Below are 56433 nucleotides of genomic sequence, written 5' to 3'. Positions count from 1 at the left end.
GATGGTCTCGATGTGTCGGGATGAGCCGCGCCCGGCGATGAACACCACGAGATCGATCGCCTCGGCGATCAGGCGGCGCGGGATGACGGTGACGCTCTCCTGCACCAATTGCTCGATGCGGTAGAGAGCGGCATGGGCGGAATTGGCATGCACGGTGGCGATGCCACCCGGATGGCCGGTGTTCCAGGCCTTGAGCATGTCGAGCGCCTCGGCGCCCCGCACCTCGCCGACGATGATCCGGTCGGGGCGCAGGCGCAGGGTCGAGCGAACGAGATCGGCCAGAGATACGACACCCCGCCGCGTGCGCAGCGCCACGCAATCGGCCGCCGCGCATTGCAGCTCGCGCGTATCCTCGATGAGGATGACCCGTTCGTCGCAATTGGCGATCTCGGCCAGCAGTGCATTGGCGAGTGTGGTCTTGCCCGAGGAGGTGCCGCCGGCGACCAGGATGTTTATCCGCTCCCGCACCGCCTGCCTGAGGGCTTCGGCCTGGATCGGGACCATGATCTGGGCACGGACGTAGTCGGCTAGGGTGAAGATCTTCGCGGCGGGCTTGCGGATGGCGAAGCACGGCGCCAATGCGACCGGGGGCAGCACGCCCTCGAAGCGCTCTCCCGATGGCAGCTCGGCGCTGACAATTGGATTGTCCGCATGCACCTCGGCGCGGACATGGGAAGCGACCAGGCGGATGATCCGCTCGGTTTCGGAGGGGTGAACACGCAGGCCGGCATCGCTGCGTCCCTCGCCGAGACGGTCGATCCAGAGCCTGCCGTCGGGGTTGACCATCACCTCGATCACGGCGGTATCGGAGAGGGCCTCGGCAATTGCCGGGCCCATCGCCGTCTTCAGCATGGCGCGGCGGCGTTCTTCGGCAGTTGTGCTCATGGGTTTTCCTCCCCGTCCCTGGGGCCGAGCGAGCGCTTGCCGCCGGCGATCTGACGGCCCACCTGCTCGACGAATTTCTGGTAACGCTCCTGCGCGACCGCCTGCGTCGCCTTGTCCGGGATCGGCGTGTGCGCGTTGAAGGTGAGATAGAGCCGCACGAAAAAGGCGAGGCTCTCGGTCAGGACATCGATGTCGCGCCGGATGAGGTTGTTCTCGCGCGTCAGCCGATCGAGGCGGATCCTCAACGCCTCATTGAGCGCATGGGCACCGCGGTGACGGATGTAATGGCGGATCGCGTCAGTGATGATGGCTGACTTGGAGGCACCGGGCTTGGCCGCCAGCGCTTCGAGCTCGGCGCTCGTTTCCTCGTCAATGTAGATGTTGTGGCGTGGCTTCATGCAGTGTTGCCCTGACAGTCTTGAAGAAGTCAGGACAAGGATCGCCGGATGGGCCGGAATCTCTTACGGCCTTTATGTACGACGGAATGCGATCACATGCGGATGCTTGCGCGGGATCAGAATCCTTCGAGGATATCTTTCTCCGGCCCCATTGCTTCGTTGACGCCATAGACGCGCGCCGGCTTCGACAGCCGATCCAGGGCGCGTTGGTCGGCGACGACATCCGACTCGTCTACATCGAGTCCCGGAATATCCGGCTGCCCCGGTTCGGCGGGCTTCGCAATCTCTTCTTCCGCCAAGCCCGGGTGGCGCTGCTGCTGAAGCCCACCTTCCTCACAAAGGGAACCGCGCCTCGTACCGTCCTCGCCGGAAGGCATCAGGCGGTCGTCGGTATCGCGCACCTGGCCGCTCCAGTCGTCGGGGCGCGGTGCCGGTTTGTCCTCGTAGCCGCCTTCGGAAAGCTGTGGGGCCGGCAGAACACGCTGCGTGAAGTTGCGATCTTCGTAATAGCGGAGCTTCTTCGCCCGGATCGGCGGCAGGCCCGAAACCAGCACCAGTTCATCCGCGGACGGCAATTGCATCACCTCGCCGGGCGTCAGCAGCGGCCGCGCGGTCTCCTGCCGGCTGACCATAACGTGGCTCAGCCACGGCGCTAGGCGGTGGCCGGCATAGTTGCGCTGCGCCCTGAGTTCCGTCGCCGTGCCAAGAGCGTCGGAGATGCGTTTCGCCGTCCGCTCGTCGTTGGAGGAAAAGGCGATGCGCACATGGCAATTGTCGAGGATGGCGTTGTTCTCGCCATACGCCTTGGATATCTGATTGAGCGACTGCGCAATGAGGTAGGCACGGATGCCATACCCGGCCATGAAGGCCAGCGCCGTTTCGAAGAAATCAAGCCGCCCCAGCGCCGGAAACTCGTCGAGCATCATTATGAGCTGATGCCTGCGGGTCTTCTTCGGGTCTCCTTCCAGCCGCTCGGTCAACCGCCGCCCGATCTGGTTCAACACCAGTCGCACCAACGGCTTGGTGCGCGAGATGTCGGATGGCGGGATGACGAGATAGAGCGAGACCGGATATTCGGCATCCATGAGATCGGCGATGCGCCAGTCGCAGGCCGAGGTCGTCGCCGCGACGGTCGGGTCGCGATAGAGTCCGAGGAAGGACATGGCGGTGGAGAGCACACCCGAGCGCTCGTTCTCCGACTTGTTCAGCACCTCACGCGCGGCCGAAGCCACGACCGGATGGACCCTCGGGTTCTCCGGCGTGCCGAGATGGTTGGTCGCCATCATCCGCCGCAGCGTCGCCGCGAAGGACCGGCGCGGATCGGACAGGAAGGTGGCGACTCGCGCCAGCGTCTTCTCCTCCTCGGCATAAAGCACGTGCAGGATGGCGCCGACCAGCAAGGCGTGACTGGTCTTTTCCCAATGGTTCCGGCGCTCGAGCGCACCCTCGGGATCGACCAGGATATCGGCGATGTTCTGGACGTCGCGCACCTCGTCCGGCCCCTTGCGTACCTCCAGCAGCGGATTGTAGCGGGCCGACCGCAGGTCGGTCGGGTTGAATAGCAGGCAATGCGAAAATTTCGCGCGCCAGCCAGCGGTCAACTGCCAGTTTTCGCCCTTGATGTCGTGGATGACGGCCGAGCCGGTCCAGGTGAGAAGGGTCGGGACGACGAGGCCGACGCCCTTGCCCGAGCGCGTCGGCGCGAAGGCCATGACATGCTCCGGTCCGTCATGGCGAAGATACTGGTCGGCGAACCTACCGAGGAACACGCCTGCCGGACGGAACAGGCCGGCCTTGCGAATCTCGCGCGGCAAGGCCCAGCGCGAGGAGCCATAGGTGGTGACGAGCCTGCTCTGCCGCGCGCGCCACAGTGAGCCGATAATCGCCGCCGCACAGCCCATGAAGCCGCTGCCCGCCGCCAGCATCCCGGCCTTGTCGAATACCTCCGGCGCATAGGCCTCGTAGAAATACCACCACTCGAACAGCTTCCACGGCTGATAGACCGGCCAGCCGAACAGGACGAACCAGGGGCTGCCAAGCTGCGCCTGATAGCCCAACATGTCGGCGCACCACTGCGTCGCCGCCCATACGCCGAGGATGACGATGGCGAAGACGACGGCGATCTGGCCGATCAGGAGCTTGGTGGGGGTCATGGGCGTCGTTCCGCTGCTTGAGACAAACGGAACGATAATCGAGCGATGCGACAGAAGCGCTTATGGTCTTTATATACGATGGAATGCGATCGACGTTCTACGATCAGGACAACCACTTGGCATAATGAGTCGCCTGCCAAACGAAGTATGCCGCCGAGGCCATGTGCACAACTCCCACAATAGGATCGACGGAGGAAGACCCCGCCACTACGACCCGAAAGAGCAGCAGCGTGCAGGCCATGTGGAAATGCCGAAAGACGGTTCTAAGACATAGGCCCCTACAAGAACGACATCGGACAATTAAGTGGCTATGTTGGTACCCTCCGCGCCAACGGCAATGCCGGCATCGGCCTTTCTTCGAACCGACAGCAGGACAGCACCCTTGCTGCTCGACGGCGCCATGCGCGGTCGTGCGTTTCCGACCAAGTCGAACAGGTCCTGGGACCGACGCTCAGGCCCGGCGAAACTATCGTCATGGACCTGTCTGGACGCCCCCGTTGATGCAAGAAGAATCTTTTCGAAGAGTTCGGAGCGTAGTCGGGTGCTGACATGTGTCCGGCCTCTGTTGCGGCTATCACACGCTGCGGGCCCGTATGGGGATTTCGCGGATTGGGCCAATACAATCTGGCGCGCTCGAGGTGCGCATCCATGATCTGGTTTTCCCGATCCCGTCTTATTGACCGTGGCGCCTTACTCTCCGTTCGACCTTCTCACACTTTCGCAGCCCGCTAGAGGAGCGGACTAACCTGCTACGACCGGCGTTCGATAGGTTCCGCTTTTAGAGCAGAATTCGTTCATGCTGCATCGTATCCGGCGGCGGCGATGTAATTGGCACATTCCTGCACTGTGAAGGTTGGGATCAGGCTGCCGATCCTGTCCCACAGGCCGTCGATGGTGCGCTCGGCTGCCTTCCTGAGCATTGCCTTAAGCTTCGAGAAGTCCGGGCTGTAGGGCGGAAGAAACAGCAACGGCGCTCCCGCTGTTTCGATCATCTGGCGAGTCCGCGGACCCTTATGGCTGGACAGATTGATGGGGTGGACGCCCCCTCAACCTGTCCAGCCATAAGCGCACCGCCGTGCGCCGGCCCATCGAACGGGCCGGCCTCCAAATGCACCTTTTCCAGGACTACAACTCCGACTTAAATCCAGTAGAAATAGCCTTCTCCACGCTAAAAGCATTCCCATAAAGAAGCATGCGCCGCGGCTCGTCAATGAGCTTTGGGACACTATTGCTCACGGCATCGACGCCATCTTTCTCGTCTATGTCTCCACTACCTCGCTGCTGCCGATTATGACTGGTGAGTGATCGAAAAATGCTTAGGTAAGAACGTTGCATCAAGATTCAACCGGTTCGCTCATTCAGCCGGGTCTAGTTGTTTTGGTCCCGCTAAACCTTTAGCCCCGCCCATCTGACCATGACACTCCCGGCCAGCATGCTCATGCCAATCGCGAGGAGTAGAGGACCAGCGAATTCCTCTGCAACAATGCTTGAGGTCGAGGAAACCGACAGCAGCATCAGGCTGAATTCTCCTCCGTGGGCCAGGATGATCCCAGTGCGCCATGAGCTCTGAAGCGACTCGCCGAACAGTCGGGCGACGACCAAAACGATCAGCGTCTTGCCCGCGAATATGATCGCGAGCCAGATCAGCACCACAGGCCATACAGATGGAATGATCCAAAGTGGCAATTGCGTTCCGATGCCGACAAAGAAAATCCCGACAAACAAATCGCGGAAGGGCCGAATCTCGTTCTCGACAGCATGGCGCGCGTCACCCTCGCCGATAATCATGCCGGCCGCGAATGCAGCGAGTGCCGGAGAAAGACCGGCGGAGGCCGCGACAATCGCAGACCCGAGCGCAATGGTGAGCGCGAGGAGCTGGGCAAGTTCCGGATCGCCACGCGACGCTACCCAACGGGCAAGCACCTGCAACGGGCCACGGGCAATGAACAGAGCTGCAACCAATGCCATTGCACTGGCGACGACCGTTATCACGCCATGTCCCTCGGCGGCTCCACTCATCGAATCGTGCAGAAGCAGGAATGCGACAGCTGCCAAGTCTTGAAACAGAAGCACTGCAATGGCCAGACGCCCTTGGGCCGATCCCAGAGCGTTCGCGCTTGCGAGCACCTTGAGGCACATGGCCGTGGATGACATGGCAACGGCCCCGCCGATGAGGATTGCGGGGAGGGGCGCGAGATCGAAGATCAGACTCGCTACCAACGACACCGTTATCGTCGTGACTGCAACCTGCACGGCTCCAAGACCGAAGACATGCTTCCTGAGCGTTACGATCTTCTCGAACGAGAATTCCAGGCCAAGAGCGAACAGCAGGAGTACCACTCCGATCTCGCCAATGCTGCTCAGGGCAGCGCTCTCCGCAATCAGGCCGAGGCCGGCAGGTCCGATGACTATGCCGGCAAGAATGTAACCGACGATACTGGGCACGCCGATCCGTGAACATATCGTCACGAGCACGAACGCGGCAAAGACCAACAAGGCCGCACTTTCGACAAATCCGGTCACGCCATGCATGTTCTTCTCCTGATGGCATGGCGCAGGTAAGGCCAATACCTGTAAACTCTAGACGTGCGAGCGCGCCCACTGCGCTATCTGCGCGGCAGGCATTGCTCCGCTCGTTCTCGCAATTTCCTTCCCGCTACTGAACAGGATCATGGTGGGAATGCCGCGGATCCCGTGGCGGCCGGCGATCTTCTGTTCGGCTTCCGTATCGAGCTTGCCGAGGCGGAAATTTGGTTCGAGCGACTGCGCCGCCGCCTCGAATTGGGGCGCCATCATCTTGCATGGCCCGCACCACTCGGCCCAGAAATCGACGAGCAAGGGCAGTTCGGCATTCGCATGACGGTCAAAATTAGCCGCTGTAAGCGTGACGGGCCTGCCTTGAAAGAGAGGCGCGCCGCAGCGTCCGCAATTGGGATTGTCGGTCAGGCGCTCTTGCGGCACCCTGTTGGTGGAATTGCACTGCGGGCAAGCGACCGTGGGCATCCTGTATCCTTTCGTTGACGAGCCGGTCTTGGCGGCCGGCTGATGCAAGCATTCAGCGCGTGGACATGGCGCGGCGCGCTTCTCGCTGCCGCGGCTCGGGCAGGTATTCCACGCCACCGCCCTGGCGACGAACCGGCTGCGGATAGAGCGTCATCAGCTCCAGTATTTCCTTGGACATGTCCGTTCCAACGGGCAGGCCCATGTCGCGGGCCTCATCGGCAGAGATGGGATAGTCGTGGGTCCAGGTGCCCGTCGCCAGCTTCGCCGCCACGGACGCTGCGCGGTTCTCGTCCATCTTGTCGGACAGCAGACGTTTCGCGAATGCCTCGATCTGCGCAATGGCCTTGCGACCGACATCGGCCATGATCAGGGTCTGGTCGTCGATCTCGGCGATGGGTTTCTCCTCGACGACCTTGATGAGCGAGGCAGCAGGCAACTGGCCAAGTTGCGGATCGACGGGTCCCAGCACGGAGTGTTCGCACATCACGATCTCGTCGGCAGCGAGTGCGATCAGCGTGCCACCGGACATCGCGTAATGTGGCACGAACACTGTGACCTTGCCCTTGTGTCCCTGAATGGCGCGGGCAATCTGTGTTGCCGCCAGCACAAGGCCGCCCGGTGTGTGCAGCACGATGTCGAGCGGCACTTCGTCGTCGGTCATCTGGATCGCGCGCAGCACTTCCTCCGAGTCATTGACGTCGATGTAGCGCATCAGGGGGAAACCCAGCAGGTTCATGGTCTCCTGCCGATGAATCAGCAGAATGACGCGACTGCCGCGCTTCTTCTCGATGTTGGCGATCTTGCGAGTGCGCATCGCCTCAAGATACCTGCGCTGCAGAACCGGCTGCAGCGCCGAAATGATGAAGAACAGCCAGAACAGCTGCATTATGTCCATGGACCTTGTCCTCCTTCCCGTCGGCCATCCGGCAGAAAGCCATAGATGCCCTCGTCGCGATAATAGTGGCGATAGGCATCGGCGCGCCTTCGCAGGAGTGGCGTTACAAGCCAACCGGCGAGAAACCCGCCGATATGCGCCCACCAGGCGATCCCGCCCGTGGCCTGATCGCTGCCGAGCGACAGAAAGCCGGGAATGACCTGCATGAAAAACCAGATCATCGCGAAAATGACCGCGCGCACTTCGAAGAAGAGGGGAATGAACAGAATCGGCACGATCACCACCAGCCGAGCCGCCGGAAACATGCGCGCGTAGCAACCGATCACGCCCGCGATCGCCCCCGATGCGCCAAGCGCGGGAACGACTGAGTCGGGGTTCGCCAGCGCGTGAGCCAGTCCGGCTGCCACACCACAGAACAGATAGAACAGCGTGAATCGACCCGGTCCGAGCCGATCTTCGACGGCGGGGCCGAAGATCCAGAGCGTCCACATGTTCAATATGAGGTGCAGCCAGCCCCCGTGCAGGAAGATGTTGGTCAGGAAAGGAGTCCAGTCCGACGGGGCGACGAGGCTCAGTTGCCCGAAGAAGCGCGAGGGCACCAGCGCGAACTCGAAAAGGAACCGATCCAGCGCGTGCGGCGGCAGGCTGGTCTGATAGAGGAACGCGAGGACGCTCATGCCGATGACCGCCCATACGATGACGGGCGGGTAGCGGCGCGCGACGCTGTCAAGATAGGGAAACAAGCGGCAGATCCTCGCTCGCGCTAGACATTCCGTTCATTGTTCTTTCCCGGCTATCGTCACGCCCGTCCAGGCCGGGGGATCGGAGGCCGGGAAGGATTCGAGCGAGGCTTCGAGCACCGGATCGAATTCGGCCTGTTCTTGCGACGACAGGTCCACCGTGCCTTTCTCCTCGACCGCGCGCCGGAGGCGGTGATCCGTGCGACCGTGATCCACGCGGGACGGTATACGATAGGCTTCCGGCGCATCGGCTCCCTTGTAGAGCCGATGCCATTCCTCTCCCCGCCAGTGGTGCGGCGCACGTCGGTGAGTCGTGTCCTCGCGCACGAGGTAGCGCCAGTCCTGCCGCTCCGCGAATGCCACAGCGCTTTCGCGGTCGGGAAACTTCAGCCGGATCGGACGATAGGGATCGTCGCTGGAGGTATATCCCATCAGCGGCTCGATGTGGGGCGGGCGCGACGGCTCGAATTCCAGTATCCAGTAGTTAGGCCGCGGCGCCGATGTCATCGCGGAACGTGCCGGCCGGTAAATGATCGCGGTCGGAACGTCCCACGACCTCATGTTGGTCCCGGGTATCTTCGGCGGAAAGGGCGGGCGGTTATGGCCGCGCATCATGATCTTCCTCCTTCTTAATCGTAGCGACCTCCGCTTCAAAATTGAGATCGTCAAGTTGTTCCATTCGGCTCGAATTTCGGCGAATGGCGCACGCTGTATCCATTGACGTTGGAGGCATGTTGTGAAGGACATCAGACCGCATCGCCATCGTTAGATCGGCGACGGATTGCATCACCTTCTTGCCGTCACTCTCTGACAGCGCGCCGTCCGCGAAACCGGACAACAATGCTTCGAGAACGACCTCAAAACGAGTCACAACCTCTTTGCTGGCCACTATGGCCAGCTTGTGATTGAGAATCTTCAGGTCATCGATCAGTGCGGCATCATGACCTACGTTTTCGACAATTTCCGCCACCTTTTCTATGCAGGACATGTATACGCCGAACTGCTGCTGAAGGATTATCACTCTTCCTTCTTTTTGAAGCTCGAGCTCTGTCTGACGATTGAGGAGAGCCGCCGTCAGCGCGATCGTGACGACGGCGCCCAGAAAGACCAGCGTCATCTCTTGGGCGAACGGCAGAGGCTCTTCCACGAAATACATGGCGCGGAACATGAAATAGACGCCGATTCCCAAGGCGGCGGCGACAACCAGATAGGCAACGTCGCGCAGTCTGTAGTTCATTGGCGATCGTCCTCGTCGAAACCGTTCTTCAGCCGAATATCGGGCGTCTGGAAGCTATGTTTTTGGCTCGCCTGCCGCAGGAAGACCGGTGTTGGACCGCTGCCGAACGGGTTGAAGCCAGCCTTGAGACAACGATCGAAGATCGTCTCGTCCCACCGGGTGAAATCGTCCTCGTCATCAACGGGCCGCCGGGTCTTCCTCGAGTGCGTCATGTGCCAGCGGGCTGGTCGGCGTCACGAGCCTTGGCGCGGTCCGTCTGATTTTCGCGGCGTAGCCGCAAGCCGAGCAGGATCATCATTGTTCCGAAGAAAGTGGCGTAGAAACCGAGAAGCCAGCCAAGGGCAAGGAAGGTTTCGAGCGGGCGCGTCAGCAGCATCCAGGTCACGACGACACCCAGGGCGACCGAGATTAGGCCGCTCAGGATGAGCCAGATTTCGCCCTTGATTTCCTTGCGCAGGCGGATGGCCGATACGACCTCCATGACGCCTGAGAATACGGACCAGAAGGCAATGCTGACCCACAGGAAGATCGCAAGAACGAGCGTCGCGACGAAGGGCGAGACCACGACCACGACACCAGTGGCGCAGCCCAGAATGCCGCTGAACAGCAGCCAGCCCCAGCGTTCGCCCTTGCGGATATTGCGTATCGCCGCGACCATCCCGAACAACCCGTCGGCGAAAGAGAAGGCGCCAAACACCAGGGTCAGGGCAAGCAGCGACTCCGCCGGCATGATAAAGGCGAGCACTGCGATAACCAGCGCGAGCACGCCGCGCAGCACGAAGGCCCACCAGTTCCGGGACAGGGTGCACATCACGGTCTGCATCGTGATCGAAGATGTTTCAGAGGTTGTCGTCATCGGTCTATCTCGTTGTCAGGTATCGAGTCAGGTGCCGGAGCTGGCACCCTCGCCGGCCAGCGCGGCGGCCAGGCGGCAGCGGTCGTCGATCGGCTGGGGCAGGCGCGTTGCATGGGCGATTTCCCGTTCGACGCGCGCGAGCTCCGTCGCCTCGGAGATCAGCCCGGCTTCGACTAGCTTCGCGCGCAGTGTCTCGCCCGCCTTCTCTGCGATTTCTTTGACCTCTGCCTCGGAAAGGCCCAAGAGGTCCGCCGTCTCCGCAACCGTGGCGTCGTCTAGGTGGAGCCGATAGAGAACGCGGCGTTCGGCCGGCGAAAGATCGGCGATTGCCCGGTGCAGCGCCATGCCGATCTCATGCCGATTCGCTTCGGTCTCAGGATCCGTGCCGTCGTCGTCGGCGATGAGCTCCTCGAGCAGCAGCACGTCGTCGGGCTGGTAGAACTCGAACATCTCCTCATCCGACTCAGTAGGCTCCCCGGCCAGCACCTCGGGCGCCACGTCGATCGGGGCGGCATCCTCGGGCACCGCGCGGCGCGCGGCCTGCGCCTCGGCCTCGATGGTCTCGAAGGCCAGTTGCGTCAGCCAGTCCCGGACGGAGAATTCGGTCGGCCGCCGCTCGAAGCGATCGAGCCCATTGAGGATCGTCGCATCGACGATATCGCGAACGGCAAGATAGCCCTGTGGTACCGATCCGCTGCATTCGAGATAGGTCAACTCACGCCTGACGGTGTCGTAGACCGTATCGAGATGATCCTCGATCAGGTCGAAGAAGAGTTGGCGCCGCTCCGCCTCCGCCGCATCCCGCGCGGGCGGCAGCGGGGCGCCGATCCGGCGCCGGCGGGCGGGACGCTTGTACTCCGGCTCGTGCTTGAGGCGCGCCACATGCCGATCGACCTGGTGGCGCAGGTCGGCAAAGGCCTTGCGCAGGACAGGCTCGATCTCGAACCCCTCTTCCTGCGCCGCGATCACGCCCGATGGCAGTTGCAGGCGCAGGCTGACTTTGATGCGCGTCTTGCCCCTCGTTTGGGAGGCGACGACTTCGAGCCGGACGAGATTCTCGCGGAAGCGTACAAGATGCGGTTCAAGTTGCCGCACCTCTTCCTCGATGACCTCAGGCGCGCGCTGTTGGCCGTGCCGGTCAAGATTGCGAAATGCTCTGATGACTTCCATGCCGTGTGACCTTGCTTGTCGCTTGTTAACGAGATGAGCCGGCGCGACCGTCATCGCGCCGGCCAGTCCTCCACGACGTCACCCGATAGACTTATCGTCCTTGGACTGCTCCCTATCCTTGGTGTCGACCGGGACATCGGGTGTCGGAGCGTCCGCCTTGTTTTCGGCAGCTTCGCTGGACTCGTCGATCCCGGCCTCGGCCTGATCGTCCGGGCTATTGTCACCGGTGTCCTTTGCGATCTTTTCGAACACGACCTTCTGTTCGTCCGCTGACCAAGCGACGCGGACCTTGTCACCATCCTCGATCCGCCCGGAGAGCATTTCACGGGCCAACTCGGTCTCCAACTCCGACCGGATCAGCCGGCGCAGCTCGCGGGCGCCGAATTCGGGACGGAAGCCGACCGCGCCGAAGTGATCCACGACGCTCACGTCGAATTCGAGTTCGACCCCCTGCCCCAGTGCAGTCCGCTTCACCCGGTTCAGCTGCAACTCGACGATCTGGCGGATCTCGGTCTGGTTCAGCGAATGGAAGACGATGATCTCGTCGATCCGGTTGATGAACTCTGGCCGGAAATGACCGCGCAACACCTCCATCAGTTCGGATTTCTGCTTTGCCTCGTCGAACTCCTTGGTGCCGCGTTTCTTGAGGTTGCGCTGGATGATGTCCGAACCGAGGTTCGAGGTGGCGATGATAATGGTGTTGGTGAAGTCAACGACGCGGCCCTTGCCATCTGTCAGGCGGCCATCGTCGAACACCTGAAGCAGGATGTTGTAAACATCCGGATGCGCCTTCTCGATCTCGTCGAGCAGTACGACCGAGTAGGGCCGACGGCGCACCTTCTCCGTCAGTTGCCCGCCTTCGTCGTATCCGACGTAGCCCGGAGGTGCGCCAACCAGCCGGGCAACCGAGTGGCGCTCGCCATACTCCGACATGTCAATACGGATCATCGCATCCTGGTCGCCGAAGATCACCTCGGCGAGCGTCTTGGCCAGTTCCGTCTTGCCAACCCCGGTCGGCCCGAGGAACAGGAAGGTCGCAGTCGGACCAGAACCTTCGCGCAGGCCCGCGCGCGCCAGGCGCACCGCATCGGCCACGGCGCGGATCGCTTCTTCCTGGCCGATGACGCGCTCGTGTAGCTTCTCCTCGAGCTTGAGGAGCTTGTCCTTCTCCTCGGTGGTCAGCTCGGTGACCGGAACGCCGGTGATCTTGGAGACGATCTGCGCGACGTGATCGGCGCGCACCTCGGCGGTGGCGGAGGCCTGGTCGCGCTTCCAAATCTCCAGAAGCTCGTCCAGCTCCTTCTGCTTCTGTTCGAGTTCCCTCTTCAATTCCGCTGCCCGGTCGAATTGCTTGCGGGCTGCGGCATAGTCCTGCTCGCGCTTGATCTGCGCGACCTCGGCCTCTAGCTCCTGGACGTCCACGGGGCGCGCTGTGGCGCTGATCTTCACACGTGCGGCGGCCTGATCGATCAGGTCGATCGCCTTGTCAGGCATGAAGCGGCCAGTGATGTAGCGGTCCGAAAGCTCGGCCGCCGCGACGATGGCCTCGTCGGTGATCGTCACCTTGTGGTGCGCCTCCAGCGTGTCGCGCAGGCCGCGCAGGATCATGATGACCTGAGCGACCGTGGGTTCCTCGACATAGACCGGCTGGAAGCGGCGTTCGAGCGCTGCGTCCTTCTCGATGTATTTCTGGTACTCGTTGAGCGTCGTCGCGCCGATCAGGTTCAGCTCGCCCCGCGCCAGCGCCGGCTTGAAGGTGTTGGCGATGTCGAGACCACCTTCGCCACCGCCCTGGCCGGCGCCGACGATGGTGTGCATCTCGTCGATGAACAGGATCAGGCTGTCCTTCTCCTCGGTGATCTCCTTGAGGATCTTCTGGACTCGCTCCTCGAACTCGCCGCGATACTTCGACCCGGCCACCATCGAGTTGATGTTGAGCTCGACCAGCCGCTTGTCGCGCAGCGCCTCGGGCACTTCGCCCGCGACGATCCGTTGTGCAAGTCCCTCGACGATGGCGGTCTTGCCCACGCCGGGCTCGCCGATCAGCACCGGGTTGTTCTTTTTCCGGCGGGCCAGCACTTCGATCGTCGTCTCGATCTCGCGGGCGCGGCCGATGACGGGATCGAGCTTGCCCTCGCGGGCGAGCTTCGTCAGGTCACGGCTGAACTGGTCGAGATCGGGGGTGTTCGACGGAGTCTCGACGCGGCCTTCCTCGGCTCCCTTGCCGACCACCTTCGTCACCTGCTGACGCAGCGCCTGCGGCGTCAACCCCAGCTTACGCAGCATCGCCGCGGCCAGGCCTTCACCTTCCTCGGCAAGTCCGATCAGAAGGTGCTCGGGACCGACATAGGAATGGCCGAGTTCGTTCGAGGCGATGAAGGCCCGGTTCAGCGCGTCCTTCAGGCGAGGGCTTACGCCGATTTCGCCTTCCGTCTTGGCGTCTCCACGCTTCGCTTCCTTCTCGATCTGGCGGCGCAGATCGTCCACATCGACCTTGAACTGTTCCAGGATCGTCTTGACGACGTCAGACGAGGTCAATGCCAGAAGCAGATGTTCGGTATCGACCTCGCTGCGCCCGAATTCCCCGGCCTTCTGTGCTGCATCCTGCAGCAGCTTGTTGCCCTGTTCGCTCAGCCGATCGGCGATGGTGCGTCCGCCGCCGCGCCGCGATCCGCGGCGCGGCGTTTCCTCCCCGAAGGTGGCATCCACGACGTCGTCCTCACCCGCGCCCGTGGCGCCCAGTGCACCACCCCGCAGCGGGCTGTCGCTGAACAGGCTGCCGAACCCGCTATCGCCGAAGAATTCGTCAAAAAGGGAATGTCGTCCGAACAGGGACTCCAGCGGCGATGCGCTGCGGCCCGACCGGCGCACCATTTCGCGGTAGTGCTGATCGCACAGCTCCATGTTCTGAACTTTGCCGTTCACCGAGGCGCGCACGCGCGCCGTCGCCGGGCGACCGCAAATATCGCAAGCTCCGTTTGCCATTTTTCCTCTCCGTTTCTTTATCCAGTCAGGGTTGTCCGCCGATCATCTGCGTCAGTGACGGTGTCACGCAGCGACTGCTTCCGTTCTTTTCACCTTGGACCCAATTGCCACCAGATCGGGCTCGTCCAGTGTCTCCCGTTGCAGGAGATCCTGCGCCGATTGCTCGAGCAGCGCCCGGTTGGCTTCGAGAAGCGAGACGGTGCGCTTGAACACGCCATCCACGATGTCGCGCACCTTCGCGTCCATCCGCTCGGCAGTGGCCTCGCTGTAGCGGCGGTTCAGCCACGACGACTGGTCGCCGGTGCCGAGAAAGCCGGGCCGATCGGTGTCGTAGCTGACATGCCCGAGGTCTTCGTCCATCCCGTACCGCGCGACCATGGCGCGGGCGATATCGGTGGCCTTGACCAGATCGTCCGCCGCCCCGGTCGAGAGGTGGTCGTAGACAATCCTCTCGGCCGCGCGCCCGCCCAGCAGCACGGCGATCTTGTTCTCGAGTTCCTCCCGCGTCATCAGGAAGCGGTCCTCGGTCGGGCGCTGGATCGTGTAGCCGAGCGCGCCAATTCCGCGCGGTATGATCGAGACCTTGTGCACCGGGTCCACCCCCGGCAGAGCCATCGCCACCAGCGCGTGCCCCATCTCGTGGTGCGCCACGATCTCGCGTTCGCGCGGGTTCAGAACGCGGTTCTTCTTTTCCAACCCTGCGATGATGCGCTCGACGGCATTGTTGAAGTCGTCCATCGTCACCGCATCGGCCTTGCGGCGCGTGGCAAGCAGCGCAGCCTCGTTGACGAGATTGGCGAGGTCCGCCCCGGAAAAGCCGGGAGTAAGCGCTGCGACCTTCTCGGCTTCGACGTCCGGGGCGAGCTTCACCTTTTTCATGTGAACGCCGAGAATCTGCACACGTCCCTTCTTATCCGGCCGATCCACCAGCACCTGCCGGTCGAAGCGTCCCGCACGCAGCAGCGCGGGGTCGAGGATCTCTGGTCGGTTGGTGGCGGCCAGGAGCACGATGCCCACCGAAGGGTCGAAGCCGTCGAGCTCGGTCAGAAGCTGGTTCAGCGTCTGCTCACGCTCATCGTGGCCGCCAGCGATCTGGCCGGAGGAGCGCGCCCGCCCGAGAGCGTCGAGTTCGTCGATGAAGATGATCGCCGGCGCGGATTTCCGAGCCTGCTCGAAGAGGTCGCGCACCCGCGCGGCACCGACGCCCACGAACATCTCGACGAACTCGGAGCCCGAGATCGAAAAGAAGGTCACGCCGGCCTCGCCTGCCACTGCGCGCGCTAGAAGCGTCTTGCCGGTGCCTGGCGGCCCGACAAGCAATATGCCTTTGGGGATATGTGCGCCCAGCTTTCCGTATTCGGCGGGGTTCCTGAGGAACTCTACGACCTCCTCGAGCTCGGCCTTGGCCTCGTCCACACCGGCCACGTCGGCGAAGCTGACGCCGGTTTCTTTTTCCATGTAAACCTTGGCCTTGCTGCGGCCGACCTGCATGAACCCGCCGAAACCCTGTTTGTCGGCGAACTTACGGAACAGCAGCATCCAGATTCCGAAGAAGACAAGCGCTGGCGCCACCCAGGAAATCAGCGTGCCGAGAAAGGTGTTCTGAGGAACGCCCGTGATCTCGACGCCGGAGCGGTCGATCCGCTGCAGGATCGCGGGATCCACGACCGTGGTGACGAACTGGCTCTTGCCGTCGACGGGGTCGGTGAAGGTGCCGGTGATGGTGTCTGACCCGACCGCGACGGACGCGACCCTGCCATCCTCGAGATACTGCTCGAACTGGCTGTAGCTGATCGGTGCGACGGATTGCCAGCCGGCGATCAGGTTCTGGATGAAAAGCACGGCTATGAAAGCCACCACCCAGTACCAGATGTTGTATTCGGTCTTCCTTTCCATGCCGCTTGTCCCTTTCACTGGCGCCCGAGCCGCGCCCTGATCCGCTCGAGCAGCGCCAGCAGGATGCGCCTTTCGTCTGCCGACAGATCCTGCAGGATTTCATGTTCGAGCGCCGATTGCCGCGGCGCGAGTTCCTCCAGCATCCCCCGGGCCTTCGACGTTGCGGTGACGATCTGCGACCGCCTGTCGTCGAGCGAGGGCGACCGCTCGACCCAGCCGCCCCGGACCATGCGATCGACGAGCTGGCCCGCAGTGGCCGGGCCGACCTCAAGTCGGTCGGCCAGATCGCCGATGGTCAGCCCGGGCGCATCCTCGACATGCGCCGCCGCCATCCAGGACAGGCGGGTCAGGCCGCTGTCGCGGATGTCTTGGTCGATCCGCTGCTGGATGAGCTGCGCGACCCGGTGGATCGTCGTCCCGATCAGGGCGAGATCAGAAGTGATCAAGGGTATCTTTCCTCCGTCTGCATGAGAAACAGGATAGACTGCGGTCTACCCAAAGTGCAATGCAAGCATCATACATGCTTGCATAATAAATGGATCCACCTATCTTGATGGGCGGTCTCCGAACCGACATCCGGCCGGCACCGTTGCCCGGTCCCTCCATGCCGACGGTTCGGGGGCATCGATCAGCAACAGGAGGCCAGTAATGCTCTACCCGACATATCTGCGCCGCAGCGATCCCTTTGCGCTGATGCGCTCCATGATGCGCGATCTCGACCGCGGTTTCTGGCCGCCGGCCCGCGCGGCGTTCCCGGCGGTGAATGTCTGGCAAGGCCCTGAGGCCGTTGCCATCGCCGCTGAACTTCCCGGCATCGAACCGGGCGACATTGAGATTTCGGTTAAGGACAACGTCCTGACGCTTTCGGGCGAACGCAAGGCGCCCGAGGTTCCCGACGGTGCGCGCTGGCACCGCAACGAACGCGGTTTCGGCAGGTTTTCCCGCACTATCCGCCTGCCGTTCGCGGCCTCGGATGACAAGGTCGAGGCGAGGATGACGAACGGCGTATTGCGGATCGTCATCTCCCGGCCCGAGGAAGAAAAGCCGAAGAAAATCGAGATCAAGGCAGCCTGAGAGGAGCTGGAACGATGAGCACCGACATCACGCAAGCCGCCGAAAAGACGCCGACCGACTCGCCCGAGACCACCGGCGGCGGACGCATCTACCGCCCGTTGACCGATATCGTCGAGACCGATCAGGGTGTCTCCATGATGCTTGAAATGCCTGGGGTCGCCGCCGATGCGGTCGAGATCACGCTCGAAAATCGTGTGTTGACGATCCGCGGCAAAGTTGACTCGGTGCGGCCGGAAAACCTCGAACTTGCCTATGCCGAATATGGCGAGGGCGATTTCGAGCGTGCCTTCACGCTTTCCGAGGACTTCGACCCCAACAGGATCGAAGCCGAGATGCGTGGAGGTGTCCTCACCCTGACGCTCCCCCGAGCCCCTGAAGCGCAGCCGAAAAAGATCGCCGTCAAGGGCGCCTGAAAACCGAAGGAGACCATATCATGCAGATCAAAGACCTCATCCCCTGGGCGCGCAAGGACGGCGCGCCAGATGCCAAGAGCAGCGAAGACAACCCGATCGCGACACTCCAGCGCGAAATGAACCATGTGTTCGAGAACTTCTGGAACCGTGTCGGTCATTTCGAATGGCCCTTTGGCAGCGGCGAAGCGAAATCCGACGTGGTCGAGACCGACAAGGCGATCGAAGTATCGATCGAGCTGCCGGGCATGGAGATGAAGGACATCGAGGTGACGGTCAACGATGACATGTTGACTGTGAAGGGGGAGAAGAAGATCGAGCGCCAGGAGGAGAAAAAGGGGTATTACCTGTCCGAGCGCAGCTACGGCGCGATCTACCGGACAATTCCGCTCCCCCCCGGTGTGGATGGCGAAAAGGCGCAAGCATCCTTCAAGAACGGGGTTCTGACGATCAAGCTGCCCCAGACTCCCGAGGCGCAGGCCAAGGTCAAGCGCATCGAGGTCAAGAACGGCTGATTTGCCACATGGGGGTCGCCGGTTTGCGGCGTCCCCTCCGCTCCGTGCGATATCGCACCGTCTGGCGAAGCCCCGGGGAGCCTGTCTCTCCGGGGCGGCTTTCGAGAGGCAATCATGAAAGACTTGCAGCGATCCGGGCTGACCCGTGAACAATGGTCGGCGATGACGCTCTACGAGAAGTTCGAGCAAGTTGTCATCCTCGTCCTCAGCGTCATCATTGCGGCGATCGTCGTGGCGTCGGTCTGGGCGCTGATGCGCGAAGTCGTGAACCGCTTGGTTCTGGGGGCATTCGACACTCTCGATTACGCCACCTTCCAGGTGGTGTTCGGCATGATCTTCACCGTGGTGATCGCGCTCGAGTTCAAGCGCTCCCTTCTTGTTGCGACCGAACGCAGCTTCGGGATCCTCCAGGTCCGCACGATCGTGCTGATCGCGCTCCTCGCCATCGCGCGCAAATTCATCATCCTGGACCTCGGCGAGACGGAATCATCCAAGATTGCCGCACTCGCGGGCGCGGCGCTTGCGCTCGGGGTTGTCCATTGGCTCGTGCGCGATCAGGACCGACGCGAACAGCCCCCTACTGAAAATGCAGATGGCGGTCAATGAACCGAACCTTTTTCATTCGACTTGTTTCAGCAACCTCTGCCGCGCTCCTTATCATAATTGTGTGGCAGAGCTTTCCTATCATTCAGGGCGTTGTGCTCGGTGGGTTTGCCAAACCGCGCGCCGTGGCTCCGCGCGGCGACTTGGCGGCGTTTGAACAAAGCACCATCACGGTATTCAACGCCGCTCGAGACAGTGTCGTCTTCATCACGACGGCCGAGCGTGTAGTCGATCCCTGGACCCGGAATGCCTATGACGTTCCGCGCGGGAACGGTTCAGGATTCGTCTGGGACGAACTCGGTCATGTGGTGACGAACAATCATGTTATCGCCGGCGCGAGCCGGGCAGTCGTCAGGCTGGCTGATGGCCGTGCCTTCTCCGCGCGCCTGGTGGGGCGTGCCCCCGAGCACGATCTGGCAGTCCTGCATATCGGCGTAGGTTCTGACCGGCCACCGCCAATCCCCATCGGCACCAGCAACGAGTTGCGTGTCGGTCAGAGCGTGTTCGCCATCGGCAATCCGTTTGGCTTGGACTGGACGATGACGACCGGAATTGTCTCGGCTCTCGGCCGCGAATTGCCGGGAGAAGGCAGTCTCCCGATACGTGGCCTGATCCAGACGGACGCAGCAATTAACCCCGGAAATTCCGGTGGCCCTCTGATTGACAGCGCGGGGCGTCTGATCGGCGTCAACACGGCGATTTTCAGTCCATCCGGCGGCAGCGCGGGAATCGGCTTTGCGGTGCCCGTCGATACGGTCAATCGGGTGGTGCCACAGCTCATCGCTCGCGGCAGCTATGCACCGCCACGTCTCGGCGTTTTATTCGATCCTAGGGTCGATTCAATGCTCGCGCAGAAGGGCACCTCCGGCGTCATGGTCCTCGGAGTCGATCCTGACGGCCCCGCTGCCCGCGCGGGACTGGTCCCCGCCCGCATTAGCGGCGATGGGTTCATTGTAGCCGGCGACCGGATAATCGGCCTTGGAGCGACTAGAGTTGATGAAGCGGCTGACCTGATCGCGGCGCTCGAAGCGCATCGCCCCGGGGATCAGGTTGAATTGCACCTCCGGCGCGGCGATCAACACAAGAGCCTCAGGATCACACTTGGCGAACCGCGATAGGAGCCGGAAATGCCTGCTGTCTCGACGAGGCATCGATTTATCAATCTCGTCCAATCCGCGCTCTTGCTTGGCCTTATGGCGATGATCGCCTGGGTGTCCATGACAGCGGTCGTCGGCGCGGAGGTCGGGCTGCTGCTTGCCTTCGGAATGGTTGCGGGTCTGATTTTTGCCCCCAATCTGCCGCAAGACTTCTTGCTGTCCGCATATCAGGCGGAGCGCATAACGGGACGTGATGCGCCCGGCCTTGTCGCAGGAATAGCGGAACTTGCGCGACGTGCCGATTTGCCGCGCGCGCCGAAGCTCTATCGCGTATCGAGCCCGTTGCCGAACGCCTTCGCGATGGGCAGTCCGGAAGACAGTACAATCTGCGTCACCGATGGACTGCTTCAACTCCTCGACGGTCGCGAACTCGTCGGCGTCCTGGCTCACGAAGTTGGCCACATCGCGAACCGCGACCTGTGGATCATGGGATTGGCAGATATGATGTCACGGTTGGTTTCCATCGCGAGTTGGCTTGGACAATTCCTGCTGCTCCTCAACCTACCTCTTATTTTCGCGGGCGCGGTCTATGTTCCGTGGCATATCGTGGCGCTTCTCATCTTCGCGCCCACCTTGATGGCGCTCGTGCAGCTCGGCCTGTCGCGCACCCGCGAGTATGACGCAGATCGCGCGGCGGCAGAGCTGACTGGCGACCCGGAGGGTCTCATGAGAGCGCTGAGCAAACTCGAACGTCGTGTCGGAAGGTTCTGGGAAGAAATTTTTCTTCCCGGCCGGCGCATTCCCGAGCCGTCTCTCTTGCGAACGCATCCAAGCACAGAAAGTCGGATCGCCAGGCTGCGTGAACTCACCGCCTTGGCAACACCGCAGTATCCGACAATTGCGGGCATGTCTTATAAACCACGGCTACCCTCGTTCTTGCCGCCCAAATTCCGTCGATATGGATTTTATTGGTAGAACGCGCTTGGCATTTTACCACCAAAGTTTGCTCCTGACGAGATTGCGGTATCTTTAAAGCGCGAAACCAGCCAGAAGTTTCAATCGAATTTTGGCTCGCCTGAAAACTTCTTGCGGCAGATCTTGGTGTTTGATCCCGGGCTTTGATGGTGCATTGTTTTCCCAGGAATGGAAGGATGCACTATGGGACAGTTTCTTCACGGCAGCGCCACGACGACAGAGGCGGTTCGTCGAGCAATACAGAATAGTCAAGCGAGCCTGAAAACGCTGGCCAAGCGCTACGGGATTAACCAGAAGATGGCCGCCAAGTGGAAGAACCGTGATACGGTCAGCGACCGCCGGACGGGACCGGCAGAACCACGTTCGACGGTCCTGTCGGTGGAAGAGGAAGCGGTGATTGTCGCCTTCCGACGCCACACGATGCTGCCACTGGATGATTGCCTCAATGCGCTGCAGCCGACCATCCCGGATTTGACGCGTTCCTCGTAATGGTCTTCCGAGCAACGTTCGTTTACAAAATTTCTTCCTCTGGAAACTTTTCGGCACCGTAGGGATGAACCCCAGATACACGAGCCTCCTAATTTCATGACCGTAGCCTGCGGTATGGAAGGAAGTTTGCATGAGGAACAATCTCAAAACCCTAGCGCTCTTGTCGACAACAGTTTTGGTGTCGACGGTCTCCCCTTCGCTATCGAAAGCTCTCAACTCTCATTCACTTGATAGGGAGCGGCCGATCGTACGATCGATTGCCGATGCTGACGCGGCGCTTCACGATCGGCAGGTCTTCGCGCAAGTCGAACACGGTCCGTCTGCGAAAAAAGCGTTAATCGACTTCCTCGAGCCTCCCGTTTTCCGCCCTCGCTCGGCTAGCCCACGACCGGAAGATGATACGCGGCCACCCACAGCAAATGATCATCCGCCAGGTGGCGGTACGCAGCCGGTACCGTTGATTGCGACACTGGCGGCCGATCAAGCGATCGAACGAGGTGAAAAGGCCCAAGCTCTGAAGACCGCCGTCGAGGGATTGCGGTCGGCGATACCCCCCGACCAATTCGAAAAGCTGGCCAAAGCTGAGCATGCGGTGGGGATACTTCCTCCTCCGCGTCGTCCAAAGCAAGATCGGTCGATCCCGCATTGGGCCGATCGTGAGCTTCCCGCGTCTGTCCGGGAACACTAGCCGCTCGTCCACTGTCCCCCAACGGTGGACAAGCGACGCCGTTGACACGGCACACTTTTCGTTACCGCTCTCTATCCGCACCACCACCGCGGCGGGCCTTCTTGGAGGTTATGACCTCGCTCGGCCCGGGGACGTCGCGCTTCAGGGCGACGCAGTGCTTGCCGGGATGCTTGCGTTTGCAAGTGCACTTGCTGCGATTGCCGGGCTGATGGCTTGGCTCTAGCGCGCCAGCTTTACTCATTTCGTGATCTATCGGTTGATTCTGGCGGGGTTGCTCTAGACATTTCTGGCGAAACGCATGCTTTGCAGCGCTTAGCGGAAGGTCGCGCCGTCGTTTGATCAACACCGCGATTGTCAATTGAAGCCCCCTGCCGACGGGTCTTTCCCCACGAATGACTACGTTATGTTCGGCCCACCCCTCTGCCTCCCAATGGTCCAGGAAATGCCGTCGTCGCGCATGATGCCGGAGACCTGCTTGCCGACATGGCGTTCGAGGATGGGGCGCCAGGGGACGAGGGTGAATTCGCGGCTGTTTTCGACGAGCGCATATTTGCCGCTGGCAAGCTCAATGGAGCGGCGAAGCGTGCCTTCCACCGACTCGCCGGAGCGGGTCTCGACATAGGCGAGACCGATCTGGTCTGAGAGCTGGCCGGCAACACGGGCAAGCTCGCGCCGGCGCAGGGTCGCCAGCATGTTGGCACGATAGACGATCCGATTCTGTTCCTCGTGAGCGAGGCCCTCGGCGATCAGCCATTGCCGACGGCGCGCCTGGGCCTCGCGCACCTCCCGACCGAAACCGGAGTCGCGGGTGGGTTCCGGATGATCCGAGACGAGCTCGCGGTCGAGCCAGGTGGCACCGTCGGTGCCCACCTGCCGGTCGAGCGTGAGATGGGACAGCTTCTCGACGATGACCGGCGCTGCGCGAGCCATGCTCCGCTCGTATTCCACCACCCGGTCGAGATGGTCGGGCTCGACGATCCAGGTCCCGTCGGGCTCACGGGCAACGCCACCGGTGGCGCGGCGGATGGCTTCGAGCCGCCGCACATGGGTCTCGGCGTAATCCTCTGTGGCGCGGGGATCGTGCTTGAGGTGCAGGTCGATGGTGTAGCGCCCGTCGTTGGCAGCGGCGACCTCAGCGACGGTTCGATCCACGCGCCGAGGCTCGATGTTCTTCGGCGTCACACGCACGATATTGCCGTCCGGCGTCGGCTCGGTCGCCTCGCCCCTGCCGATGTCGACGTAATGGGTCCGCCCATCTACCCCGTCGACGATCAGATAATGGCGATCTTTGAGTTCGTCGGATAGCCCGCGCGCCACCACGCGCCCGATGACGGGGCTCGCGGTCGGGTCTCCTAGGTCGAGGATGACGTAATCGCCGGGGCTGCGGGCGATGTTTTGCCCGGCCGTTTCGCGGTGCATGGTCTTGATGATGTCGCCGCGCTCGCCCATGCGGCGGAGCGTATCCTCCAGCCCCACTTCCAGCCGCCACTGGCCGGGGCGAAGTTCCTCGGCCAAGCCGAGCCGCTTCAGCTTCTGCAGCCGGCCCACGCGCAGGCTCTGCTGGAAGGCGTCGCGGTCAGTCGCGGCGACGAGACCAGCATCGTCCATGTCACGGATGAGGCGGCGATCGATGCTGGTCAGGCGCTCCTGCTCGATCTCGCGGCGCAGCCGGTTCTCGATCTCGAAATCCGAGCGCGGCCCGAAATCCAGGCTGACGATCTCCGCGGCGCGCTCGCGCATGCCGGTGGTTATGTAATCGCGGGCGATGATGAGGTCCTTGCCGCGCTCGTCGCGGCCACGCACCAGGATATGCGTGTGCGGATGGCCGGTGTTGTAATGATCGACCGCCACCCAATCGAGCTTGGTACCGAGATCTTCCTCCATGCGGTTCATCAGGCGGCGGGTGAGCGGCTTGAGGTCGTCGTATTCCGCGCCGTCCTCGGCCGAGACGATGAAGCGGAACTGATGGCGGTCGCCCTCGGAACGCTCCAGGAAGGCTTTTCCGTCCGCCCGGTCCTGCTCGGCGCCGTAAAGCTCACCCGGCTCGCCCTCGCGGGTCACGCCGTCGCGCTGGATATACCGCAGATGGGCCCGCGCATTTTCCATTCCCTTGGCCATCCCCTTGCCGGCCAGCTTGACGATGCGGGATTTGATGATGACGCGGCGCTGGCGGAAGGCTGCGTAACGGTCTCGGTTCGCCAGCACGCGCCCGACGCCTGCGCCGCGCCCGATGCGGCTGCCGGTGAAGCGGGACTTGCGTGTGCCGCCCGCTCCGCCGCGCGCGAGGTTTGATGCAGCCAAAACCTGATGCAGGAATTTGCGGCCGCCCTTCGAGCCGCACGAGCGGATCTTGCCGAGCTTGGGTTTGAAATCGTCGTCGTTGAACACGGTCCGCTCCTCATCAATCCCCATAAAATGGTAGCGAAACTGGCCTCTGGAAATTGGTGCCAAACGACCCCAGGAAAACCGGGGAGTTGCGGTCCACATGGCACCACGGCGGGGGTGCATAGCACCACCCACCAACAGAAAAATCGATGTGCAGACAAAGGCTTAAAGCCCGCGACACCGCGGATGGTGCCGGAGCTTCATCTTGCCTTACGCGGCTCCCATCAGCCTGTCTGCGACCATCCACGATCATCTGCGATCACATCGACTGATGGCGAGAAAGCCCGGCAGCGGCGAAGCCGCGCCGCAGGGCGAAGAAAGGAACGAGAAGCGCATGGGGAAGCGGACTCTGGCGCCGCATTTCTCGCCTCATTTTTCATCCGATTTTCGCGTCGAAAGCGGCACGAAAAGCTCGCCATTCGGGACGGAATTTTCGTCACTTGCGGCCTCGTTTTTCGTCGGCGAGAGCGAGAAAAAAAGCCGCTGGCCGGAGGCGATTTGATCGGGATTCGGCGTGCCGGTCGGCGGAGAAATCGCTTCGTGCCGAGCGAATCCGCCCGCGTCCGCGAGCATCTTTTCGATGCGTGCGACATAAGCACGGGTCTCGGCGGGAAGCGGCTTTCTGTCACGGAGATATGTCTCGTAGCGGCCCGGCCCGGCATTATAGGCCGCGAAGAGCGCCGGATGACCGAAGCGGTCATGCATGGCCTTGAGATAGGCGGTCCCGGCGAGAATGTTGGCGCGCGGATCGAAGGGATCGGCGCCGAGATCATGCTGATCGCGCAACTTGGCCCAGGTCTCCGGCATGAGCTGCATCAGGCCCATGGCGCCCTTGGGTGAGACGGCGCGCACATCGCCGTTGCTCTCGGCCATGATGACCGCCTCGATCCATCTGGCGGGGATGCCAAAACGCTGCGACGCTTCGACAATGTGCGCCTGAAACTGGTCGACAGCGGCGGCCTCGGCGTGCGTGACGATGACAGCCGCCGCGAAGATAAGGGGGCTCAGTCGATCCATAGCGCGGCGAGCCTCCCGATCACGCGGGCGCTCGTCACCGGCCCGAAATAGCGGCTGTCGAAGGAGTCCGGGGCCTTCGTCAGGAGGAAGAATTCGCCCGGGACAAGTTCCCGGCATCCATTCCAGCGCGGCAGGGAACGTCCTGCCCGATCCACCTTGCGCTGGCGGGCAACGATTTCGCCATTGACGATGATGGCCCCGTCGAAGGCGCAAACATCATCCCCGGCGACGGCGGCAATGCGCTTGATGAGCGGCACGCCGGCGGGCAGATAGCCGCGGATGGCGGCCAGCTTTTCGATGGATTTCGGGATGCGGACCAGGACGAAATCGCCGCGTTCCGGCGCGCCGGAAACGACGCGATAGAGACCGATCGGCGCACTGGCGGAGGCGTTCCAGACAAGGCGCGGCTGGGGGTGCGCGATGGCGGAGAAGCCGACGAGCGCGATGCCCGCAAGCGTGGCGACGAGAGGAAGAACAGCGGGCCTTTTCATCCGCGTTCTCCCTCGTCAGATGTGGAGGAATGCCGTCGTCCTTCCGACCAGGCATCGAGGTCGGCGATGTGATAGCGGACAAAGCGGCCATGCTTGCGGAAGCGCGGGCCGTTCCCCGTCAGGCGCATCTTTTCAAGGGTGCGGAAGGAGAGGCCGAGATAGAATGCGGCCTCCCGCGTGGAGAGGAACGGCGAGCCTTTGCGGGCCTCGGCCGCCCTCGATGTGTGATCGGTCATCCTTTGGCTCCTTTCGGCGAAGATCGACGCGAATGGGCGAAGGATGTCGGCGGGGAGCGCGCTTGCTCAGGATCGAAAAACGGGGGGTGCCAAAAACGATCCCCCCTCGCGATGAATGGACGAGAGACCGGCGTCCGGCTCGAAAACGCCGCGAAAAGCGGGGCTCAACGCCCCGCTCTCGCGGTGTTCAGCAGCGCCTCGAGCGCTGCTTCCATCTCCGCGATCTGCTGCTTGGCCTCGATGCGCTCGCGCCTCGGCAGGCCGTTGCGCAGCTCCATATTGACGAGCCAGATGCTCTCGCGCAGCTCGTCCTCGGCGTAGAAATGGCCGCGATATTCAACGCGGATGTCGTGGGAGAAATTGATCTGGATGGACATGGGAACCTCCTTGATTGAGCCGTTCTCCCGTCGAGAACGGGGTCCCCGGTCATCCGGATAGAGCCTGTCAAGGACGGCAAAGCCGCCGCGAAGCGGGCGCGGGAGGAGCCAAAATGCGGAGTGGAGCGCGAGCGGAACGGAGCATTTTGGAGGGTGCCCGCGATCCTTTACAGGCTCGTCGCGCCGGATGGCAGACTGGGAAGATCGAGACGGAAAGCCCGTCGGCGCGACCAGCGCCGACACCGCTTGGATTGCGGCGGTCGGGCAGGGCGGAATGCATGAAGATAAGCCCCGCCGGATGCGCTCCGGCGGGGTCCTCGGGAGTGGGCGGGATCAGCGCTCGCGCGGCTCCCACAGGGCGAGGTGCGAGGTGCCGTCCTCCATCGGCGTCTCCAGCTTGACGAGGCGGGCGCGCACCCAGTTGGGGCCGAATTCCGGCGCGGCGATCTTGAGGTTCAGGTAGGTCTCGCCGCTCGACTTGGCGACCTGGCTCCAGCCGGCGCCGACCTCGTAGCGCTGGCCGTTGCCGGCATAGACGCGATAGTCGGGGGCGTTTTCGGACATCTTGTCTACGGGGACGACGACGAGGTTAGCGGTGACGTTGAGGGTTTTGAGGGTCCCGGTGAAGCTGCCGTCGTTCTGCTTGGTGAACGTGCCGAGGGTGATGGCCATGGTGATGATCCTTTCGCTGTTCGTCGCAGAGACCATCCCTGCGATGGCTCCAGCGAAAAGACCGCATAGGCGGGCCGGTTCACCCGTAGCGTGAGCGGAGGGCCGGAACGAAGTGGAGGACCCACCGGGAGGGAAAATTTGGAGCGAAGCGGGCGCGAGGAATGCCGGGAAAAGTTGACGGCTTCGCCGTCACCCGAAGGGGCGCAGCGTCAGCGGAGCACTTTTCGCGGCAGGGGAAATTTTCCCGGACGGCGGGTTGAACGGTCCGGCGCGGGATTTACGCGATGAGAGACATGCAGGGATGGTGACTGCCTCGATGAACAGTCGGCGAAGGAGCGCCATGGCCTTCCCCGTCACCGAGTTCACCGCATCGGACGACGGCTTGACCGGGGTTGCAACGACACGAAAATCGCCAACCACTCGGCCTTCGACCGCGCGCCGGGCATGTCCAAAGCTCCCGCTGCGCGCCGTTGACGGCATCGCCGCGGCGATGAAACTGGCGCCGCTGCGCCACCGTAGCCGCAGGCAGCGAGACCAATCCGACCGCCTGCGTGCCGCGCCCCTTTCGACCTCATGCGCACGCCCATCGGAGCCGGAGATGCAGGAAGGATGGCGTTCGAACCTGGCCTTGGGAGCCATGGCCCACGCCGCATTCTCCCCTCCAGGCCCCGTCACCATCGCGTCCAGCGGGGCGCGTCTTGGCCGGCGCCGTTGGACCGCCACCCGCCCGCGCAGCGGGCGTTCGCGCCAGGGATCGAAGCCGAAGGCCGAAACGCCGAAGGCGGTTCGGTTCACGAGAGCCCGGCGCGCGGGGCTTGTCCCGCGCGGGCGCCCAGCCATGCCGCGACAAGACACTGTGGCGCGGGTGAGGTATCGGAATTTGGGGGGCGACCTGCACACCATCACGAATGCCAGTAGGGGATCTGAATGTCCGTCAGCGCCTCGCCTGAAACCCGACAAATCTCAAAATGGGATTTCATCATCGAGGTCATCAGCCGAACTTGCCGCCTCAGCATGTTCAGCGGGTGATGCCGTTACGGCTTCGGGAACTTCTTTGGTCAGACCCCAGTTCTCGATGACATCCGCAAGCGGAAACGCCTCTTCCCCGCTCCAGTCTACAAAGGGTGCGGCGGTCGCGCTCCATGGCTCTTGGGTCGGCAGCTTGATTTGAACCCGTACAGGAACGTGCACGGAACTGCCAAACACAATAGCTTCCCCCGCTGCAAGCACAGTTACCTGATCAAGTAGCCGCTGGGCCTGCTTGGGGATGATGCGCCGGAAATGATCAATATCATCTGGGTTCTGAAGCCGGTGCGAGAAGAAATTGGCGCACTGGCTAATGATGGTCGGGCTTATCTCGCTGGGGCGCTGGCTGGCAACAATGAGTGACAGCCCAAATTTACGCCCCTCCTTGGCGACGCGCTCGAACGCCCTCCTAGACAGGCTTTGTCCTCGGTCCTCCACGCGACCTGGCGGTCTTGCGTAGTTGTGGGCTTCCTCCAAAACCAGCACCCAGGGGTATCGACTGCGTACGTCGGGACGCAGCATTTCCCGTGTTTCAAGGAGAAGCCTTCCAAGGAGCGCGCATGCGAAGGGCAGAACCTCCGAAGACAGCATGGAGAAGTCGAGGACGGAAACCCTTGAACCGGACTTTTGTCCGACCCCGAGCTTTTGCATCCAGTCCTCGTAGCTCTGGATACCCTGTTCCTCATAGCTGAAAAACGACTGCCAGCGTCTGTCATCGAGGCGTGTCCGAAGCCGCAGTTTCAACGTAAGGAGATACTGATCAATCCGTTTGCTGCCTTCCTGGTCGGTGGATCTATCGACCAAATTGGGATCGCGAAACTCGCGCACAGCGATGAACCGCGGCGCGTCGGCGGTCTTGGCAAAGTTCACGCCCTCATTCTGCCGCGCCGAAATCTTCTCCAGCAACGTTGATCGGATTTCACTGAGCCGATCCCTAACCGCCTTTTCGTTCGCGACCTTTCGCCACTGATTTGTCGCATCGGGCGTCCAGTTCGGAATCCCATTGAAGGTATTCCAGTCTATATCAGGCACATATTGCTGGGCGTGACTGATATACACGTCGAAGGTGCCGTTGGCCGGCTGTCGCGGGTCATCAAGCCAAGCCAATGCAGAATCAATCTTTCCTATGGCGACTTGCAAGGGATCGTAGGAAGCCGCGCCGCCTCGATTGGCTTTAGCGATCGACCACCAGTCCTTGAGAACGGGCTCCTGTGTTGCTTCGGACGCCTGAAGCCAGTCGCAAACCTCCTCCCCATTCATGAGCCACGCAGGCAGGCAGAATTCCTGCCCACTCAGGTAAATCTTATTTGGATCCCGCGCATAGGACGCCTGTGACTTATCAAGAAAGGCGCTTGCATACTCGCCGTTGATATCCAGGATGAAGACATGAGGTTCTGCCTTGGAGGCGACGGCGAACTTCTCATGCTCTATGATGCCTCGGATTAGGCTCGCGACCGTGTATGATTTTCCAGACCCGGTGTTGCCTACAACTGCGAGCGGCCGGGCGAAGAGGTCATTGAAGGACCCTTTCACCCGCGTATTTTCGTCACCCGTTTGATGGCCGATTTCCAGTGGGAAGTCGTAATCCCCCTCTGACCAATCGCGTGGTTTGTTCCGCTCGGGCGGATGGGCGAAGATACCTGACAGAACGTCGGGATTTGCTACCTCAGCCGGCGTATCAAGGGTCGGCAGGACCGTTATGCCTGGATCAAATTTCCATCCGGATTTGCCGGTCTGCTTCACCGTTCCAAGCAATTGCACTGACGCGATCCGCCGTGGCTTCGTCAGTTCCAGAGAAAGCTCTTCGTCACGGGTCGGGTCGTAGCTCTCCCGAGCTTCAAGATCGCTGAGCAGCCCGATTGCATGTGTGCCGGCTCCCAGGTCAAAGGTCAGGAAGGAGTTAATGGCAACTGCGCGCTGCACCCCATCCGGCGTGGCCCGAGACGATGACTTCGCGTCAGGGGAAAGTTCCACTTTCAGCCTGAAGCCGCTGACAGCGACCACATGCCCTATGATGCGCGGCTGTTCCATCAGGTGGCGCTCTCCGGGGCATCCGGCTTCCTGTCTTCTGTCTTCCTAATCTGCTCTTCAAAAGACCGAAGGCGCCTATAGTCATCGAGCCACTTTACATCCGGCATGATGTTCTGCGCGAAATCAGCGAACGTGGCGATCTTGTATGAGCATTTTTCGCCCGCACCGAGTCGCTCAGTCAGGACAAACGCCCTCTGACCCAGGCTCTGATAGCGGCGGACTCTTTCCACGATCGCGCTTTGTGGATTGGGCTCCACAACCAGCATGACTAGAGACGGATTCATCAAGGCCGTCTCGATGATCCGTGTCACGTGGTCGTCACCAAAACCGTATCCGACAACGAGGAAGAACGTCTGCGGTTGGTTCAGGCGCGCATGAAAGAGCCGGAACAGATGCGCATAGGGCATGTCCAACGTCTGAGTGAACTTCTGCGAGGTTGGCAGGATGCCGAAGGAGTTAATCGTGGAGAATCCTTCGGACTGTAGCTTCGCCGCCTTCTCTTCAGCAGGGAGCTTCCTGTAGTCGCTGGCAAACGAAAGGTCGCGGTGACGGGCGCGATACATCCCGTCATCGCCGACATACCAATGCAGGGAACCGTGAAGCTTGTAGTATTGCAGGAATTTGTCGAAGCGGCGCACCCGCCCCTCGGAGACGTCGCCAGGGTAATAGATATCAAGCCCATACACGGCTGGATCAAAGCGAGAGCTGGCTCTGCCAGAAAATCCGTCAAAATACTGGACGCCCAGTTCTTCCATCGCCTGCTCAAACAGCGTGTCGTAGTTGAGTGTGAAGAGATGGGTCCGCCCGAGGTTCGTGTCGCGGGCAATCAGCTTCGCGAGAAAGGGAATATGGCCCGATGACTGACCGTCGCTCGTACCCGAGAGTTCACCACGATCAATCTGGAGGGCACATTCAGCGAAGATGGCCTTCTCAACCAGTTTACGCAGTTCGGCTAAATCACCGTCGGCGAGCATCAGAGGAGGCTCCTCGCCCTCTGGCACGTCACCTTTCCAGACCACCGCGTCGACCGGCGAGCTGTCCGGGTTCGTCAGGCCCGACGCATTGAACAGGTAGCTGAGCCAGTCTTCAAACCCAAGGGGCCCACCATTCTCTTCTGTCGGCCAAGTTGCCTTCCTATGGCGCATGATGGAGGCCGCCTTCGGAGGAAGCTCGCATTTCTCGACCGCATCGAGAACAAGGCATTCGAGATTGTTTGTCCTGGGGCCAGCCATCAATCGACCACCGGCGCCGACCGAGCACCCGGCGGCCGTCAAGACAATGACGTTCTCCATCCGAAGCCAGTCAGCGAGGAGCGCCTGAATACGTCGCAGCGCGTCTTCCGAAGGCTTCCCAGCCAGCAAGTCTTCGCTTTCCCCGGCGGACACAGGGGAGAGAAGCTGGTATTTAGATTGCTCGGTCATACCTGCCTCTCCTTACACATCGCTGCCGGAAGATGGGCAGGTCTTCGCGTCCGAACCTCGAGCTGGCTTGCCCTCGGTCTCCAAATAACGGTCGAGAGCCTGGCGCAGCACCCATGCGATCGACGCGTCGTTTGCCTCAGCGATTTCCAGAATTCGCTTGTGCTGCGATTCGGTCAGGATGACCGTCGTCCGAAATGCCTTCCTGCTTAACCGCCGTGCCATGCCAGTCGTCCCATGCTCGGATAAATGATATGCAAAGTGCACCAATACTGTCACGTCATTTGGGGACCGACAGGCCATTCCAGCGCGTTCCCTTTTGGAGCGGCGCCTATGTGGCGCCGCTGTCGAAGGTCCATGTGGCGATCCCCATCTTCCGCGCCTTATCGACGAGGTTCTGGGAGATACCGGAACCAGGGAAGGCAATGACGCCGATTGGGAGCGCTTCGAGCATACGGTCATTGCGCTTGAAGGGTGCGGCGTTGCGGTGGCGGGTCCAATCGGGCTTGAAGACGATCTGCGGCACGTTGCGATTGTCGGCCCAGCAGGCGGCGATCTTCTCGGCGCCTTTCGGCGATCCGCCATGGATGAGCACCATGTCGGGGTGCTTCGCGAGGGCCTTGTCGAGGGCCTCCCAGATGCGGATGTGGTCGTTGCAGTCGACGCCGCCGGTGAACGCGATGCGCGGCCCGGCGGGCAGCAGCGGCTCGATCTCGGCCCGGCGCTTAGCGGCGATGAAATCGCGGCTGTCGATCATGGCCGCCGTCATCGTCTTGCGGTTCGTCATCGAGCCGGTATGCGGCCGCCAGGCGGAACCGGTCGCCGATTCGAACTGGATGGCGGCAAGATCGCGGAGGTTCTCGAAGGCGGCGCGGCGTTCGAGCAATGCCTCGCCACGGGCAATCAGGCGCTCGAGCTCGACGGACTTGACCTCCGAGCCGTCCTGCTCCTCCTGCAAACGGCGCTGCGCCACCTCGTTGTCGTCGAGGAGGCGGTCGAGATAGCCCAGGCGGCGGTGGAAAAGATTGGCGAAGCCCCAGAGGACGTCGTCGAGATCGTCATCGAGCGCCGTGTCGGCCATTAGGGCGATGAGGGCGGCTGCGGTGTTCTCGATCTCCTGCTCGGCCCGGTCGGCTTCGGGCACCGTCAGGCGCTCCGGATCGTCCGGGCCGGGACGGGTGCCGTGAAGCGCCATTTCGTCGAGGACATGGGCGGTTGGCGATGCCGCGTGAAGGGGTTCGAAGGCGTCGTCGGTGAAGAGATCGTGCAGCATGGGTCTGTCTCCCGGTTCCGAGGCCGCGCCCATCGCGGCCTTTCCGGGGATCGCCCGCCAGCGCCAAAGGGCGGCTTTGCACCCGCCGGGCCGCAACGAAGTGGAGGACGGCCGTCAGGCCGTTGCAAAGCCGGCCAGCGCTGGCAGATCCCTCTCTTGGAAAGGCCGTGGCGCGGCCCCTGCCGAACCGGAAGGCGGTCCCGATGCTCTCCCCTTCCCCGTCCGGCGCTGACGGATTTCACACGCATCGCCTCGGCTCATCCGCGACCAGGAAACGCTGAACATCGTCCGGGGCGAGCTGCTCGGCGAGCCATGCCGTGAGCCGGTCCGGGCCGAGGGTGAGGAGATCGGCGTTGAAATCCTCCGTCCTCGGGGCGAGGGCGCGGATGTCGATATCGTCGGCTCTGGCGCGGGCGCGCAATCGTTCCACCGCAAGGCGCCCGGCCCCGTCGTTGTCGCGCGCGACATAGAGGCGACGCAGCGCCAGCGGCAGAATCAGGGCAGCGAGGTGGGCGGCGGAGAGTGCGGCGACGACTGGCATGGCGGGCATCACGGCCTTGAGCGCCAGCGCCGTTTCGATGCCTTCCGCCGCCGTCAGGACGTCGGACGCAACGCCGAGCCGGACCGCGTTCCCGGCGAGATGGCCCATGGCGCGGCGGGGCTGATCGAGAGGCGCCTTGCCGCCCTCAGGATCAAGCCAGGTGCGATGCGCACCGGTGATGGCGCCATCGAGATCGGTGACGGCGGCGATGAGCGCCGGCCATATCTCGCGGCCTTGCGGCCCGCGATGAAAGCAGCGCGGATGAAAGCGGAGAGCGGCAACGTCCGCAGGCAGAATGATGCCGCGGCCTTGGAGATAGCGTTCCGCCAGCGTGCCCCGGATCGGCTTCGACGCGGCAAAGAGCCGCCGCGCCGCTTCGGAGGAGCCGGACGGCGCGGACGGGGCTACCTGGCGGATCGGCAGAACCGGCAGGCTGAGGAATCCCCGCCCCTCATCGAGCGCGGCGCGGAAGCCGAGGCCGCGATTGAGGGCGATGAGATCGAGAAGATCGCCATGCTCCCCGGTCGCCGTATCGCAAAACTTCCCGGCACGTTCTCCGGAAAGGCGGACATAAAGACTCCGCCCCGGAGTTCCCATGACATCGCCGCAGATCCAGTATCGGCCCTGGCGGCGGCCGTTCGGCAGGTAATAGCGGCACACCGCCTCGGCCTGTTCACCGAGACGGCGCGCCAGATCGGCGGCGCGGGACATATGTCACCCCCGATCCGCGATTTCGGTGAGCGGCCAACGGTCGGTGAGGCTCTCGAAAATCGCCTTGCCGGCCTCGCCCACCGGCACGAACAACCGCAGCTTCCACGAGATGATCTCGCCGAACAAGCCGCGCGCCTTCAGGGCATCGACCATGCCGGAAGTGAAGCCGGTGAGTTCGATGCGGTGCTCGTTCATCACCCGCGCGCGGCGCAGGACGAGGCCATCGGCGAGATGGGCCGTAACCTTGCCTTCGTTGATCAGACCCCAGGCGTCGCCAGCGGAGAGCTTCGGCGCGTCCATGCCGATATTGCGGCAGAACGCTTCCACCTCGATGGGCGTCAGCATCCGGCCGATGATGCGTTCGCCATCGTCGGTTTGCAGCCGATAAACGCGGGCGTTGCTCTCCGGAAGACGCCGCCAGATCGGCAGCAGCAGGCCGGTGACGAGATGGAACGTGCTCGTCGAGAATTCCGGGATTCCGGCGATCTCCTTTTCCCATGCGGCGATAAATTCTTCCCTCTCCGCTTCCTTCCAATGAGTGGCGGCGAAGTCATCGACGCTCATCGTGTTGCGCTGCATGGGGCGCAACAGCCGGACGCGGCGTTCCATGCTGCCGTCATCGAGCATCAGGCTCGGCGCGGAAGTTTTGACGGCGGCGCGGCCGGAGCGCTCATTGACGAGCAATCGCCCGCCTTCGATGGTGATCGCCTCTTCCGCCGTCATGGGGCGGTTGCGATCGCGCCGCTCGATCGTAAACAGCCGCGTCTCGGCGCCGCTGTCGTGCCGCCAAACCGTGCGCCGGTCGGTGACGATCAGGCTTTCGGCACGGATTGTCTCCAGCCCGACATCATGGACGCCCGCCGCAATCGCCGCCTCGATGCGGGCGTTCAAAATCTCCTCGAACGCCGCAAACAGCGTGTTCTGCATGGCGATGGGCAGTGCCAACAGCCGGTTGAGGAACGTCGTGATCGGCGGCAAATCCTCCTTCATGTTGCCGCCCTCGAAGGTCAGCGTCAGGCCGGTCATCTCCTCGAACTGCGTCAACGAACAACCCTGAATGGCGCCCTGCGCCAGCCAGCAATAGAACTGCCTGAGCGCCGCGCGGGCCTGATCGCCTTCGAGATTGTCTTCGGCGCGGAACAGCCCCTGGCCACCAGTCTGGCGCTGCCCGCGCGTGATGGCGCCAAGGGTATCGAGGCGGCGGGCAATCGTCGAAAGAAAGCGCTTCTCGGCCTTCACGTCCGTGGCGATGGGGCGGAACAGCGGCGGCTGCGCCTGATTGGTGCGGTTGGAGCGGCCGAGTCCCTGGATGGCGGTGTCGGCCTTCCATCCCGCTTCGAGCAGGTAATGGACGCGCAGGCGCTGATTCTTCGCGCCCCGGTCGGCATGGTAGGAGCGGCCCGTCCCGCCGGCGTCGGAGAAGACCAGGATGCGCTTCTCGTCATCCATGAAGGCTTGCGTCTCGGCGAGATTGGCCGAGGGCGGACGGTTTTCGACACAAAGCCGATCGCCCTTGCGCACGATCCGCCGTGACCGTCCCGTCACTTCCGCTACCTTGTCTGTCCCGAAGCGTTGAATGATCTGGTCGAGCGCGCCGGGCACGGGATCGAGCGAGGCGAGACGCTCGATCATCCGGTCACGGGAGGCGACGGCCTCGCGGCACTGGATCGGGTTGCCCTCGGCATCGAACGCGGGGCGCGAGCGCAGATTGCCGTCTTCGTCGGTATAAGGCTCATAAAGCTGCGTCGGGAAGGCATGCTGCAAATAGGTGAGGATCACGTCGCGGGGCGACAAATCGACGTTCAGGTCCGCCCATTCCTCGGCTGGAATCTCGGACAGACGGCGATCGAGGATCGCCTCGCCAGTCGAAACCAGTTGTACGATTGCGGCATGGCCCGTCTCCAAGTCCGCCTCGATGGATTTGATGAGCGTGGCGGTCTTCAGCCCCGAAAGCAGCGCTGCGAAGAAACGCTGCTTGGCGCCCTCGAACACCGACAGGGCGGCGGACTTCGCCTGGCCGTTGAGGGTTTTTCGCTCCCCGGTGACGTTCGAGGCTTCGAGGGCGGCATTCAGGTTGGAGTGAATCACCTGAAACGCTTCAGCATAGGCGTCGTAAGTTTCCACCTGCGCCGGGGTGAGATTGTGGTCGACGATCTCGACCTCGACGCCCTCATAGGACAGCGACCGCGCCGTGTAGAGGCCGAGGGCCTTCATGTCGCGGCTCATCACCTCCATGGCGGCGACCCCGCCGGCCTCGACCGCCTGCACAAACTCGGCTCGATTGGCGAAAGGGAAATCCTCGCCGCCCCACAAGCCCAGCCGCTCGGCATAGGCGAGGTTGCGCACGTCGGTGGCGCCGGTTGCGGAGACATAGACGATGCGAGCGTCCGGCAAGGCGCGCTGCAGGCGCAGGCCGGCACGACCTTGCTGGGAGGGAAGTTGTTCGCCGCGCTCACCCTTGCTGCCGGCGGCGTTGGCCATGGCATGGGCTTCGTCGAAAACGATCACGCCGTCGAAGCCGTCTCCCAGCCAGTCGATGACCTGGCGCAGGCGCGGCTCGTTGCGCAGGGTGGCGTAGGTCACGAACAGCACCCCTTCCGACAGCCGGACCGGCGTGCCCTGCTTGAAGCGCGACAGGGGCTGGACGAGCAGTTGCTCCATGCCCAGCGCCGACCAGTCGCGCTGCGCGTCCTCGATCAGCTTGTCGGACTTGGAGATCCACACCGCCTTGCGGCGGCCCTTGATCCAGTTGTCGAGGATGATGCCGGCGACCTGCCGGCCCTTGCCGCAGCCGGTGCCGTCGCCCAGGAACCAGCCGCGGCGGAAGCGCACGGCATTCTCGGCGCCTTCCGGTGCGGCATGGATATTGTCGAAGGTCTCATCGACCGTCCACGATCCCGCGAGATGCCGGGAATGCGCATCGCCGGCATAGATGACGCTCTCAAGCTGCGCGTCGGACAGGATGCCACTCTTTATTATATGCACCCGAAGATGCGGCCGATAGGAAGGGTGCGGCGGCGCCACCGAGGCCATGGCCGCCGACTGCACCAGCTTCGTCGGGTGCGGCTTGGCGCCCGGGATATGGATCGATTGCAGGGCGTAGCCCTCGTAGAGCGCGTCGGTCAGGTCGGCGCCCTCGGCCGGCTTCCATTCGATGGGTTCATAGGAGAGCTCGACAGCATCGGGCGCCGCAGAAATGGCGGGCTGCGGTCTGCGTGCGATTGGCGCGACCTTGCGCGCAACAGCGGGCTTCGCCGCTGTACCGAACCCGATCTCGCCGTCCGCCTCCAAGCGAGGCGGCACATGTTCGATGAGGCGGGCGAGCAATTCGGCGGCGTTCTCCGCGCGCGGCAATACCGGCGACGAAGCCGATTCAAGCGACTTGTCGATGACGGTGAGGCGCGTGTCGAAGGTCGTGCCGTGCTTGTAATAGACGGAGCCATCCACGACGCAGGTGAAACGCACCGCGCCGTTCAGCTTATCGACGGGGAAATTGTGCCCGGTGATGGCGACCAGGCGACCGCCCTCGGGCAGCCGCGCCAGCGCCGCGCGCACGTGATGGAAGTCCGCGTCGGACACGCGCCCCTGCACGTGGAGCGCCGCCGAGAAGGGCGGGTTCATGAGAACAACCGACGGAGCGACATCGTCCGCCAGCCGATCATCGATGCTGGCCGCGTCATGCGTGCTGACCGGGCTGTCCGGGAACAGCCGCCGCAGAAGCGCGGCCCGCGTATCGGCGATCTCGTTGAGCGCCAGCCGCGCACCCATGATCTCGGCGAATACGGCAAGCATCCCCGTGCCGGCCGACGGCTCCAGCACCGCATCGTCGCCGGTGAGGCCCGCCGCGATGCTGGCCGCATAGGCAAGCGGCATGGGTGTGCTGAACTGCTGGAACTCCTCGGACTCCTGCGTGCGACGGGTGTGGGTGGGAAGAAGTCCGGCGATGCGGGAAAGCATGGCGAGCCGCGCGGCGGGCGAGCCCGCCTTCTCCCGCATGGCGCGACCATATTTGCGGAGGAACAGAACCTGCGCGGCTTCGCAAGCTTCATATGCGGCTTTCCAGGTCCAGAAACCCTCGGCGTCCGAACCGCCGAACGCCTCCTCCATCGCTTGCCGCAGGACGCGGGCCTCGATGAGAAGGCCGCGTTCGAGACCGGTGAGAATGCGCTCCGCCGCCTTGAGGATGCAGGCGGCCTCTTCTTCGGGCGCACGGATGGGTGCGGCGGCCGTCACCGCCGCCGCTGGCGTCATCAGATTCATGAGATTGCTCCGGGATTGAGGTTTCAGGAAAATGCCGGGGCAGGCTCTCTCTTGCTTGCTCCCGGCCCGCCCTCATCCCGGTCTGCTCTCACTCTGGCGGGTGGGAAGCCACGTAGGGATTCCCCTCCGCCAGATGGCCGAACGGCGTGAAAAAGTATTCGCCGCCATCGTCACGCTGCACGGCGGCGAGCACATAACGCGGTATGCCATTGGACGCATCCGTGCATTCCATCAAGGCAAGGTCGCCGTTTCTGGCCGCACGCAGCAGAGTCTCGAAATTGGCGCGGATGTGATCGGGAATAGCCATGTGTCAGGCTCCCGAAACCAGATGAATGAGCGCGCCGCAGTCGGGACAATCGCCCGCCGGCATAATTTCGCCCGGCAGCACACGCGACCACATATCATGAACGGGGTCGGCCTTATCGACTGACCCATGCCAATTGCAGTTCCGGCATTGGCAGCATGGTTCTTCTTCCGAGGGCGCCGGGATGATTGACAGAATCTCGCGGTCGCGTTCTTCGCCGAGAACCTTGTCACGGATGAATCGGTGCTCATGGAGCAGGCCATCATCGATGATGGCTTGCGCTTCTTCCGTACTCGTGGCTTCAATTTCCCAGCGCTCCTCGATTTCGGCCGTGGCCTGAAGGGTGACGATGAATTTCATGACGCCGCCCTCCGTGCGATGAAGCTGGATGGGCCGTCATAGAGCGCGTGGCGGGTGGGATCGATGACGAAGCCGAATTTGCCGCGCCGGTCATACTCGGCATCCGGCACGAGATAGCGCCGCTCAGTAGAATCGGGCTTGCCCCAATGCCCGCGTCGGCCGCCTATTGTGGCGATGCACTCGACCATGCCGGGATGCTGGTCCGACCTTATCGCGCTGATGACGATCCAGTCGTTGGCGTGGCGTTCAAGGAACAGCCGATCGTCTTTGACGTGGGATTCGCCGGGGGCAAGGATAACGCCTGCGACGGTCTTGTATTCGTCGGGATACCATTCCTTCAGCGTGCGGATCGCCGCTTCGCGGTCCTTCTCGGAAAAGACTTCGGGAAAGGTAAAGGCGACTTTCGCCCAGGCGCAATCCTCCTCGTAAAATCCGTCCCTCTCGCGCAGAGCAGGATGAACCTTAGCGTTTCGCTCGCGGTCGAGCTTGAAGCCGCCATGCGACGGTGTGCCGTAGAAGACGATGCCCTCGGCATAGACCTTTTCATAGTCGGCTTTGCCCCATGGGGTGTAGGTAGGGTTGGTCGATTTCAGCATTTCGATCTCCAGAAAAACGCGAAGCCCGGCCCCGCGCGGACATTCCGCCGCACGGGGACCGGGCTTAAGTGGATGGATTTGAGAGAACAGCCGCTTATTCGGCAGCGGTGAGGAATGCCGGAAGTTCGGCGGCGGCGGAAGACTCCGAGGGCGAGGCATCCGGCTCCGGGGACCCCGGTTCGCCCGTGACCACTACGGTCTCGACGCCGGGCGTGCGCAGCGGCTCGGGCAGCCAGCCGGTATCGGCCAGAAGCCGCTCGGCCTGTTCGGCCATGTCGGACTTCTTCAGCCCTTCGATGAGCTCCGCCATGCCGGCGCCTTTGGCCTCGGTGACCGCCTCGAGGATGCGGGCCTTCGGCACGCGATTGAGGTAGTTCTCCACCGTCGGCTTCCACCCGGCCGCGGTCATGTCGAGCGAAACCGCGCAGGCGAGTTGGTCAGCATGATGCCGGCGTCCCTGTGTCCGGTTCCACGGCTCATGCACCGCGTTGACGGTGAGCGAGACGCAATGGGCGAAGAGCGCCATGCGGCTGTCGTGGTCGAAATCGCAGAGAAACTCCCAGAGCAGTTCCGGCTCGTCGGGAAGCTGCTTCTCCCAATTGGCGTGCCGCTCGTCAATGACCTTCGCCGACTGGCTCTCCTTCAGCCCCGGCCCCTGAACGGTCGGCGTCGGGCTTTCGGCGCGAATCTCCAGGCAACTCGCCGTCGGATACCGCCAGAAGGTCTGGAGAACGAAGGCGTGCAGTGCGGCGAGGAAGGCGATGTCCGGGTCGTTCGCCAGCGCGTCCCGCAGGGCGAGCGTCCGGTGCGCCGTCAGTTCCATGACCAGGCGCTCGGACAGCGGCTTGAGACCGTCTTCCTCGGCTTCGGCATCGTCAGCTTGCGCCCCATTGCCGGATAGCGCGGCGGCGGGATCGACCTGACCCGTCTCGCCGTTCCGGCCGACATGGACGATCTCGACATGATCGCGGATGAAGGCATCCGTGTCCTGACCATCGCTGCCCGTTTCGGCCGGCGCCTCGTCCTCGGGCCGGAGATAGCCGCGCTCGACCTTCAGCTTGCCATCACCATCAATACTGACGAATGCGCCGGCGCGGGCGACCTCTTGCGCGTCGTAGATGACGGGCCGGTTCTCGAAGGCATCGAGTGCCGCCTCGATCTCGGCGAGACGCCGATCGACCTCCTCGGGCAGATCCTCGTCGCTTTCCTGGAAATAGCGCTGTTCGATCTCCTCGAACTCCGACCGCAGGGCTTCGCGGCGGGTGTGCTCCTCGTCGGACAGCGTCTCCGTTTCGCCCATGACGCGGCGCAGGCCGGCAGTGTGGCCATAGGGGAAGTCCGAAGCGACCTCGATCCAGTTCCAGCCCTCGGCCTTGATTGCCTCGGCCTCGGCCGCGAGCTTCTCGGTGACAAGCTTCTCCAGCAGCGCCACATCCTGGAGCCAGCCTTCGTCATTCTGCGAGAACAGGTCGCGGAGCACGATGCCGCCAGCTTCCTCATAGGCCGCGAGCCCGACGAAGCGGGCACGCTTGTCGGTGGCGCGGACGGTGTTTTCCGTCAGCAGCTTGCGGATGAAATAGGGCTCCTTGTTGTAGCCGCGCTGCACGGTCTCCCAGACCTGTTCCTGCCGGGCATGGTCGTCCGAAATCGTGAAGGCCATCAGTTGCTCCAGCGACATGCCGTCATCGGCATAGACTTCCAGCAGCTTGGGCGACACGCTGGCGAGCTTCAGCCGCTGCTTGACGATCTGCGGCGTCACGAAGAAGCGGGCGGCGATCTCCTCCTCGCCCACTCCCTGTTCCTTCAGCGACTGGAAGGCACGGAATTGATCCACCGGGTGGAGTGAAACGCGCTGGCAGTTTTCGGCCAGCGAATCCTCTTCCAGAATGCCGTCCTCCCGCACGATGCAGGGGATCGGGGCATTCTTCGCCAGCCGCTTCTGCTTGACCAGCAGCTCCAGCGCCCGGTAACGGCGGCCGCCGGCCTGCACCTCGTATCTGTCGGTGGGCTGACCGTCTTCGTCGATCACCGCCCGCACGCTCAGGGACTGCAACAGCGTGCGCCGGGCGATGTCCTCGGCCAGTTCCTCGATCGATACACCGGCCCGCACCCGCCGGACGTTGCGGCTCGAAAGCGCCAGCCTGTCGAATGGAATGTCCCGCGCCTGGGACAGCGTAATCTTCTCAATTTTCGCCTTTGTCATGTCAGGTTCTCCGTGACGAGCCGGAGAAAGCCCTCTTTCCCCAACCAGGCTCGTCACGAAGACACCCACTTCCCTCTCCCTCTTCAGGCCGCCGCCCCCGCGGCTTCCTCCAGGTCGAGGTTGTAGACCTCCGCCCCGGCTGCGGCGTAGGCGCGGGCAACTACGGCCAGCGGGGCATAGGAGAACTCGCCCCATGGCTCAGGGTCGGGCGCACCGCCAACACAGATCATCGGCCCGGAGATGGCGAGCCTGGCCACCTTGTCGAAGTCGACACAGCGGCTGTCGATCACCGGAAGTCCGGCGGCGATGGCCTGCTGTTTCACGGTGTTGCAATCGTAGCCGGACAGGCTGCTCTGGCCGCCATACTCATTCAGGTAGTGCAGACTGAACCCTCCGCGGCCGATCGTCAGATGGCCGCCCAACGTGGCGAGGGCCTTGGCGATGTCGGCACTGTAATCGCGATCGTGCATCGATGTTCTCCCGCGACGGGCGGCCCGGAACCGTTCCGCGCCTCGAAACCCGTCAGCGGGGAAGGGCCGCCCTCGAACGCGAGAGCGGCCAGACCGATGCCCAAGAGAAATGCGCTACACCCCGCACATCCCCTCGCACTCATTGGCGAAGAGGTCGAGTTGGCCCTTGTCCTCCAGCGTGTCGAGGTCAGCCTCATCGAGCGGCACGCAGGAGCGATGCAGGAACACCTCGCCGCACAAGCCGCGGAAACCCGAGCGGATCAACCCGTCGATAGCAACGGCATCGGCCCAGGCATCGGGATCCTCATCGCGCATTCGCCTCCAGGCGCCGTCACTGTGGAAAGGGCAGCCGATGCAGGCGCTTTTCGGCGGTGTGGGATAGCCGTGCTTCTCCAGCCAGCGCAGACAGTGGCGGCGGGTCATGCCCTTTTCGATCAAGGGAAAGCGATTGACCTGCCACGCTTCGAAGGACGGCTTCATCCGGATCACTTCATCGAAGCTGATCCCGATCCATTGCTCGACGATCGGGTGCTTGGGCGAGCGCTTGCTGGCAATGCCGGCCAGCTCCCGCACCTTGCGGCGGATCGGCGCGATCTTCAGCTCCTTGGTGCACTGGCGGCGGATCATGCCGACCTTGCCGGATTTCGTTTTAGTGAAGGCCGGGATCGACGCCCAGCGCTCGCCCCGCGCGCCGCGGATCAGCCCCTCGCGGATATCGCCATCCGAGACGACATACACGGGGAAGGGCAGCACGTTCGGCGACCTCAGCCAGGCGAGATGTTCATAGACCGCTCGCGGCTCCCAGCAGGTGTCGGAGAAGATCGCGCAATCGGGCAGTGGCCCGACCTCGCCATGGGCCGCCATCAGGGCAAGCGTGGTCGACTGCACGCCGGCGCCGAGCGACAGCACGCGCAGCCGGATGGTGGGAATGTCGGGCGCCGGGAAGAGCGCGTTCATGGCCGGTCTCCCGCCTGCTGCCGGCGCCGCCATTCGGCGGGCGGATCGAAGGTTCCGTCCCAAATGCCACGGCGCAGAAACCGGGCCGTGCCCTCGTCGCTTGTGTAGTTGTAGAGACGATTGGCGTCGCGATCGGCGACGGCCCAGCCGTTCTTCACCACCCAGCTACTGATGTCGTCGCCACCGGCGTAGCAAACAGATACGAACCGACCATGGCCATCGCGCGTCGTTCCCTGCCAGACTTCGCAATTGACCTTTCGGCCTTCGAGAAATTTGGTGAGCGCGGCGGCGGCCTCTTTGCCGCAAGGCCATGTCGCGCTATCGCGACGGCGGCAGCGCTGGTCGATCTCCACGGCATCGACGCCGTAGAGGCGATGCTTCTCACCGCCCACTTCGATTGTGTCGGCGTCGATCACATTGGCCGGGCCGGAATGCTCTTCGTCGAGCGCGGGCCAGAAGGACAGACAGGCGAAAAATACAATGCCGATGACGGCGGACAGGCGGACGAACTGGAACATGGGAGGTTTCCTCACGGGTTGCGGGCGGGCCGGCTCTCTTTTGCCGGCTTCAGCCCTTCATCCATCAGAAGCCTCCCTTTCCCTCTGCCGCCCGCCCCAGAAGTCTCAGGTAGCCGCCGCTGATCATCTCCTCGGCCTCGCGGACGAGCCGCTGCATGCGGGAGCGGTAACCGGACTCCCAGAGCTCGTGCGCCGCCGTCTCCCCGAAGATCGCCGCCGCCACCTGCCGCCGGCTTGCGCCCGCTATTTCTCCGTCCCAGGCGCGCAGCATCATCGCCCAGCGCTTGGCCCGGCGCTCCGGCGGAAAGAGGCCGCGCGGCAGACGGCCGAGGCGGCAAAGCCCGCACAGCCGTTGCAGCGCCGGAACCTTCGCCTCCGTGTGCCGGAGACCCGACAGCAGGTAGCGGAAGCACACCGGGCCATCGAGAACACTGCCTGCCGTCACCATCAGTTGGAGATGGCGCAAGCCATCGCTGAAAAGCACGTGCTCGGATCCGCCGCAGCACAACACAGTCGCCAGTGACGCAAAGCATCGGATGTCGAAGGCGTCGGTGTGGCCGGGTGCAATGGGCTGCGCTTCCACGACGAGCACCGATGGATTGAGATCGGGCAGCCAAAAGACGTCCGTAGCCGGCAGGGCAACGCCAGTGGTGAAAGAATACGCCCCATTGTTCGAACGGCCCCGGATTCTGGATACGGAGGATTCGGGGCTGAGCGGCCTTCAGCCGGGGCTCGGTAGCGGACGGACGGAGTGGAGGCGACACCTGTGGCAGCCCACCGGCAGCCGTGGCGAAGTCGGGATTGCGCTTGAGCCACTCCCAGGCCCAACCGGCCCGGTCCAGGTCGATGAGGGGTTTGTAACTTTCGGGATCGCGCCAGTCGGCGCGCGGACTTATGCCGGGGACGGTCTTCTCCTTGGACATGGGGCTTGTCTCCTCCCATGAGGCCATCCGGCCGTAGCGGACGCGGCGCGGCCATTTGACGATCCGTCGCACAGCACCTGGGACAAGCCGCCTCCTGCCAGGTCGATGTCACTGGCGGGAGGGCGCCGCCGACATCGATTACTATCGATAGTTGAGACACGGGTTGGCTTCCGTGTTTTCGCGGCGTCTTTCAGGAAATCGTTACAATATTCGCAACGTCAGACCTGGCTAGACCTGCAAACTACGGAATTTTATTAAAGTACAAATGAACTCGGGCAGAGAAAACGAAACCCGAGATTGCCACAGTTGCGCCGCCCTCATCACAAAGTTGTCACAGGATCATCTATTTTGAAACACACACTCTACCGGGAATGGAACTTGTTAAAGGCCGGCAACCCGCTATCGGCCGAGACATCAATTTTCAGGCGATGGAGATTGCGTCATGGCCGAAACCACTTTGGTCGATTTCACGTCGGAAATTGCGTCCCCGGTACTGTCCGTCACGCGGCGTATCGCCCGCAACGGCATTGTCGTCAGCCGATGCGATATCCCGATCAATCCCGGGACACAGATCGTCACGGCACAGTTCGCCCTCTTCATGCATGAAAGCGAACCGCTGGATCTCATCTGCCGTTTGCCTGACAGCCGTCGGACCGAGAAATATCCGGTCGCTGCGGGGCACTTTCATCTGAGCCCGGCCAATCGGGCCGCCCATGTCGGCTGGACGGCCGACAAGCAGTCCTTCGTCATTGCCATGGAAAATAGCTTCATCGAACGCACAATCGGCAACGCTTTCGACGGGCGCGTGCCCGAGATCAGAGGTAGAGCGGCGCTCCGCGACCCGGCGGTCGAGGAGCTGATAGCCTGCCTCAGGCGCAGCTTGAACGATAATAGCCGCTGCGGCGGGCTGTGCCTGGACCTCGTCGGCACGTCGCTCGCCCTGCGCTTGTTCGAGACCTATGGCGAAAACGGCAAGCCACCGCCGTCGATCCGGGGCGGTCTCGGCGCCTCGCGCCGGCGGCGGATCGTCGATTTCATCGAGGCGCATCTGGACGAAGATATCGGACTTGCCGCACTCGCCGCGGAAGCGGGACTCAGCCCGCATCATTTCGGCAAGGCCTTCAAGGCAACGTTCGGCAAGTCGCCCTGCCGCTACATCAAAGAGCGGCGGATTCAGAAGGCGAAGGAGATGCTGCTGTCGGACCGTGCGTCGATCACGGAGATCGCGCTTGCCCTTGGCTTTTCCAGCCACAGCCATTTCACGGACGTGTTCCGCAAGATGACGGGGACGACGCCTTCGCTGTTCCGCAGAGATTGCGCCTGACCGGAGACGTTAACCGACATATGCCCGCAGGCCTCCGGCGCCATTCCGTATTATGATGGGTGGAGCAGCGCCGCGCACCCGACGCCCGGAGGCGGCCCCGAACAGGTGCCATGGATGCGCACGGCATGGAGGACGGGTGCATGGCCAAACTCGATCCCGAGATCGCCGACGAGGTGCCGTGGGCGGACGAAATCACGTCCTATGACGAGGACCATTTCATCACCTATCTGCGCCTGCTGGACGCCGAGGCCGAGGGCGCCGACTGGCGCGAGGTCGCCCGCATTGTCCTGGATCGCGATCCAGACGCGGAACCCGACTGCGCCCGCCGCTGCTGGGAGGCGCATCTGAAGCGCGCCCGTTGGATGACCGAGTACGGTTACCGGCATTTGCTCGACGCGGCGCGGAGCGAATAGGTCCGAGTCGTTTGCGGCTCAGCTATATTATGCCTTTCCGGGCCGGAGAGCTGCGGTTCGCCCCTGTGATCGTCCCCTCGGAGCCGCGCCCCGGGACAGCACGCGAAGGCACCGGACCTCCCTGGCGAGATGCCATCGGAGGTCACGCGCGATGGCGGGTCGCTCCTCTATCGTTTCAATCGAAATTGAATAAACGCCTTGAGCACCATAGCGCGCATGTCTATAAACTAGTCTGGTCTAGTAGATAGACACTCAGACTGTGAGAGGCGATTGGTGGGCGAAGGCCAAAATCAACTTAAGGGAAATGATCTCAGGTGGGGCGTCGAACGCCGGCTTGAGTTCATCGAATTCCGACTGTTCTGGGAGGGTCACGTGAATCGCGGCGACCTGATGGAGATGTTCGGGATTTCGGTGCAGCAGGCCTCGACGGATCTAAACCGCTATCTCGGGCTTGCCCCCGCCAACATGGCCTACGACAAGAGCGCACGTACCTATGTGCGCGGTTCCGATTTTGCACCGTGCTTCTTGAAGCCGGACGCCAGCCGCTACCTTTCTCAACTTCGCTCGGTCGCTGATGGCATCGTCGACCGGTCCGACGCCTGGATTGGCCAGATTCCCGACTTCGACGCTGCACCGACACCGGCACGTGGTGTGAACGCCCGAACGTTGCGCGCCGTGGTGTCTGCAATTCGCCGTACCGAGTCTATCGAGATCAAATATCAGTCACTGTCTCGCCCCGCGCCCCAATGGCGGTGGATCGCCCCACACGCCATTGGCTTCGACGGCTTTCGCTGGCATGCCCGCGCCTTCTGCGAGATCGACCAGTCGTTCAAGGACTTCGTATTGTCGCGGATCATGGAGGTACGGGGCACGCGCCCGAGCACATGCGATCTGGCAACCGACGCCGACTGGTATCAACATGTAACGCTCGAAATCGGCCCTCACCCGGAACTGTCCGAAACGCAACAGAAGGTGATCGCGCTCGACTACGGAATGCGCGGCGGCAAGACGAAGATCAAGGTCCGCCGCGCCTTTTTGTACTACACGCTGAAACGGCTTGGCTTGGACACAGATCCCGCCGCCCGACGTCCGCAAGATCAGCAAATCGTGCTGCTTTCTCCGCTTCATCCGTTGTCAAACAGCGCGCCAACGGTGGGTGAAGGCTGATGCGGATCATTCAGAATGCTGGCGCCGACCGCGCGATTGATACGCTCGCTCCGTTGCTCAAGCGTGGCGCGGCGATCAGCATGGCGTCGTCGAACTTCTCCCTTTTCGCGTACTCCGAATTGCGAACAGCTTTGGAGGGCGTGGGCGATTGCCGGATCGTCCTGCCGGATCCAGCGAAGCAGGACCTTCAACTGCTTGGCTCGGCCTCAGATCGAGCCTTGAGAAATCAGCTCCAGGCGCGCTGGCTGGCTCGGTCCTGCATGCAATGGCTGGAGAGGAAAGCGCATGCTCGCTTTGCTTCGAAGGCGCTGCCTCAGTCGATGATCGTCGTGAATGGCGACGCGGGCGGAACGAATTGTGCTCTTGTCGGGGCGTGTTCGTTTTCCAGTGAAGGCCTGGGCTTCGCGCCCGGAGATGCACTTGGCCTGACGCAATATGCCGAAGAAGCAAGCACTGTCGACGCCTTGGGCAGATGGTTCGACTCGATCTGGCAGAACCTGAACGACCGGAAACACACCAACCCACTGATCGAGCAGTTGTCCGAGATAGCCGATCACAAGGCACCGTCTCTTGTATATTTCCAAACCCTCTATCAGCTCTTCAAGGATCTAGGCGATGAACTCGATGAAGAGCGTATCGTCAAATCGGCAACCGGCATCCGGGACACCGTCGTCTGGAAGAAGCTTTTCCGCTTCCAGCGGGATGGCGTGATTGGAGCTATCGACAAGCTTGAGCGCATCGGTGGGTGCATCATCGCCGATAGCGTAGGCTTGGGTAAAACCTTCGAGGCACTGGCGGTCATCAAATACTACGAACTTCGGAACGACCGTGTTCTGGTTCTATGCCCTAAGAGACTGCGGGACAACTGGACGCTCTACAAGGCAAACGATCGCCGCAACATACTGTCCGCCGACCGCTTCAACTATGATGTCCTGAACCACACCGACCTGTCGCGTGATGGCGGCATGTCGGGCGATATCGACCTCTCGCATGTGAATTGGGGCAATTACGACCTCATCGTCATCGACGAGTCCCACAACTTCCGAAACAAACCAACCCATAAGGAGCGAGACAGCCGGTACGACCGTCTGATGCAGTGGATCATCCGGGCGGGTGTCAAGACCAAGGTTCTGATGCTGTCGGCGACGCCCGTCAACAACAGGCTGGCCGACCTGAAGAACCAGATCGCCTTTGTCACCGAGGGTAGCGATCGGGCGCTGCACGGGCTCGGCATCCCGAGCATCGAGGCGACGATCCGCAAGGCACAGGCGCAGTTCAATCGCTGGCTCGATCTGCCGGAACCCGAACGGCGGACTTCCCGGCTGATGGACATGCTGGGATTCGATTACTTCAAGCTGCTCGACCTGCTGACCATCGCCCGTTCCCGAAAGCATGTGCAGCGGTATTACGGGACGGAAGAAACCGGGCAGTTTCCCGAACGCCTTCGCCCAGTCAACATCAAGGCCGATGTCGATCTTGCTGGAGAATTCCGCCCGATCCGCGAGATCAACAACGAAATCCGCCGCCTGACGCTCGGCGCCTACGCACCGCTGCGATACGTGCTGCCTCACAAGCTCGCCGCCTATGAAGAGAAATACAGCACCAAGGTGAAGGGAGGCGAAAGCATCTTCCGGCAGCTCGACCGCGAAGAAAGCCTCATTCACCTGCTGCGGGTGAACATCCTCAAGCGGATGGAAAGTTCGGTCGTTGCTTTCGCGCTCACAATTGAGCGCCAGCTTTCCGATGTCGACGCGCTGCTGGCGAAAATCGATGCACACGAGGGCGCGATAGAGGAAACGTCCATCGACGACATAGACATAGACGATCCGGCCTTCGAGACGCTGCTCGTGGGCCGCAAGGTGAAGGTGTTGCTCCAGGACGTCGATCGGGTCCGCTGGCGGCAGGATCTCACGGAGGACCGTAAGCGGCTGGAGGCTTTGCGCACGGCGGCGCGCCTGGTGACGGCGGATCGGGACGCGAAACTTGCGGCGGTGAAGCAGATCATCGCGCAGAAGGTCCAAGCTCCCGTCAATTCGGATAATCGCAAGATCCTGCTGTTCACCGCCTTTGCGGATACGGCGGACTATCTATATCGCGCGCTTGCATCATGGGCGCAGGCAACGCACAACGTTCATGCCGCTGTTGTGACCGGGGCAGGCGCGAACCGCTCTACGCTGCCCGGCTTGCGCAGCGACATGAGCAGCATCCTCAGCGCGTTTTCACCGCGCTCGAAGGAGCGGCCGGAGGAATTGGCGGGCGAAGGAGAGATCGACCTTCTCATCGCGACCGATTGCATATCGGAAGGCCAGAACCTCCAGGACTGCGACTATCTCGTCAACTACGATATCCACTGGAATCCGGTGCGCATCATCCAGCGCTTCGGCCGCATCGACCGCATCGGCTCACCGAACGAGCGCATCCAGTTGGTCAATTTCTGGCCGAACATGGAGCTGGATGAGTATCTCGATCTGGAGACGCGGGTGAGCGGCCGCATGGTTTTGCTCGACGTTTCCGCCACGGGCGAGGAGAACGTAATCGAGTTCCAGGCCGGAAACCAGATGAACGATCTGGACTATCGCCGCGCCCAATTACAGCAGCTCCAGGACGCGGTCATCGACCTCGAAGACCTGTCGAGCGGGGTTTCCATCGCTGATCTGACGCTGAACGACTTCCGCGTCGACCTCACCGGATATCTGCGGGAACACAAGGCGCGTCTCGACGCCCTGCCTCCTGGAAGCTACGCCGTCACCACGAGCCAGGCCGACGGAGACAACGCCATTCCGCCTGGCGTCATCTTCTGCCTGCGCGCGGAGGGCGACGCAGCCCAGGCCGCCGACGCCAACTATCCCCTCCACCCCCATTACCTCGTCCATGTCGGCGAGAACGGGGATGTGCTGCTCTCGCATACGCAGGCCAAGCAGGTTCTCGACCACCTGAAGAAGCTCTGCATCGGTCGCGACGCGCCGGAGGTTGAGGCTTGCGATCGGTTCGACAAGGCGACCCGCTTCGGCCGCGACATGGAGCCTTACCAGAAGCTCCTCTCGCGCGCGGTTGCCGCCATCGTCGGTAAGCAGGAGGAGCGCGCCGTCGCCAGCTTGTTCTCGCCGGGTGGCACTCATGCCATCAAGGGTGAATTCGCGGGCAGCAGCGATTTCGAGGTTGTCGCCTTTCTCGTTGTCCTCCGGGAGGACGGCGCATGACGAATCCGGGGCTTGCCGCCATCATCGATGTCTTGGGCCTGCCTGCCGACGCGAGGGTGAATACCCGCGTGCCGAAGAAGATGTTGGCCGAACAGGGCGCCCCGACCGCGGCCGACCGGCGCGCTATTCAGGACGGGATCGCGGAAATCTCGTGGATCGGCGCTCTCAAACCGAACACGATCGGGGTCCGCCACTTCGCGGACGAGGCGCGGGACTATCTGGAGATCGCCGTTATTGCGGCCGCCTTCCGCCAGAAGGCGAAGCTTCCCCGCCTCGTCGAATTGATCCACCGGGCCATTCCCTATCCCGTTCTGCTGGTGGCCGGATTGGAAGACGGCGTGGCCGTGTCTGTGGCGCACAAGCGCCGCGCTCAGAATGAAGCCGGCAAGGTCGTTGTCGAGGAAATCGTCGGCACAGGCATTTTCGACCCTTTGCAGGCGACCGCGGTGGAGCAGGCATTCCTCATCAACATTGCCATCGCCAAGCAGCCTTCCCGTGACCTGTTCGCCCTCTATGAGGGCTGGCGCGTAAGGATCGAATCCCTGGCGGCAGCGCGTCTCACCGGCGCCTACGCGTATTCAGATGAGGTTCGTGTGGCGGAACGCCGTCGCGCGGCGCTCGAAGCCCATGAAAAACTGATGCGCGAGGCGGCACTGCTGCGAGCCAAGGCCGCTCGCGAGAAGCAGATGAACCGGCGCGTGGAACTCAATGTGGAAATCCACCGGCTCGAAGCTGACGCCCAAAAAGCTTTGAAGGAAATGTGAGGCGGAAAACGGTGCAAATGAACGAAGCAATCATCGTTGGACTGATATCTGCCGGATCAGGCTTTTTGGGCGTCATTGTCGGCACGGTGTTGCCTTGGTTTCGAGAGCGGTGGATCAACACGGGGAAGGCCCGCTATCTGGCAATCCGTGTTGTCTGCATTCTCGATGAGTTTTTGGAACAATGCGCCGCTGTGGTTGGCGATGATGGGATGTGCTGCGGGCAGAGAAACGCCGAAGGCTACCTTGAAGCACAGGTTGCACTGCCCACAGGCCTGCCGTTACCAGACGATGTTGACTGGCGAAGCATTAATCACGGTCTGATGTACCGAATTCTGGTGCTTCCAAGCCGGATCGAGGCAGACAATCGTGTCATCGCAGGGGTCGGCGAACATTCGTTTCCTCCGGATTACGAAGAGGTGTTCGAAGAGCGTCAGTATCGATACGCATGCTTGGGACTGGAAGCTGTCGCGCTCGGAAGAAAGCTCCGGCAAACCTACGGAATCCCAAGTCAAGAATTCGGGGATTGGGATCCTATCAAGACTCTGGAAGACGAGAAGGCCAGAATTGAAGAACTGCGGAAGGAGCGGTGGAGCCGTCCCTCCATTATTGACCAGATCACGACCGCCGCAACCACTGATCAGAGCGAACCGACAAACATTTAAACAATAAGCCGCTGGAAGCCGACACATGGAAAAGCTGAACCTGGACGATCCTGATACCAAGAGCGCCGATATCGTGGCAGAGAATATCGAGGCGCTGAGTGCGCTGTTTCCGGAGGCGTTCACGGAAGGTCGGATCGACTTCGACGTGCTGAAGCAGCTTTTGGGCGGCGCGGTCGATGAGAGCTCCGAAAAGTATGGCCTCAACTGGCATGGCAAACGGCGCTCACGGCAGATTGCGCTGACACCCTCCGCCGGCACGCTTCTCCCCTACCCGGAGGACAGCGTCGACTGGGATACGACGCAGAACCTCATGATCGAGGGCGACAACCTCGAAGTCCTGAAGCTTTTGCAGAAGAGCTACGCGAGCAAGGTCAAGCTGATCTACATCGACCCTCCCTATAACACGGGGAAGGATTTCGTTTACCCGGACGATTTTCGCGACAGCATCAAAAACTATTTAGCTCTGACCGGGCAGGCCGAGAACGGCAGAAAAACGAGTTCCAACACGGACGCATCAGGCCGATTTCACACCGATTGGCTAAATATGATGTACCCCCGTCTGAAGGCAGCCAGGAATCTCCTTCACCACAGCGGCGTAGTATTGGTCTCATGTGATGACACTGAGTCCGCTAATCTACGCGCAATGATGAATGACATATTTGGTGAGGAAAATTTTATTGCTCAGTTTGTTTGGAAGGCGCGCCAGTTCACGGACGCCAGGGCCAAAACAAACGTATCGACGGATCACGAGTACATCATAGCGTATGCCAGAAACGATGGCTTTTCCCTGAGAGGTGTAGGGAGAGACGAATCCAAATTTTCTAATCCAGACGAAGATCCGCGTGGCGACTGGATGAGCCGCAGTATTCTCGGACTTGCGACCCGCGAACAGCGGCCAAATCTTCACTATGATATTGTCGAACCGGGTACAGGCCGCATATTCCCACCCAATCCGTCAACAGGATGGCGGTATTCAAAGGAAAAGATGGCTGAACTAATTTCCGAGGGGCGGATTCTGTTTCCTCGAAATGATGATGGAAGACCTCGTGAAAAGAAATTTCGAAACGAGATGCGGTCTGAATTTATTGCATTTCGATCAATAATTGACGGCGTCCATACCGCTGATGGAACGCAGGAAATTCGCTCGCTGTTCGATGCCGACCTGTTTCCATTTCCCAAGCCAACTGGGCTGATCGCGAGCCTCATTGAGCAAGTTGCCACTGACGGGGATATAGTTCTTGATTTCTTTGCGGGGTCGGGAACAACAGGTCATGCGCTGATCAAGCAATCCGCTGCCGATGAACTACGTCGACGCTATATTCTTGTGCAATTGCCGGAGCCACTTGATCCCACCAATAGGGAACAGAAAGTAGCGGCCGATTTCTGTGACCGATTGGATAAGCCTCGGAATATTGCGGAGTTGACCAAAGAGCGTTTACGTCGCGCTGCAAGAGAAGTTCAGGCAGATAATCCCAACTACAAGGGGGATGTTGGTTTTCGGGTTTACAAGCTTGCACAATCGAATATCCGCGCCTGGGAACCGGATATGAGCGACCTCGAAGGGACACTATTGCAGCATTCCGAGCATTTGGTGCCGGGTCGGACCGAACAAGACGTACTCTATGAGCTACTGCTGAAGCTTGGCCTCGATCTTTGCGTGCCGATTGAGAAGCGCGAGATTGCAGGCAAAGCCGTCCATTCCATCGGCGCCGGCGCCTTGATGGTCTGCCTGGCCGACAGCATCAGCCGCGACACGGTGGAGGAACTGGCGAACGGGATTGTCGCCTGGCACAAGGAGCTTGCACCCGCCGTCGATACTCGCGTCGTTTTCAAGGATTCAGGCTTCGCCGACGACGTCGCGAAGACGAACATGGCGGCGATCCTTGACCAGAACGGCATCGACGACGTGAGGAGCCTGTGATGTCTGGAGGCTCATTCACGACCTTCGCCTATGGTTCGAACATGCCGACTACGCGGCTCCGTGAAAGGTGCCCGTCAGCCACGCTAGTGGGCGTCGCCAAGCTGAAGGGTTACGAGCTCCGTTGGCATAAACGGAGCAGAGACGGTTCGGGAAAGTGCGACATTGTTCCGGCCACATCCCCCGAAGCCCGTGTTCTCGGTGTGCTCTACCGGATTGCCGAATACGAAAAGCGGAATCTCGACCGTGCCGAAGGTTTGGGACACGGCTACGCGGAGATCGACATCGAGGTGCTCTGCGACGGTACCCCGATTGCAGCCAAGGCGTATCAAGCGACCGATATCGATCATTCGCTGAGGCCATATTCCTGGTATCGGGCATTGGTCGTGGCCGGGGCGAGAGAGCATCGCATTCCCGAGGACTACATTGCGCTGTTGGAGGCGGTTGCGACACAGGAAGACCCTGATCGAACCCGTCACGCCATGAACATGCGCCTAATTGACGGGGGTGCGCATGAAGCTGCATTTTGAACCCAATCTCGACTACCAGCATGCTGCCATCGAAGCCGTCGCCGACCTGTTCCGTGGGCAGGAGATCAACCGCACCGAATTCACCGTCACCCGCCGCCCGGATGGTGGCGATCAGGGCGAACTCGGCCTCGTGGAAAACGAACTCGGCATCGGCAACCGGCTGACGCTGCTGGACGACGAGATCATCGACAATCTGAAGGACATTCAGCTTCGCAATGGTCTGCCTCCCTCTGCCGGTCTGACGTCAGGCGATTTCACGGTGGAGATGGAGACCGGCACCGGCAAGACCTATGTCTATCTTCGCACGATCTTCGAGCTCAACAAGCGCTACGGCTTCACCAAGTTCGTGATCGTCGTCCCCTCGGTGGCGATCAAGGAGGGCGTCTACAAGACGCTGCAGATCACGGAAGAGCATTTCCGCGGTCTCTATTCCGGCCAACCTTTTGACTATTTCCTCTATGATTCCAGCAAGCTCGGGCAGGTTCGGAATTTCGCGACGAGCCCGAACATCCAGATCATGGTGGTAACCGTCGGCGCCATAAACAAGAAGGATGTCAACAATCTCTACAAGGACAGCGAGAAGACCGGCGGTGAGGCGCCCATCGACCTGATCCGCGCCACCCGGCCGATCATCATCGTGGATGAGCCGCAAAGCGTCGACGGCGGCCTGGAAGGGCGCGGCAAACAGGCGCTCGACGCTATGAACCCGCTTGGTACGCTGCGCTACTCGGCGACCCATGTGGACAAGCACCACATGGTCTACCGCCTCGATGCGGTGGACGCCTACGAGCGCAAGCTGGTGAAGCAGATCGAGGTTGCCTCGCTGGAAGTCGAAGGCGGTCACAACAAGGCCTATGTCCGCTTCCTGTCCGCCAGCAATGCCCGCGGCGCCGTCACCGCGCGTGTGGAAGTCGACGTACAGCAGGGCAAGCAGGTACGCCGAAAGGAAGTCACGGTTCAGGACGGCGACGATCTGGAGGAGATCACCGGCCGCGCCGTTTATCAGAACTGCCGGATTGGCGAGATCCGCGTGGCGGGCGGCGACTCCCTGCTGGAGATCAAGACGCCAGGTTCCGAAACCTTCCTGGCTGTCGGACAGGCCATTGGCGATGTCGATCCGGACGCCATCAAGCGCTTGATGATCCGCCGCACCATTCATGAGCACCTGGAAAAGGAAAAACGCCTCGCGCCACTCGGCATCAAGGTACTGAGCCTGTTTTTCATCGATGCAGTCGAGCACTACCGTTCCTACGACGAGGACGGGAACCAGATCAAAGGCAAATACGCAACGATGTTCGAGGAGGAATATCGGCGCGCGGCCAAACTGCCGGAATTTTCCAGCCTCTTCGCGGAAGTGGATGTCTCATCCGAAGCCGAGGAGGTCCACGACGGATACTTCTCGATCGACAAGAAGGGCAAGTGGACAGACACGGCGGAGAACAACCAGACGAACCGCGATAATGCCGAGCGCGCCTACAACCTGATCATGAAGGAAAAGGAGAAACTGCTCGGCTTCGAGACCAAGCTCAAGTTCATCTTCTCCCACTCGGCGCTGAAGGAGGGCTGGGACAATCCCAACGTCTTCCAGATCTGTGCACTCCGCGAGATCGGCACCGA

General features: G+C 62.1%; 51 protein-coding genes and 3 pseudogenes (1 of these 54 only partly in view). 17 read left to right on the top strand and 37 right to left on the bottom strand.

Going from position 1 to position 56433, the window contains the following annotated elements:
• From trbB to H7H34_RS22990, 16 genes and pseudogenes are all read right to left on the bottom strand, one after another.
• On the bottom strand, positions 1–885 hold the 5' portion of the coding sequence (gene trbB / locus H7H34_RS23070) for a P-type conjugative transfer ATPase TrbB (RefSeq protein ID WP_185926895.1). It extends 81 nt beyond the left edge of the window; the window shows 885 of its 966 coding nt (coding positions 1–885); the start codon lies at positions 883–885; its stop codon lies off the left edge, out of view.
• On the bottom strand, positions 882–1283 hold the full coding sequence (locus H7H34_RS23065) for a ribbon-helix-helix domain-containing protein (protein ID WP_185926894.1): 402 nt from the start codon (positions 1281–1283) through the stop codon (positions 882–884). The genes trbB and H7H34_RS23065 overlap by 4 nt, the downstream gene beginning before the upstream one ends.
• A 116-nt stretch (positions 1284–1399) precedes the next feature.
• Positions 1400–3436, bottom strand: coding sequence for a conjugal transfer protein TraG (locus H7H34_RS23060; RefSeq protein ID WP_185926893.1), 2037 nt, complete (start codon positions 3434–3436; stop codon positions 1400–1402).
• Between the two features lie 794 nt (positions 3437–4230).
• Positions 4231–4464, bottom strand: a pseudogene (locus H7H34_RS23055) (transposase); the annotation flags it as partial.
• 358 nt (positions 4465–4822) lie between these two features.
• The gene (locus H7H34_RS23045; protein ID WP_086466674.1) at positions 4823–5968 is read right to left on the bottom strand and encodes a cation:proton antiporter domain-containing protein; all 1146 of its coding nucleotides are present in this window, start codon (positions 5966–5968) and stop codon (positions 4823–4825) included.
• 48 nt (positions 5969–6016) lie between these two features.
• The gene (trxC, locus tag H7H34_RS23040; protein WP_041375351.1) at positions 6017–6439 is read right to left on the bottom strand and encodes a thioredoxin TrxC; all 423 of its coding nucleotides are present in this window, start codon (positions 6437–6439) and stop codon (positions 6017–6019) included.
• A 52-nt stretch (positions 6440–6491) separates the two neighbouring features.
• Positions 6492–7325, bottom strand: coding sequence for an SDH family Clp fold serine proteinase (locus H7H34_RS23035; protein WP_245165648.1), 834 nt, complete (start codon positions 7323–7325; stop codon positions 6492–6494).
• Positions 7325–8077 carry a rhomboid family intramembrane serine protease gene (locus H7H34_RS23030; protein ID WP_185926891.1) on the bottom strand — a complete coding sequence of 251 codons (753 nt, stop codon included), beginning with the start codon at positions 8075–8077 and terminating at the stop codon, positions 7325–7327. The genes H7H34_RS23035 and H7H34_RS23030 overlap by 1 nt, the downstream gene beginning before the upstream one ends.
• 33 nt (positions 8078–8110) lie before the next feature.
• Positions 8111–8689 carry an NADH dehydrogenase ubiquinone Fe-S protein 4 gene (locus H7H34_RS23025; protein ID WP_086466671.1) on the bottom strand — a complete coding sequence of 193 codons (579 nt, stop codon included), beginning with the start codon at positions 8687–8689 and terminating at the stop codon, positions 8111–8113.
• Positions 8673–9311, bottom strand: coding sequence for a hypothetical protein (locus H7H34_RS23020; protein WP_086466670.1), 639 nt, complete (start codon positions 9309–9311; stop codon positions 8673–8675). Before H7H34_RS23020 ends, H7H34_RS23025 begins: the two co-directional genes overlap by 17 nt.
• Positions 9308–9523 carry a hypothetical protein gene (locus tag H7H34_RS23015; RefSeq protein ID WP_185926908.1) on the bottom strand — a complete coding sequence of 72 codons (216 nt, stop codon included), beginning with the start codon at positions 9521–9523 and terminating at the stop codon, positions 9308–9310. The genes H7H34_RS23020 and H7H34_RS23015 overlap by 4 nt, the downstream gene beginning before the upstream one ends.
• Positions 9520–10167, bottom strand: a complete 648-nt coding sequence (locus H7H34_RS23010) for an HdeD family acid-resistance protein (protein ID WP_140056108.1) — start codon at positions 10165–10167, stop codon at positions 9520–9522. Before H7H34_RS23010 ends, H7H34_RS23015 begins: the two co-directional genes overlap by 4 nt.
• Before the next feature lie 27 nt (positions 10168–10194).
• Entirely contained in the window at positions 10195–11337 is a 1143-nt protein-coding gene (locus H7H34_RS23005; RefSeq protein ID WP_185926890.1) for an RNA polymerase sigma factor, read from the bottom strand.
• 78 nt (positions 11338–11415) lie between these two features.
• Positions 11416–14322 carry an ATP-dependent Clp protease ATP-binding subunit gene (locus H7H34_RS23000; protein WP_185926889.1) on the bottom strand — a complete coding sequence of 969 codons (2907 nt, stop codon included), beginning with the start codon at positions 14320–14322 and terminating at the stop codon, positions 11416–11418.
• A 63-nt stretch (positions 14323–14385) separates the two neighbouring features.
• Entirely contained in the window at positions 14386–16218 is a 1833-nt protein-coding gene (gene ftsH, locus H7H34_RS22995) for an ATP-dependent zinc metalloprotease FtsH (protein ID WP_185926888.1), read from the bottom strand.
• A 14-nt stretch (positions 16219–16232) separates the two neighbouring features.
• On the bottom strand, positions 16233–16664 hold the full coding sequence (locus H7H34_RS22990; RefSeq protein WP_185926887.1) for a MarR family winged helix-turn-helix transcriptional regulator: 432 nt from the start codon (positions 16662–16664) through the stop codon (positions 16233–16235).
• A gap of 256 nt (positions 16665–16920) precedes the next feature.
• On the opposite strand from H7H34_RS22990, the gene H7H34_RS22985 reads away from it, so the two are divergent.
• The 8 genes and pseudogenes from H7H34_RS22985 (at position 16921) to H7H34_RS22950 (ending at position 22069) form a co-directional block, all read left to right on the top strand.
• Positions 16921–17292, top strand: coding sequence for an Hsp20/alpha crystallin family protein (locus tag H7H34_RS22985; protein WP_245165646.1), 372 nt, complete (start codon positions 16921–16923; stop codon positions 17290–17292).
• Positions 17293–17306: 14 nt separating this feature from the next.
• Complete coding sequence (locus H7H34_RS22980) at positions 17307–17705, top strand: Hsp20/alpha crystallin family protein (RefSeq protein ID WP_185926885.1); 399 nt, start codon at positions 17307–17309, stop codon at positions 17703–17705.
• Between the two features lie 20 nt (positions 17706–17725).
• Complete coding sequence (locus H7H34_RS22975; protein WP_086466662.1) at positions 17726–18217, top strand: Hsp20/alpha crystallin family protein; 492 nt, start codon at positions 17726–17728, stop codon at positions 18215–18217.
• Positions 18218–18331: 114 nt separating this feature from the next.
• Complete coding sequence (locus tag H7H34_RS22970; RefSeq protein WP_185926884.1) at positions 18332–18823, top strand: phosphate-starvation-inducible PsiE family protein; 492 nt, start codon at positions 18332–18334, stop codon at positions 18821–18823.
• Positions 18820–19938 (top strand): S1C family serine protease, encoded by a 1119-nt coding sequence (locus tag H7H34_RS22965; protein ID WP_185926883.1) that lies wholly within the window; start codon positions 18820–18822, stop codon positions 19936–19938. The genes H7H34_RS22970 and H7H34_RS22965 overlap by 4 nt, the downstream gene beginning before the upstream one ends.
• A gap of 9 nt (positions 19939–19947) precedes the next feature.
• Entirely contained in the window at positions 19948–20892 is a 945-nt protein-coding gene (locus tag H7H34_RS22960; protein ID WP_086466659.1) for a zinc metalloprotease HtpX, read from the top strand.
• A 183-nt stretch (positions 20893–21075) separates the two neighbouring features.
• Positions 21076–21378, top strand: a pseudogene (locus H7H34_RS22955) (IS481 family transposase); the annotation flags it as partial.
• Positions 21379–21511: 133 nt separating this feature from the next.
• Entirely contained in the window at positions 21512–22069 is a 558-nt protein-coding gene (locus tag H7H34_RS22950; protein ID WP_140056107.1) for a hypothetical protein, read from the top strand.
• Between the two features lie 396 nt (positions 22070–22465).
• Here the strand turns inward: H7H34_RS22950 and rlxS are convergent, their stop codons facing one another.
• The 21 genes and pseudogenes from rlxS to H7H34_RS23805 form a co-directional block, all read right to left on the bottom strand.
• The gene (rlxS, locus tag H7H34_RS22945) at positions 22466–24481 is read right to left on the bottom strand and encodes a relaxase/mobilization nuclease RlxS (protein WP_185926905.1); all 2016 of its coding nucleotides are present in this window, start codon (positions 24479–24481) and stop codon (positions 22466–22468) included.
• A gap of 342 nt (positions 24482–24823) precedes the next feature.
• A complete protein-coding gene (locus tag H7H34_RS22940; RefSeq protein WP_185926882.1) occupies positions 24824–25471 on the bottom strand; it encodes a lytic transglycosylase domain-containing protein in 648 nt (215 codons plus the stop codon).
• The gene (gene traF / locus H7H34_RS22935) at positions 25459–25962 is read right to left on the bottom strand and encodes a conjugative transfer signal peptidase TraF (protein ID WP_185926881.1); all 504 of its coding nucleotides are present in this window, start codon (positions 25960–25962) and stop codon (positions 25459–25461) included. Before traF ends, H7H34_RS22940 begins: the two co-directional genes overlap by 13 nt.
• Positions 25959–26198 (bottom strand): helix-turn-helix transcriptional regulator, encoded by a 240-nt coding sequence (locus H7H34_RS22930; RefSeq protein WP_021225996.1) that lies wholly within the window; start codon positions 26196–26198, stop codon positions 25959–25961. Before H7H34_RS22930 ends, traF begins: the two co-directional genes overlap by 4 nt.
• Before the next feature lie 164 nt (positions 26199–26362).
• Entirely contained in the window at positions 26363–26575 is a 213-nt protein-coding gene (locus H7H34_RS22925) for a hypothetical protein (protein WP_185926880.1), read from the bottom strand.
• A 333-nt stretch (positions 26576–26908) separates the two neighbouring features.
• Positions 26909–27247: a DUF736 domain-containing protein gene (locus H7H34_RS22920; protein ID WP_031298097.1), complete on the bottom strand. Its 339-nt coding sequence runs from the start codon at positions 27245–27247 to the stop codon at positions 26909–26911.
• 963 nt (positions 27248–28210) lie between these two features.
• Positions 28211–30304, bottom strand: a complete 2094-nt coding sequence (locus tag H7H34_RS22915; protein ID WP_185926879.1) for an ATP-binding protein — start codon at positions 30302–30304, stop codon at positions 28211–28213.
• Positions 30304–31725, bottom strand: coding sequence for an SIR2 family protein (locus H7H34_RS22910; RefSeq protein ID WP_185926878.1), 1422 nt, complete (start codon positions 31723–31725; stop codon positions 30304–30306). The genes H7H34_RS22915 and H7H34_RS22910 overlap by 1 nt, the downstream gene beginning before the upstream one ends.
• A gap of 12 nt (positions 31726–31737) precedes the next feature.
• Entirely contained in the window at positions 31738–31947 is a 210-nt protein-coding gene (locus H7H34_RS22905; RefSeq protein WP_185926877.1) for a ribbon-helix-helix domain-containing protein, read from the bottom strand.
• A 106-nt stretch (positions 31948–32053) separates the two neighbouring features.
• Positions 32054–32995 (bottom strand): DUF2493 domain-containing protein, encoded by a 942-nt coding sequence (locus tag H7H34_RS22900; RefSeq protein WP_185926876.1) that lies wholly within the window; start codon positions 32993–32995, stop codon positions 32054–32056.
• A 238-nt stretch (positions 32996–33233) separates the two neighbouring features.
• Positions 33234–34247 (bottom strand): DUF7146 domain-containing protein, encoded by a 1014-nt coding sequence (locus tag H7H34_RS22895; protein ID WP_185926875.1) that lies wholly within the window; start codon positions 34245–34247, stop codon positions 33234–33236.
• Positions 34248–34250: 3 nt separating this feature from the next.
• Positions 34251–38498, bottom strand: coding sequence for a strawberry notch-like NTP hydrolase domain-containing protein (locus H7H34_RS22890; RefSeq protein WP_185926904.1), 4248 nt, complete (start codon positions 38496–38498; stop codon positions 34251–34253).
• 97 nt (positions 38499–38595) lie between these two features.
• Positions 38596–38814, bottom strand: coding sequence for a DUF6117 family protein (locus tag H7H34_RS22885; RefSeq protein ID WP_185926874.1), 219 nt, complete (start codon positions 38812–38814; stop codon positions 38596–38598).
• A gap of 3 nt (positions 38815–38817) precedes the next feature.
• Complete coding sequence (locus tag H7H34_RS22880) at positions 38818–39171, bottom strand: hypothetical protein (RefSeq protein WP_185926873.1); 354 nt, start codon at positions 39169–39171, stop codon at positions 38818–38820.
• The gene (locus H7H34_RS22875) at positions 39168–39767 is read right to left on the bottom strand and encodes a DUF7007 domain-containing protein (protein ID WP_185926872.1); all 600 of its coding nucleotides are present in this window, start codon (positions 39765–39767) and stop codon (positions 39168–39170) included. Before H7H34_RS22875 ends, H7H34_RS22880 begins: the two co-directional genes overlap by 4 nt.
• A gap of 94 nt (positions 39768–39861) precedes the next feature.
• Positions 39862–41970 carry a ParB/RepB/Spo0J family partition protein gene (locus H7H34_RS22870; protein ID WP_185926871.1) on the bottom strand — a complete coding sequence of 703 codons (2109 nt, stop codon included), beginning with the start codon at positions 41968–41970 and terminating at the stop codon, positions 39862–39864.
• An 83-nt stretch (positions 41971–42053) separates the two neighbouring features.
• Positions 42054–42440 (bottom strand): hypothetical protein, encoded by a 387-nt coding sequence (locus H7H34_RS22865; RefSeq protein WP_185926870.1) that lies wholly within the window; start codon positions 42438–42440, stop codon positions 42054–42056.
• Between the two features lie 114 nt (positions 42441–42554).
• Complete coding sequence (locus H7H34_RS22860; RefSeq protein ID WP_185926869.1) at positions 42555–43397, bottom strand: hypothetical protein; 843 nt, start codon at positions 43395–43397, stop codon at positions 42555–42557.
• On the bottom strand, positions 43394–43915 hold the full coding sequence (locus H7H34_RS22855) for a thermonuclease family protein (RefSeq protein ID WP_185926868.1): 522 nt from the start codon (positions 43913–43915) through the stop codon (positions 43394–43396). Before H7H34_RS22855 ends, H7H34_RS22860 begins: the two co-directional genes overlap by 4 nt.
• A gap of 64 nt (positions 43916–43979) precedes the next feature.
• Positions 43980–44399 (bottom strand): DUF2285 domain-containing protein, encoded by a 420-nt coding sequence (locus tag H7H34_RS22850; protein ID WP_185926867.1) that lies wholly within the window; start codon positions 44397–44399, stop codon positions 43980–43982.
• A 292-nt stretch (positions 44400–44691) separates the two neighbouring features.
• A pseudogene (locus tag H7H34_RS23805) lies at positions 44692–44838 on the bottom strand (transcriptional regulator domain-containing protein); the annotation flags it as partial.
• 442 nt (positions 44839–45280) lie between these two features.
• On the opposite strand from H7H34_RS23805, the gene H7H34_RS22845 reads away from it, so the two are divergent.
• The 9 genes from H7H34_RS22845 to H7H34_RS22805 all read left to right on the top strand — a co-directional run.
• Positions 45281–46162 carry a helix-turn-helix domain-containing protein gene (locus H7H34_RS22845; RefSeq protein WP_185926866.1) on the top strand — a complete coding sequence of 294 codons (882 nt, stop codon included), beginning with the start codon at positions 45281–45283 and terminating at the stop codon, positions 46160–46162.
• A gap of 140 nt (positions 46163–46302) precedes the next feature.
• A complete protein-coding gene (locus tag H7H34_RS22840) occupies positions 46303–46575 on the top strand; it encodes a DNA -binding domain-containing protein (protein WP_185926865.1) in 273 nt (90 codons plus the stop codon).
• Positions 46576–46848: 273 nt separating this feature from the next.
• Complete coding sequence (locus H7H34_RS22835) at positions 46849–47742, top strand: BrxR family helix-turn-helix transcriptional regulator (RefSeq protein ID WP_185926864.1); 894 nt, start codon at positions 46849–46851, stop codon at positions 47740–47742.
• Positions 47742–50942, top strand: a complete 3201-nt coding sequence (locus tag H7H34_RS22830; protein WP_185926863.1) for a helicase-related protein — start codon at positions 47742–47744, stop codon at positions 50940–50942. The genes H7H34_RS22835 and H7H34_RS22830 overlap by 1 nt, the downstream gene beginning before the upstream one ends.
• The gene (locus H7H34_RS22825) at positions 50939–51706 is read left to right on the top strand and encodes a DUF4391 domain-containing protein (protein ID WP_185926862.1); all 768 of its coding nucleotides are present in this window, start codon (positions 50939–50941) and stop codon (positions 51704–51706) included. The genes H7H34_RS22830 and H7H34_RS22825 overlap by 4 nt, the downstream gene beginning before the upstream one ends.
• A 17-nt stretch (positions 51707–51723) precedes the next feature.
• Positions 51724–52368: a hypothetical protein gene (locus H7H34_RS22820; RefSeq protein ID WP_185926861.1), complete on the top strand. Its 645-nt coding sequence runs from the start codon at positions 51724–51726 to the stop codon at positions 52366–52368.
• Positions 52369–52393: 25 nt separating this feature from the next.
• Positions 52394–54289 carry a site-specific DNA-methyltransferase gene (locus tag H7H34_RS22815; RefSeq protein WP_185926860.1) on the top strand — a complete coding sequence of 632 codons (1896 nt, stop codon included), beginning with the start codon at positions 52394–52396 and terminating at the stop codon, positions 54287–54289.
• The gene (locus H7H34_RS22810) at positions 54289–54816 is read left to right on the top strand and encodes a gamma-glutamylcyclotransferase family protein (protein WP_185926859.1); all 528 of its coding nucleotides are present in this window, start codon (positions 54289–54291) and stop codon (positions 54814–54816) included. The genes H7H34_RS22815 and H7H34_RS22810 overlap by 1 nt, the downstream gene beginning before the upstream one ends.
• Positions 54800–56433: DEAD/DEAH box helicase family protein (locus H7H34_RS22805; RefSeq protein ID WP_185926858.1), on the top strand; the 1634-nt coding region annotated here is incomplete at its 3' end. The genes H7H34_RS22810 and H7H34_RS22805, both read left to right, overlap by 17 nt.

The sequence above is a fragment of the Stappia sp. 28M-7 genome (genome assembly GCF_014252955.1).
Taxonomy (GTDB): Bacteria; Pseudomonadota; Alphaproteobacteria; order Rhizobiales; family Stappiaceae; genus Stappia.
Note: the sequence above shows the minus strand (reverse complement) of the source record. Positions and strands in the feature narration are given on the sequence as shown.

What these genes read in the sequence shown, in the direction of transcription:
- H7H34_RS23065 (WP_185926894.1), bottom strand. Translation starts at nt 1,283, where the DNA reads ATGAAGCCACGCCACAACATCTACATTGACGAGGAAACGAGCGCCGAG.
- H7H34_RS23060 (WP_185926893.1), bottom strand. Translation starts at nt 3,436, where the DNA reads ATGACCCCCACCAAGCTCCTGATCGGCCAGATCGCCGTCGTCTTCGCC.
- H7H34_RS23045 (WP_086466674.1), bottom strand. Translation starts at nt 5,968, where the DNA reads ATGCATGGCGTGACCGGATTTGTCGAAAGTGCGGCCTTGTTGGTCTTT.
- trxC (WP_041375351.1), bottom strand. Translation starts at nt 6,439, where the DNA reads ATGCCCACGGTCGCTTGCCCGCAGTGCAATTCCACCAACAGGGTGCCG.
- H7H34_RS23035 (WP_245165648.1), bottom strand. Translation starts at nt 7,325, where the DNA reads ATGCAGCTGTTCTGGCTGTTCTTCATCATTTCGGCGCTGCAGCCGGTT.
- H7H34_RS23025 (WP_086466671.1), bottom strand. Translation starts at nt 8,689, where the DNA reads ATGATGCGCGGCCATAACCGCCCGCCCTTTCCGCCGAAGATACCCGGG.
- H7H34_RS23020 (WP_086466670.1), bottom strand. Translation starts at nt 9,311, where the DNA reads ATGAACTACAGACTGCGCGACGTTGCCTATCTGGTTGTCGCCGCCGCC.
- H7H34_RS23015 (WP_185926908.1), bottom strand. Translation starts at nt 9,523, where the DNA reads ATGACGCACTCGAGGAAGACCCGGCGGCCCGTTGATGACGAGGACGAT.
- H7H34_RS23010 (WP_140056108.1), bottom strand. Translation starts at nt 10,167, where the DNA reads ATGACGACAACCTCTGAAACATCTTCGATCACGATGCAGACCGTGATG.
- H7H34_RS23005 (WP_185926890.1), bottom strand. Translation starts at nt 11,337, where the DNA reads ATGGAAGTCATCAGAGCATTTCGCAATCTTGACCGGCACGGCCAACAG.
- H7H34_RS23000 (WP_185926889.1), bottom strand. Translation starts at nt 14,322, where the DNA reads ATGGCAAACGGAGCTTGCGATATTTGCGGTCGCCCGGCGACGGCGCGC.
- ftsH (WP_185926888.1), bottom strand. Translation starts at nt 16,218, where the DNA reads ATGGAAAGGAAGACCGAATACAACATCTGGTACTGGGTGGTGGCTTTC.
- H7H34_RS22985 (WP_245165646.1), top strand. Translation starts at nt 16,921, where the DNA reads ATGATGCGCGATCTCGACCGCGGTTTCTGGCCGCCGGCCCGCGCGGCG.
- H7H34_RS22980 (WP_185926885.1), top strand. Translation starts at nt 17,307, where the DNA reads ATGAGCACCGACATCACGCAAGCCGCCGAAAAGACGCCGACCGACTCG.
- H7H34_RS22975 (WP_086466662.1), top strand. Translation starts at nt 17,726, where the DNA reads ATGCAGATCAAAGACCTCATCCCCTGGGCGCGCAAGGACGGCGCGCCA.
- H7H34_RS22970 (WP_185926884.1), top strand. Translation starts at nt 18,332, where the DNA reads ATGAAAGACTTGCAGCGATCCGGGCTGACCCGTGAACAATGGTCGGCG.
- H7H34_RS22965 (WP_185926883.1), top strand. Translation starts at nt 18,820, where the DNA reads ATGAACCGAACCTTTTTCATTCGACTTGTTTCAGCAACCTCTGCCGCG.
- H7H34_RS22960 (WP_086466659.1), top strand. Translation starts at nt 19,948, where the DNA reads ATGCCTGCTGTCTCGACGAGGCATCGATTTATCAATCTCGTCCAATCC.
- H7H34_RS22950 (WP_140056107.1), top strand. Translation starts at nt 21,512, where the DNA reads ATGAGGAACAATCTCAAAACCCTAGCGCTCTTGTCGACAACAGTTTTG.
- rlxS (WP_185926905.1), bottom strand. Translation starts at nt 24,481, where the DNA reads ATGGGGATTGATGAGGAGCGGACCGTGTTCAACGACGACGATTTCAAA.
- H7H34_RS22940 (WP_185926882.1), bottom strand. Translation starts at nt 25,471, where the DNA reads ATGGATCGACTGAGCCCCCTTATCTTCGCGGCGGCTGTCATCGTCACG.
- traF (WP_185926881.1), bottom strand. Translation starts at nt 25,962, where the DNA reads ATGAAAAGGCCCGCTGTTCTTCCTCTCGTCGCCACGCTTGCGGGCATC.
- H7H34_RS22930 (WP_021225996.1), bottom strand. Translation starts at nt 26,198, where the DNA reads ATGACCGATCACACATCGAGGGCGGCCGAGGCCCGCAAAGGCTCGCCG.
- H7H34_RS22925 (WP_185926880.1), bottom strand. Translation starts at nt 26,575, where the DNA reads ATGTCCATCCAGATCAATTTCTCCCACGACATCCGCGTTGAATATCGC.
- H7H34_RS22920 (WP_031298097.1), bottom strand. Translation starts at nt 27,247, where the DNA reads ATGGCCATCACCCTCGGCACGTTCACCAAGCAGAACGACGGCAGCTTC.
- H7H34_RS22915 (WP_185926879.1), bottom strand. Translation starts at nt 30,304, where the DNA reads ATGGAACAGCCGCGCATCATAGGGCATGTGGTCGCTGTCAGCGGCTTC.
- H7H34_RS22910 (WP_185926878.1), bottom strand. Translation starts at nt 31,725, where the DNA reads ATGACCGAGCAATCTAAATACCAGCTTCTCTCCCCTGTGTCCGCCGGG.
- H7H34_RS22905 (WP_185926877.1), bottom strand. Translation starts at nt 31,947, where the DNA reads ATGGCACGGCGGTTAAGCAGGAAGGCATTTCGGACGACGGTCATCCTG.
- H7H34_RS22900 (WP_185926876.1), bottom strand. Translation starts at nt 32,995, where the DNA reads ATGCTGCACGATCTCTTCACCGACGACGCCTTCGAACCCCTTCACGCG.
- H7H34_RS22895 (WP_185926875.1), bottom strand. Translation starts at nt 34,247, where the DNA reads ATGTCCCGCGCCGCCGATCTGGCGCGCCGTCTCGGTGAACAGGCCGAG.
- H7H34_RS22890 (WP_185926904.1), bottom strand. Translation starts at nt 38,498, where the DNA reads ATGACGCCAGCGGCGGCGGTGACGGCCGCCGCACCCATCCGTGCGCCC.
- H7H34_RS22885 (WP_185926874.1), bottom strand. Translation starts at nt 38,814, where the DNA reads ATGGCTATTCCCGATCACATCCGCGCCAATTTCGAGACTCTGCTGCGT.
- H7H34_RS22880 (WP_185926873.1), bottom strand. Translation starts at nt 39,171, where the DNA reads ATGAAATTCATCGTCACCCTTCAGGCCACGGCCGAAATCGAGGAGCGC.
- H7H34_RS22875 (WP_185926872.1), bottom strand. Translation starts at nt 39,767, where the DNA reads ATGCTGAAATCGACCAACCCTACCTACACCCCATGGGGCAAAGCCGAC.
- H7H34_RS22870 (WP_185926871.1), bottom strand. Translation starts at nt 41,970, where the DNA reads ATGACAAAGGCGAAAATTGAGAAGATTACGCTGTCCCAGGCGCGGGAC.
- H7H34_RS22865 (WP_185926870.1), bottom strand. Translation starts at nt 42,440, where the DNA reads ATGCACGATCGCGATTACAGTGCCGACATCGCCAAGGCCCTCGCCACG.
- H7H34_RS22860 (WP_185926869.1), bottom strand. Translation starts at nt 43,397, where the DNA reads ATGAACGCGCTCTTCCCGGCGCCCGACATTCCCACCATCCGGCTGCGC.
- H7H34_RS22855 (WP_185926868.1), bottom strand. Translation starts at nt 43,915, where the DNA reads ATGTTCCAGTTCGTCCGCCTGTCCGCCGTCATCGGCATTGTATTTTTC.
- H7H34_RS22845 (WP_185926866.1), top strand. Translation starts at nt 45,281, where the DNA reads ATGGCCGAAACCACTTTGGTCGATTTCACGTCGGAAATTGCGTCCCCG.
- H7H34_RS22840 (WP_185926865.1), top strand. Translation starts at nt 46,303, where the DNA reads ATGGCCAAACTCGATCCCGAGATCGCCGACGAGGTGCCGTGGGCGGAC.
- H7H34_RS22830 (WP_185926863.1), top strand. Translation starts at nt 47,742, where the DNA reads ATGCGGATCATTCAGAATGCTGGCGCCGACCGCGCGATTGATACGCTC.
- H7H34_RS22825 (WP_185926862.1), top strand. Translation starts at nt 50,939, where the DNA reads ATGACGAATCCGGGGCTTGCCGCCATCATCGATGTCTTGGGCCTGCCT.
- H7H34_RS22820 (WP_185926861.1), top strand. Translation starts at nt 51,724, where the DNA reads ATGAACGAAGCAATCATCGTTGGACTGATATCTGCCGGATCAGGCTTT.
- H7H34_RS22815 (WP_185926860.1), top strand. Translation starts at nt 52,394, where the DNA reads ATGGAAAAGCTGAACCTGGACGATCCTGATACCAAGAGCGCCGATATC.
- H7H34_RS22810 (WP_185926859.1), top strand. Translation starts at nt 54,289, where the DNA reads ATGTCTGGAGGCTCATTCACGACCTTCGCCTATGGTTCGAACATGCCG.